Here is a 57671-nt window from a genome sequence, read left to right on the forward strand (position 1 = left end):
CCGAGTAGTACTAATAACCCATAGGCTTATTGTACGCTTGTTTTTTTATAGAGTATAAGTTTAATGTTTTTTATGATTTTTTTTCAATATGTCACGATATAAGATCCCGCCTCAAGTGCGGGATTAAGATTTAAGGTGATTATTGCAATGGGGCTCACCTCTAACCATTCCGAACAGAGTAGTTAAGCCCATTAGCGCCGATGGTACTGCACCAGTGGGAGAGTAGGTCATCGCCTTTTTTGAAAAGCCATTCATAGTAATATGAATGGCTTTTTTGTTTTATATACTTAATTAAAATCTTTTATATTGTAACTTTATTTTGTGGCTTTACTTTTTTCTTAAGCATGACCTATTTCTATTGGTTTTAAATAAGCTTTAGAAACTATCGAAATAGCACTTTCCTTAATCATATTTCAATACATATTACTATTTTTACTTGTTCATTTTTTTTATTTAGTTATATGTTAAAGGTTTATCACGATTTACGTTTTTTATCAAAACATGTGAAGCATCTTTTTTATACTAATCACTAACATTGTCAAGATACCATAAATACTGGATTAATATACGTCATATTAATTACAGTGCATTTTGATTTTAGTGAAAACTAGAATGCATGCCATTTTAAAATATGAGAATTGTAATAGTACTGGTTGTTTGTTTTGTATGTGATTTATTGAATGCTCAGTTAGCTTATGATGGTGTGCATGATAAATCCGTTTGTGGTTCTAGTGTTTCATTGGATTCTTGGGGTGATGAACACTATCATGTATTTGAAAGTCAATTATATAATACCACAGATCAATTAGTAGGGCTCAAACATTCTAGTATAAACGCGTTTGAAGATTCACCTTCCATAAATGCCATCAATTCCTTGGTTGATGCTGGTACAGAAGGTTCAAATATTTTCACCATTGGTTCACAGGTCATTAATGAAAGTGTATCAGTTATAGTTAATGATATAGCCGCTCCAACAATTACTTCAAACTTACCAATATGTAGTGGGTCTGATGTAATCATTACCATTACAGACGGTTTTCCGAATGCTATAGTAAGTTTTGATATTGACAATATTCCAGGAGTACTAGAGCTAGATGATTTTGGCAATTACACAATTATAATTCCTAACGCTGCAGAAGGAACTGAGATTAACCTATTTCAAATGAATTCCTCAGAAGGCTCCTTGGTATTAGATCAAGAATTTGTTGTTACAGTGAATCCATTACCAATTTATGAAGAGCCTGCATCAAAGGAATTATGTGATTTTAATAACCCTGGAGATGAACAAGAGCTTTTTTTATTGGATATTCCTGAAATCATAGCAGGACAAAATGGTGTTGGATATACAATTCATGAATTAATGGTTGATGCCGAAAATGACGTTAATGCTCTTACAGGTGACCCAAATAATCCGAATCAAGAAATAAGCTATACGAACACTTCAAATCCACAAACACTTTATATTAGAGGTGAAGATGAAGCTACAGGTTGCTTTACTATAATGACATTGGAGCTTCGTGTGCTTCCAATTGCTGTGGCGATACAACCAAACAATATAGAAGTATGTGATAACTCAACAAATGATGGTGTTGCCGTATTTGATTTAACGGAAGTTGAAACAGAAATTTTTGGCACTCAAAACCCTGTAGATTTTAGCATAAGGTATTATTTGTCTCAAGCTGAGGCAGAAACTGGAGGAACAGCCATCAGTTCACCAGAAACATATGAAAACTCGGTTCTTGGTGGCGAAACTATTTATGTTCGTGTTGAAAACAATGGCGATTCAGATTGTTATGCGGTTACCTCTTTTGATATTACAGTGCATCCGTCGTTAAATGCTTCATTTGAAATGACGGCTAGTTGTGATGGTGCGACGGCTACTATTTTAGGTGATACAGGCGGCGTTTTTTCATTTTATCAAGCTCCTACAGATGCTGCAGTCATTAATCCAGCAGATGGCGAAATTAGTAATGTAACTCAGGGTGCCACCTATATTATAGCTTATAGCCTTGATGGAGCAGATTGCTCCGCATTAGAAACAGTTTCGGTGACTGTTGGCACTTTGCCAAACGTTGTGTCGCCCTCGAATTTGCAAGCATGCGGAACTGTTTCTGAAGGTGTGTGGTTTGATTTGGATTCTAAAATATCTGAAATCACTAATCAGGATTCGAACTTGATGGTGTCATTTTATCTCAGTCAAATTCTTGCCGAAGCAGGTGATCCGACAAATGCGTTGTCATCTCCATACTTGGCAACCTCTTTAAATCAGACTGTTTATGTTCGTGTAGCAGGTGATGGTGGCTGTGTTGTATATACAGAAATGGTTTTGGACCTTTTTGAAACGGTTCAAATGGCGCAACTTCCGGAAATTTCAGAATGCGACAACCATAATGATGGCATTGCCACCTTCAATTTAAGTCAAATTGAAAGCTTGTTAGGAACCAATCCAAATTGGGTAGTCACTTACCACAGTACTCAGAACGATGCTCAAAATGGCAGCAATGACATCACGAATGTTACCAATTATCCGTCAACATCAGCTACAATTTATGTGCGTATAACTAATGCCTTTGATGATAATGGACTTTGCATTACCATTTTGCCATTAGATTTGCTAGTGAATCCATCGCCAGAAGTGGCTCTATCAGAAATTGTCATTTGCGAATCTGGTTCTTTAGGTTTTGAGGCGTTTGACTTACAAGCAGAAATCTCAAACATTTTGGGAAGTTCGCAAAACATTACAAATTTTAGTGTTCGATTTTATACGGATAGTTTTGCTATTAATGAAATTGCGACCAATCCGTTTACCAATACAATTGCCAATGCGCAAACCATTTATTTGCAAATTTCAAATTTGGCAACTAATTGTAGCGCGATATTTCCGTTGGATTTACAAGTGTTATCCGGCATAGAATTAACGGAACCTTCGGACCTTAGCATCTGTGATGGCGTTTTGAATGATGGCATTGGGACTTTTGATTTAACTTCCTTAGAAAGTGACATGCTTCATAATCAAAATCCTGAGGATTTTTTGATTAGCTATCACAATTTGTTTGATGAGGCGCAAAATGGCACCAATGCCATTCCAAATCCACAAAATTATCAAAACTTAAATTCGCCATTTGAACAGCTTATTTATATCCGTGTGCAAGGTCTTGACACCCCTGATTGTATTAGTACGACTCAAGTGCGATTGGTTGTAAATGCTTTGATGCGTCCACAAGTTTTTAGTGTTGATGGACGCAATACCATTTGTGTTGATTTTGACAGCAATGAACTTCAAAGCGGTTTGACCTTGACTACCAATTTGCAAGGTGCAAATTACACCTATCAATGGTTATTAAACGGTTCTGAAATAAGTGGTGCCACAATGGGTAGTTATGACATTACAACCTCTTCTCCAGGCTTGTATAGTGTTTATGTGGTTGACAGTAATTCAGATACCGTATGCGGTGAGTCAGCTTTTAGTAACGAATTTGAGGTCATAAAATCTGGATTGGCATCTCTAGTAAGTGTAACAACGAGTCAGCCTTTTGCCAACAACCAGACCGTTACGGTTGTGGTGCAGGGTTATGGTGATTATTGGTTTCAGTTGAATGATGGGCCGATTACGGACAATAATGGTGTTTTTAGTAATGTACTATCTGGCGTACATACGGTGACTGTTTACGACCGAAGAACAGACCATCCTTCTTGTGGTTTTATCATTATTGATTCTATTCAAATAATAGATTATCCAAGATTTTTCACGCCAAACAATGACGGCTATCACGATACTTGGAATATTACAGCGATGCAAGATCAGCCTAATTCGTTAATACTTATTTATGACCGTTATGGAAAAATTATAAGTTCTATAAAACCCAATGGCCCTGGTTGGGATGGCAACTATGATGGACAGCTAATGATGTCTAATGATTATTGGTTTGTGCTTACTTATCAAGATGATGATGGGACTCAAAGAGAATTTAAGGCTCATTTTACTTTAAAGCGATAACTTTTTATAAACAAAACACTTAATGGAACTATTACGGACTTAAAATTAGAAGCTTTAGTTTTTAATTTTTCATTTTGATTTTCATAAATTTAATTTTTTAAAGATTAATTATGTTTATCAATAACGAATTTGAATTAGCGTTAAAATTTGCAAACAATACAGATAGATCTTTATTTCTCAGCGGAAAGGCTGGTACTGGTAAAACCACATTTCTTCACAAACTGAGAGAAGATTGTCTAAAACGCATGGTTGTGGTGGCGCCAACGGGCGTCGCGGCAATTAACGCGAAAGGTGTTACCATTCATTCTTTTTTTCAAATACCATTTGGTCCAATTATACCTAATCAAGAATTAAGATCGTCTAAGGATTTTAGATTCAGCAAAACTAAAATTAACATCATCAAGTCTTTGGATTTACTGATTATTGATGAAATTAGTATGGTTCGGGCTGATTTATTGGATTGTATAGACAGTGTTTTACGACGGTTTAGAAATAGGGATTTGGTGTTTGGTGGCGTACAGGTTTTAATGATTGGTGACCTTCAGCAGTTATCGCCAGTGGTTAAAGATCACGAATGGGAACTGTTGAAACCATTTTATCAGAGTATTTATTTTTTTGATAGTATTGCGTTTAAATCGTGCGATCCTTTAACCATTGAGCTCCTTCATATCTATAGACAAGACAATCCAATATTTATAGACATACTTAATGAAATTAGAAATAATGCCCTCACACAAGCATCGGCTGATGCCTTGAACAAGCAGTTTAATCCAGACTTTAGGCCATCGGAACATGACGGTTATATTTCCTTAACAACACACAATCATAAAGCTGAAAAAGTTAATGATTATGAGCTTTCTAAATTGAAGGGAAAATCTATAACCTATAGTGCCGAGGTTGAAGGTAAATTTCCACCACATAGTTTTCCAAATAAGGAAAGTTTTGAACTGAAGAAAGGCGCACAAGTCATGTTTATAAAAAACGATAGTTCACAAGATAAGCGCTATTACAATGGAAAAATTGGTAAAGTTGTTCAATTAGATGAGGATGAAGTAATAGTTCAATGTTTAGGCGACGAATATGAGATTGTTACGACTCCCGAAGTGTGGGAGAATTTTGATTATTCCGTTGATAACGAAACCAATGCTATAACAGAACACAAAATTGGTAGCTTCAAACAGATGCCTCTTCGATTGGCATGGGCCATTACCATTCATAAAAGTCAGGGTTTAACTTTTGAAAAGGCTATTATCGATGCACAAGATGCATTTGCACACGGTCAAACTTACGTTGCGCTAAGCAGGTGTAAGTCACTTGAAGGAATTATTTTAAGGAGTAAAATAGTTTCGAATCAAATTATAACAGATAGACAAGTTTTGTCATTTAATAAAAACACTGAGGCGAATAGGCCCACAGAAGCAATTTTGCGTCAGTCGCAATGTGATTATCAATTAAACTTAATTAACGAGATTTTTGATTATTATCCATTTCTTCGTCCAATCAAAAGACTATTGGATATTTACTATAAGAATAAATCGAGTATTGAAGGAACTTTAGAAACTATTTTAAATTCAATAAAAATAGAGATTTCATTATTATTAGAGGTGAATAACAAATTCATTACACAATTAAAGTCGTTAACCGTTTTGGATCAAACACCAGAACAAAGCGAGATTGTTCAAAAGCGGTTTATAAAGGCCGTTTCCTATTTCGATAATCAATTACAACACAAAATCTCTGAACCATTTAAATCTTTTGAGTTTACGACTGACAATAATGCACTTGAAAAGGATTTACTCAAGCATGTTAAGATGCTTGAAGAATTGATAAGTACTAAACTATTTTATTATAAAAGTTTACAACAAGGTTTTGATACTGTTTCATTTTTAAAGTTGAAAGCAGAGGCTATTTTCTTAAATGAAGAACAGCCGAAGACACATCGAAAAGCTATCATTTCCAGCACATCAAATGCTAGATTATTTGAGTTATTACGTTCTTTAAGAAGTGATTTAGCAGAGGAACACAATCAAATACATTATCAGATATTTACCCAAAAGTCTTTATATGCGATGTGTGAATTTTTGCCTACTAATAAACAAGAATTAAAGGCGATTCATGGGATGGGTAAAACAAGAATTGAAAAATATGGTGACTCAATTTTAGATTTGATTAAAAATTATTGTGCCACGCACGATATAGAAGTAAGAAATGATATACCCAGTTATAAGTCACCAAAAAAGGAAAAGGTTGATACTAAAAAAGTTTCATTAGAACTATATAATTCTGGTAAAACTCTAGAAGAAATTGCCGGTATTAGGGAACTCAATGAAAACACTATATTCGGCCATTTAGCCTCTTTTATTCCAACGGGTCAAATAAAAATATTTGATTTGATGTCTGAATCCCACTATAAGGAATTAACACAAATTATACCCACAAAAACTTTTGAAAACCTTTCAGATTTAAAACATCAACTTGATGATAAATATACTTATGCCGAATTGCGATTGGTTTTAAATACGCTTGAAGGGTAATTGAACCAACTTCAATATTCAATTATCCTTTTATAAGGCTTCTAGAAATTACAATTTTCTGAATTTCAGAGGTGCCTTCATATATTTGGGTAATTTTTGCGTCGCGCATTAGTCTTTCAACATGGTATTCCTTAACGAAACCATTACCACCGTGAATTTGTACAGCTTCTACGGTAGTATCCATAGCGACTTTTGAGGCATATAATTTTGCCATGGCACTAGAATAATCATAATTGTTATGTAAATCTTTATCCCAAGCAGACTTCAAAACCAACATTCTCGCAGCTTCAATTTCAGTCGCCATATCGGCCAGTTTAAATGCAATTGCTTGGTGGTTACAAATTTCTGTTCCAAATGCTTTGCGTTCTTTAGAATATTTTAAGGCCAATTCAAAGGCACCCGAAGCAATTCCCAAGGCTTGGGCAGCAATACCAATCCGTCCGCCTGATAATGTTTTCATCGCAAATTTAAAACCAAAACCATCTTCGCCAATTCTATTTTCTTTAGGGACCTTGACATCATTAAATTGTAGGGTATGTGTATCGCTTCCTCTGATTCCTAATTTGTTTTCTTTTGGACCGACATGAAAGCCATCTAAACCGCGTTCCACAATAAATGCATTAATACCGTGATGACCTTTTTCTCTATCTGTTTGGGCAATAACTAAATACACATCAGATCTACCACCATTTGTTATCCAGTTTTTAGTTCCATTAAGTAAATAATGGTCGCCCATATCTATTGCTGTTGTTTTTTGTGAGGTTGCATCGCTACCAGCTTCGGGCTCACTTAGGCAAAATGCTCCAACAAATTCCCCTGTTGCCAGTTTGGTTAAATATTTTTGTTTTTGGGCTTCAGTTCCGTAGGTTTCAATTCCGTAGCAAACAAGCGAATTATTAACGGAAACAATTACAGATGCGGACGCGTCAATTTTTGAAAGTTCTTCCATGATAAGTACGTATGAAATGGTATCCATACCACTACCGCCATATTTAGGATCGACCATTATTCCCATAAATCCAAGGTCTCCCATCTTTCTAACCAATTCATTAGGAAATTCTTGTATTTCGTCACGTTCTATAACCCCGGGTAAAAGTTCTGAATTGGCAAAATCTCTTGCTGCATCTCTAATCATTAGATGTTCTTCGGTAAGATTGAATTCCATAAAAATTGAATTATTATATTGATAAAAATTGATGTCAAAGATAACTTTTTATTGACGTATTATCAATAGGATTATTTATTTTTACCAATATGTTAACGAAAGAATATCATGTTATCGGTGTCATGTCTGGAACATCTTTGGATGGATTAGATATAGTATATGTTACTTTGAAATTTGACTTGAACTGGTCTTTTAACATAATTCATGCAGTTACCATTCCGTATAGTGATGATTGGTTGTTAAAGCTTTCCAGGCTATCTAATTTAGGTATGGAGGAATTACACGTTATTGATTTAGAGTATAGTAAATATGTATCCGAAACAATTGCCGGTTTTATAGACAAGTATCAAATTGAAACGGTTGATCTTGTGGCCTCACACGGACATACGGCAAAGCATTTGCCACATAAAAATTTCACTTATCAAATAGGAAATCTCCAGGAAATCACAAACTATTTAAACCATACTGTAATATGTGATTTTAGAGTTCAAGATGTTGAATTGGGTGGACAAGGAGCGCCGTTGGTACCTATTGGCGATCAGCTATTATTTTCGGAGTTTGATTACTGCATCAATTTGGGAGGATTTTCTAATATTTCGTTTGAAAAAGATGGTTTCAGAATTGCCTTTGATATTTGTCCTGTGAACACGGTTTTAAACACCTTATCACAGCGATTAAATTTAGACTATGATGTTGATGGTAAATTGGCAAAATCAGGAAACTTAAACCCCGACTTACTCAATGCACTGAATCAGTTGGCGTATTACCATGAAGACTATCCGAAGTCATTAGGAATAGAATGGGTTCAAGAACAAATTTGGCCGGTTTTAGAGCAGTATGATATTTCGACTCATGATTTAATGAGAACTTTTGTAGAGCACATTGCGATACAAATAGCCTTGAACACACAACAAATTAATAAGGCCAAGCTTTTATTTACAGGCGGTGGAACTTTAAACTCTTTTTTAATGGAACGTGTTTCCTTTTTTGTTTCGGGCAGCATCACAATTCCTGATACCCTCCTTATTAACTACAAAGAAGCCCTTATTTTTTCACTCCTCGGCGTGTTAAAATTGAGGGGTGAAATTAACTGTTTAAAAAGCGTAACTGGTGCAAAACATGATCATTCTAGTGGTAGAATTTACACCCCTAATTTTAATTGATTATCAGCAATAAACATATTTAGTTTTTTATCTTTGCGCTGCCTAATTTCATCACTCATTAATGAAAGCATTACTACAAAAGTTCGAAGACAAGTTACCTGAAATTATTTTTAACTGGATAGATGCCGAAACTGAGGCAGAAGGCTGGACGGTCATCAACTCCCTGAGAGGTGGCGCGGCCGGTGGCGGAACTCGAATGAGAAAGGGATTAGATTTAAACGAAGTTCTTTCGCTTGCGAAAACCATGGAAGTTAAGTTTACCGTTTTTGGACCTGCGATTGGCGGTGCTAAATCGGGCATCAATTTCGATCCTAATGACCCACGTAAAAAGGGTGTTTTAGAGCGCTGGTACAAAGCTGTTTCGCCTTTATTAAAAAGTTATTACGGTACAGGCGGTGATTTAAACGTTGATGAAATTCACGAGGTAATTCCTATTACCGAAGCCAGTGGTGTTTGGCATCCACAAGAAGGTGTTTTTAATGGTCATTTTAAACCTACTGAAGCCGATAAAATCAACAGAATTGGACAGTTAAGGCAAGGCGTTATTAAGGTGATTGAAAATCCACACTATACTCCGAATGTGCAGCGTAAATATACGGTAGCAGATATGATTACTGGTTTTGGGGTTGCCGAAGCTGTTAAGCATTATTACAATATTTATGACCATACGGTAGTCGGCAAACGCGCCATTGTTCAAGGATTTGGCAATGTAGGTGCAGCGGCTTGTTTCTATTTGGCGAAAATGGGCGTGAAGATTGTTGGAATTATAGATATTGCTGGCGGTTTAATCAATGAGAATGGATTCTCAGAAGCTGAGATAACATCGCTTTATTTAGATAAATCAGGCAACAATTTATTTGCCAAAGATTTAATCTCTTTTGAAGAGATGAATGAAAGAATTTGGTCATTATCTGCCCATATATTTGCACCTTGTGCAGCGTCCAGACTGGTGACCAAATCGCAAATTGATTTGTTAATTGACAATGGTTTAGAAGTTATTAGCTGTGGTGCAAATGTGCCATTTGCAGATAAAGAAATATTTTTTGGTCCAACCATGGAATATACGGACGAACGGACGAGTTTGATACCAGATTTTATTTCTAACTGTGGGATGGCCCGTGTTTTCGCATATTTTATGGAGAAGAAAGTAGAAATGACAGATGAAGCTATTTTTGAAGACACTTCAAAAACCATAAAAGACGCCATACAAAATGTTTACGATCGCAATCCTTCAAAATTTAATATCAGTGCAACTGCTTTTGAAAATGCTTTAAGTCAACTCATTTAAACTTACTTTATGGAATTACTACTAATTTCAGTTTTTGTTATAGGTTATTTAGCAATTACCCTTGAACACCAATTAAAGGTTGATAAATTAATTCCTGCGCTCATTATGATGGCTTTAAGTTGGGGGTTTATTGCACTCTTCCTTGACAGTTTTACAACCTGGTTTGACCCACTTAAACATACGCTTTTAAATAATTTTGATCGTTTAGATCACGAGAGCAGGGAGGTACTGCTTGAGAGAACTTTGCTGCGTCATTTGGGCAAAACAGCTGAAATTTTATTCTTTTTATTGGGGGCGATGACCATAGTTGAAATCATTGATTATTTCGATGGATTTTCAACTATGAAAACGTTTATAAAAGCCAAGAGCAAAAAGCGTGTATTGTGGATTATGACGATTTTGGCTTTTATACTTTCGGCTATCATTGACAACCTCACGGCAACGATTATATTATTATCAATTCTTCAGAAAATTATTGCCGATACCAAATTGCGTATGTGGTATGCTGGACTTATTGTTATAGCGGCAAATGCTGGAGGCGCTTGGTCACCTATCGGAGATTTAACTACTACCATGCTATGGATTGCCAATAAAGTTACTTCTGGATATTTATTTCTGTATTTATTTTTACCATCCTTAATTTGTATGGTTTTACCAACATTTATTGCCTCGTTTTTACCGATTTTTAAAGGTGAGGTTATCATGGCAACCAATGAGGACAACGGCGTTAATAATTTCAGAAAAACCATGTTATTCTCGGGTTTGGGTGCTATTATATTTGTGCCGTTGTTTAAGGTGGTAACGGGATTACCGCCTTATGTAGGTATGATGCTGTCTTTGGGAGTGGTGGCAGTTTTGGCCGAGGTTTTAACTAATTACAAGTTTAGAATGGCCAGGGTAAAGGCTGGAAAGAGTTATAAGCACAAACCAGAAAATCCAGTTCATAGATCGCTGTCTAAGGTAGAGATGCCCAGCGTGCTATTTTTCTTTGGAATACTAATGGCTGTCGCGGCTTTAGAAACTGTGGGAGTGTTATTTGGATTTGCTAATTCGCTTGAAGGTAGTTTGCCAATGATGGGAACTGAGTTGCACGGTGAAGGTGTTTCCGATTTGGTGGTTCTTTTTTTAGGCGTTGGATCTGCAGTTATTGATAACGTTCCACTGGTGGCGGCGAGTTTAGGAATGTTTTCAGAGCCAATTGACAATGAACTTTGGCATTTTATTGCCTATGCAGCTGGAACTGGCGGTAGTATGCTGATTGTTGGTTCGGCAGCTGGTGTTGTAGCAATGGGTATGGAAAAAATCGACTTTTTCTGGTACTTCAAAAATATTTCATGGTTAGCTTTGGTTGGCTTTCTAGCCGGAGCAGGCGTGTTCATGTTTACACGAACATTGTATTAAATACTTTCTACTTTAAATATTCGTTATCTTACAAACATTAACTAATTTTATCAATAAATTTTAATTTCAACCAATGCAAGACAGTACAGATTTTGTAGATCTAGAACCTACTGAAAAAACTTTATCTATTATTGAATTAATAGGAAGTGGTGGCTTAGCTGGCCAAATAATTATATGCATTTTATTTATATTATTAGTCGCGGCCATTTACATTTATTTCGAACGTTTATTTGCCATAAAAGAAGCCTCAAAGGTTGATGCCAATTTCATGAACCAAATTAAAGATCATGTAAGTAAAGGCAAAATTGATTCGGCACAATTACTCTGTGCACAAGTCAATTCACCTGTGTCAAGATTAATCAACAAAGGTCTTTCTAGAATAGGAAAACCTCTAGAAGATATTAACACGGCTATTGAAAACTCTGGAAGACTAGAAATTTACGGACTTGAAAAAAACGTTAGTATTCTTGCCACAATTTCTGGTGCAGCACCCATGATAGGATTTTTAGGAACCGTAATTGGGATGATTTTATCAATTTTTGAAATTGCAAATGCAGGTGGACAAATAGATATTAAATTACTTGCAGACGGTTTGTATACAGCAATGACAACAACAGTGGCTGGTTTAATAGTAGGCATTATAGCTTATATAACGTATAATCACTTGGTCGTTAAAACCAATAAGGTGGTATATAAAATGGAAGCGAACTCGCTTGAGTTTCTAGATCACTTAAATGAACCTATATAAATGAATCTTAGAGGACGAAATAAAGTAACCCCAGAATTCAATATGTCGTCAATGACCGATATTGTTTTTTTGTTACTCATCTTTTTTATGTTAGCTTCAACTTTGGTAACCACCAATGCTATTGACATCATTTTACCAACCGCCAGCGGAAAAACTGAAAATAAACAATCGGTGGCCGTGAGTATTAAAAAAAACCTCAACTATTATATTGATGAAAAATTAGTCGGCGAAAGCGTATTAGAATCTCAGCTTATAGCACTTCTTTCAACTGAAAAACAACCAACTATTGTTTTGCGAGCTGAAAAATCTGTGCCAGTCGAAAATGTTGTAAAAGTTATGGACATTGCCAATCGCAATAAGTTTAAAGTAATACTGGCAGTAAAACCCAATTAATCTTGAAATACCTAGAAACCAAACACGAACGCGATTCAGCCAAGGTAACCACGCTTATCATCACCTTGTTGCTGTTGCTCATATTTGTAGTGGGATTACCTTTTATGGATCCACCCTTAGAATATGGTGTAGCGGTAAATTTTGGTTCGTCAGATGTTGGTAGTGGCGACGTTCAGCCGCTTAATCCAGCTCAAGAAATTTCAAAGGATAATGTGGAACCTCCCATTGAAAAGGCTGAAGCAACGCCAGCTTCAACACCAAGTGCCAATTCACCTATAGAGGATGCAGTAACTCAAGATAATGCAGAGTCAATTGCCATCAACAAACAAAAAGAAGAAGCTAGACAAAAGCAGCTAGAAGCTCAAAAAATAGAAAAGGAAAAACGCGATCAAGAAATAAAAAAGCAACAAGAAGAAGCTGAGAAAAAGAAGAAGTTGGATGCGCTTATAGGCGGTGTTGCATCATCTGACGGAAAAGATACCCAAGGAGAAGGCAATGACACCCAAGCGGGCGATAAAGGACAGTTAGATGGTGATCCTTATGCTTCGAGTTATTTTGGAGGTTCGGGTCCTGGAAAGGGTGGTGTAGGTTATGGATTAGGAGGCAGAGGCGTTCCTACCCGAACAGTTTTTAAACAAGAGTGTAATGAATATGGCTTGGTAATCGTTAGAATTGAGGTGAATAGATCTGGGCAAGTAATTTCAGCTGAACCTGGTGTTCAGGGCACTACCAACACGCATCCTTGTTTATTAGAACCCGCAAAAAAAATCGCCTTATCACATAAATGGCCAGCCGATAATAATGCCCCATCGCGGCAGGTAGGATTTGTTAGTATTAATTTTAGTATCGGTAAGTAGATTTATGACATACGCTCAAACTACCTCGTGGATGTTCGCTAGGTTGCCGATGTATCAAAACCAAGGTAAATCGGCTTACAAAACAGATTTGACCAACACTATTAAACTGGATTGCTATCTAGGCCATCCCCACAGCAATTTCAAATCGATTCATATTGCTGGAACCAACGGAAAGGGCTCAACAAGCCACATGATAGCCTCTGTATTGCAAGAAGCTGGTTATAAGGTTGGGCTTTATACATCACCCCATTTAAAGGACTTTAGAGAACGAATAAAAATCAATGGCAAGGAGATTCAAAAATCTTTTGTTATAAATTTTATTGAAAAGCACCGTGAATTTTTTGAGTTAAATGATTTATCATTTTTTGAGATGACCGTTGGGATGGCCTTTAATTATTTTGCTGAAAAAAATGTTGATATAGCCGTGATAGAAGTTGGTTTAGGTGGAAGATTAGATTCAACCAACATTATTACACCTAAACTTTCGGTTATTACTAATATAGGTTTTGACCACACAGATTTTTTGGGAAACACTATAGCTAAGATTGCTTATGAAAAAGCAGGGATTATAAAGAGTAATGTTCCAGTTGTTATAGGTGAAACAAACTCAGAATCTCGAACTGTTTTTTTAGAAAAATCAAAATTGTTGAATGCATCTATTTCTTTTGCAGATCAACAAACTTGGCCAGAAATGGAATGTGACTTGAAAGGGAATTATCAAAAAAAGAATATTAAAACGGCAATGTCCTCTTTAAATCAATTGGTTAAACTCGATTTTAAGATAAGTGAACGCCATTTAAAAAACGGTTTGAGAAATGTTATCAAAAACACAGGATTAAAAGGACGTTGGCAGATTTTAAATGAGCGTCCTTTTACAGTCTGCGATACGGCGCATAACGCAGAAGGATTAGCAACTGTTTTAGAACAATTACTTGCGATAGATTTCAAAGTACTCCATATAGTTTTTGGAGTGGTGAACGATAAGGATTTGCAGAAGATAATTCCATTAATGCCTGTGGAAGCATCTTACTATTTTTGCAAACCTAATGTTATCAGAGGTATGAATCAATACGAATTACAATCTAAATTTTTGAATTACGGAATTAATGGGAAGGCTTATGAATCTGTTTCGTTAGCACTTAATGCCGCGCAGGAAGCTTCTAATGAAGATGATATCATTTTTATAGGTGGTAGTACCTTTGTGGTGGCTGAAATAATTTAATTTTTTAGTCAAAAAGTTTTTGAGGAATAAAAAACTAATTTATATTTGCAGTCCTATTTTGGGCGATTAGCTCAGCTGGTTCAGAGCACCTCGTTTACACCGAGGGGGTCGGGGGTTCGAACCCCTCATCGCCCACAAAAAAAGTCCGTGAAAATACGGACTTTTTTTATACTTTTATTTTTGTAATAGGGTCATTAACTCAGTTGGTTCAGAGTGTTACCTTGACAGGGTAGAAGTCACTGGTTCGAATCCAGTATGACCCACATCAAGCACAATCCTAATTCCGAAGGAATTGGGATTTTTGTTTTCTGCAAACCCGAGTCGCAGACTTGAAGGTTTTCAGAAAACAAAAATCATAAAGTGCTTCAAAGCACATAGGATTGTATTTGCAGCAGCGGGATGATTCTGGATCAACGCAGTTAATCCATTAGTTTAAACCCGAGTCGCAGACTTGAAGGTTTTCAGAAAACAAAAATCATAAAGTGCTTCAAAGCACATAGGATTGTATTTGCAGCAGCGGGATGATTCTGGATCAACGCAGTTAATCCATTAGTTTAAACCCGAGTCGCAGACTTGAAGGTTTGCAGAAAACAAAAATCAAAATTACTGCAAAGTACTTTAGATTGTATTTGTTTTAATGATCTATGGATACAAAAGTTTTTAAGGATTTTCAAATTATATCCAGTAACCGCTCAAGAGCCATACCACGTGAACCCTTAATGAGAATAAACTTATTTTTTAAATCATTCTTATTAAATTGAGAATTTAAATCTTGAAACGATGCGTATTGTTGGATAAAACTTTTAGACACCTTTGTTTTACTGAAATTTTCTCCTAATAGAAAGACCTGCTCAACAGGATTGTTTTCTAAATAATTTACAATAGCCTGATGTTCTTTTGGGGCGTCATTCCCGAGCTCGAACATGTCACCAAGAAATAAAACCTTATCAGGATGTGATATTTGTTTGAAATTTTCTAAAGCTGCCATCATGCTAGTAGGATTTGCATTGTAGGCATCCATTAAAATTTTATTGCCATTTAATTCGATGATTTGTGATCGGTTATTAGTGGGTAAGTAATTTTCAATGGCTGAGATGATATGATTTTTGTCTATTTTAAAATAAGTTCCTACGGCAATAGCGATGGCTATATTATTAAAATTATAGTGACCTGCTAAATTTGAATTAACGGTAGTTCCTTTGTAGTTTACACTTATTAAAGGCTGAGAGGTGAGTAATTCTAAATCAGCATTAGAATCACTTTTCGAGCCAAAACTGATGGTGTTTTTATAGCCTTTGGTTTGTTTGATTTGAAGTGTGTCATCTTCATTTACAAATATAAATTTATTGTGTTTTTTAAGATGGTCGTATAATTCTGACTTACCTTTAATAACACCTTCAATACCGCCAAAACCTTCCAAATGCGCTTTCCCAAAGTTAGTGATGAGACCGAAATCTGGTTCTGCAATATGGCAAAGAATTTCAATTTCTTTTTGATGATTGGCTCCCATTTCGACTATAGCAATTTCTGTATCTTTCTTAATGCTTAATAAAGTTAAAGGAACACCTATGTGATTGTTTAGGTTACCAAAAGTGGAAACAGTTTTATATTGGGTAGATAAAACGGCGCTTAATAATTCCTTAGTAGTGGTTTTGCCATTGCTACCAGTTAATGCAATTATAGTTGTCTTGAGTTGTTTTCGGTGATAATTAGCCAACTCTTGTAAAGTTTTAAGGGTGTCTTTAACAAGAATTATTTTATTGGAATTACTGTTTAAATCTTTATCAACAATAACATATTTAGCTCCTTGTTCTAAAGCTTGAATGGCAAAATCATTCCCATTAAAATTGTTACCCTTAAGGGCAACAAACATGCAGTTTCTTGAAATATTTCGAGTATCTGTGCAGATAATTGAACTTTGTAAGAAAAGTTCATAAAGTTTAGGTGTATTCATTTATTCAAAAAAAAAGTCCTAACACAAAGTTAGGACTTTAAAAGTTTGATTGAATTTATTTAATTACGTTTTTTACCGTTTTGTGTTTTTGAGCCTACTCTAGACATTGCACATCTGAAACCGATGTAATCTGTTGCCATATCTTCTGGGAAATATCTTCGTTGAGCAGGATCTAAATAATATGCTCTATCTTTCCATGAACCGCCTTTATAGACTCTTACATTATCATTGATAAGTGAAGTTCTACTAGAGGATTGATCATATTCTCTAATTAGATTTCCCAATGAGTCTCTATCAACTGAATGTTGAGGTGAATTGTACATTTGCTGAGTCTCATCTTCTTTTTTAGCATCAGCAACTTCATCAAAACTATCTCGGTAATATCTTGAAGATTTTCTATCTCCATCGCGGAAATTTCTGTTGTCGCTATTGTCAAAATTAGTTCTTAAATAAGTTTCTTCTTCATCTACTGGTATTTTAGCGACTTCTCCAGGTAAATTTCTTGCAACAATTTTGCCGTTACTTAAGGTGTCATAAACAATATCATCGATAGTTAAAACTTTCACAGTACCATCCTCATTAATTGCATTTTTCGTGTAAACATTTCCTCTGTAATAGTTAAAATCATTAAACTCATCATCAACAATTGGTCTGTATACGTCAGCAACCCATTCAGCTACATTACCAGCCATATCGTATAGTCCATAAGCATTAGGTTCGTATGATTTTACTTTGGCTGTTATATCAGCACCATCGTCTGACCAACCAGCTATTCCGCCGTAATCACCTTTTCCTTGTTTGAAGTTTGCTAATTGGTCCCCTCTTGTTTTACGTTTTCCGGATCTAGTGTACTGGCCATCCCAAGGATATTTTTTTCTTCCTCGGTAAACATTATAACTTCTTAATTCACTCATTCCAAGAGCAGCGTATTCCCATTCTGCTTCAGTTGGAAGTCTATAATCGGGTGAAATAATACCTGATTCAATTTTAGCGTAAGTGTTGATAGGATTTCCGTCGGCATCCGTCTGTGATCTTCTCTTACCACCTTCTAATACTTCGGTGTTTCCGCCGTAAGTAGATGAAGGAGAGTTGATATAAGTATCAGTACTGAAATTACTTTCGGCACTCACATCTGTAATTTTTGCATCGCGCTTAATAAAACCGGCTTGCTCTAGGAATAATTCATTTACTCTATCAGTTCGCCATTTCGCGAATTCTACGGCTTGAATCCAGCTAACGCCAACCACTGGATATTCAGCATAACCAGGATGACGCAAATAATTTTGGGTCATCATTTCTGCATAACCTAGTCTATTTCTCCAGACAAGTGTATCAGGTAGCGCACCATGATAAATGTTTTTATAGGTTGGATCTTCAGGTGGATAAACGCGCTTCATATAATCTAAGTATTCAGTATACATTAAATTAGTTACCTCAGTTTCATCCATGTAGAATGATTGTATATGTTGCTGATTGGGATTATTATTCCAATCGTGCATCGGATCATCCTGAACTCTACCCATTGTAAACGTTCCTCCTTCAATAAACACCAAGCCAGGAGCCGTTTGCTGCTCTTTGAAATTAGGATTGTATTGAAATCCGCCTTCTTTAATGTTAATGTTCCAACCAGTGGCTCTCGAGCTATTACTGCTCGATGAATTTCTTTTACAGCTAGTTACAGCTAATGCCATAAGCAATACTGCTATAATTTTGAGATTTGAGACCTTATTCATATTCATACTTTTAGGCAAGTGGGTTAAATTTTGCATCGCAATATAGTAATTAAACACAAACTAACAACATTTTTCATCGTTAAAGTGTAAAAAAAAATTGCACTTTATCCTATTTATCATACCGAATATCGGATTTTTAGATGATTTTACGCCGTATTTTGTTTCATATAAACGGTATTAAAAATAAATTATTGTTGTAATTTTGAACAAAATTCTAGTTCCTTATAATAAGCCGAAAACGCAAACGTTAATGCAATATGAAGAAGAATATTTTTGCCCTTTTTTTCTTAGTTATTTCAATAAGCTGGGCCCAACAAAGGCAATTTGAAATCAAATGGCAAGAAGCCAAAGTTTTAGAAACTGATTATTCTAGAATTGAAATACCATCATTTGATGAAAAGCACTTCAGTTTTGATGATAACAATGGTATAAAATATTTCAATCAATGGGAAACCTCGGTGCCAGTTGATGAAAATTCTGCCCAAATCACTAATATTGTTTATGAAACTATTACGAAAAGCGATTTAAAGCAACTGGACGAATCCTTAATTCCAACCAATCATCAATTATATCTTGGCAATGCCTTTGCTAGAAACCAGCAGTTTGTTTATCTAGAATTATCTCCTATTATTAATGATAGCGGAATTTTTAAAAGAATAAAGAGTTTTTCAATTAATTACAATTCAACCGCGGAAAATCGCAATATTGAATCTTTTAGGAATACAAGTAATACCTCACAATTATCTAATTCGGTTTTAAGAACGGGTAATTGGTTTAAATTTTATGTTACAGACTCTGGCGTTTACAGGCTCAATAAATCATTTTTAAATGCATTAGGTGTAAATACGAATGGTGTAGATCCGAGGACGATAAAAATTTATGGCAACGGTGGCCGAATGTTACCGCTACTTAATTCAGAAGAATATCCTATTGATCTCACTGAAAATGCCATAAAGTTTATAGGTGAGGAAGACGGTAATTTTGACAATGGTGATTTTATTCTCTTTTATGCTGAAGGCGTCAAAGGTTACAGTAATGAAAGTGATACTCATAACAATATTTATACAGACAGGTCTTATTATTATGTAAACATAAGTTCAGGTTTTGGAAAACGTATTCAACCAATGCCTCAGCCGCAAACCGATGCTGATTTGGTAGTGGATACTTTTGACGATTATCAATTTCATGAAAACGACGAGTTTAATTTGGTGAAACTTGGCCGTCGGTGGTTTGGTGATCGATTCGACATAGAAACCGAGAGAAATTTTGAATTCACATTTCCTAACTTAATAAGTTCAGAGCCTGTAACATTGTCAATTAAGGCAGCTGCTGTTTCACCTCAGGTGTCTAATATGAGTGTTACCGCGAATGGACAGCAAGCCACTAATTTAAATTTTTCAGCAGTTGATTTTTCTAGTGCTGTATTAGCAAGTGGGAATTCATTCACGGGGATAATCAATCCTTCTTCTGAAGTTATTAATGTTAATGTAACTTACAACAATAACGGCGTCCCAGCAGCTGTAGGATATTTAGATTATATTTTTATTCGAGCCACCAGAGCTTTGCGTTATGCAGGTGAACAACTTTTTTTTCAAAAAAATAATGTTGCCAATACTGGTGGCGTTGTAGCTTATCAAATTTCAAATGCACAAGCAGTAAATGAAGTTTGGGACATAAGCGACAGATTTAATGTCACCAATGTTTTAAATGAAGATTCTTCTGCAACTTTTGATTTTAAAGCGCAGGCAGGAAGCAGCCGAAAATATGTTGCTTTTTCAAATAATAACGCCCCAGAGCCATTAAGAGACAATAGCGCCGCCGTCGCAAACCAGGATTTAAAAGGCAGTATCTTTTTAAATCAACAAGGTGAATTTGAAGATGTTGATTATTTAATAATCGCACCTCAGTTATTTTTATCACAAGCTCAAAGACTAGCCAACATAAATAACAGGGTATATAATTTAAATGTAAAGGTGGTTTCTCTCGAAAATATTTACTTAGAATTCAGTTCTGGAAACCAAGATATTGCAGGTGTTAGAAATTTTATCAAATATGTTTATGGTAATGCAAGCGCTCAAGATAAGCGTTTAAAATATGTATGCTTATTCGGCGACGGATCTTACGACTATAAAAACCGTATTCAGAATAACACCAATTTTGTACCCTCTTGGTACGCCTTAGAAAGTTTCAGTCTCACAAGTTCTTTTGTGTCTGATGATTTTTATGGAATGATGGACCCAAATGAAGGAACGCTATCAGCCAATAACAGATTGGATTTAGCCGTAGGAAGAATTTTGGCCGATTCACCGCAACGCGCTAGAGATTTGGTTGACAAGATTGATACCTATCACGCCAAAGAATCTTTTGGAAGTTGGCGTAACAATATAATTATGATTTCAGATGATGTTGATGAAGCTTGGGAACGAATTTTACAAGGAACTACCGACGATATTGGTAACAGTATTTCAGCACAAAGTCCTTTTTTCAATGTAGTTAAAATTCACACTGATGCATTTCAGCAAGCGTCATCCTCGGCGGGAGACAGGTATCCAGAAGTTAATGGCGCTATTAAAGATGCTATTGAAGTAGGTGCGATTCTAGTTAATTATTTTGGCCATGGCGGTGAAGATTTTTTGGCTAAAGAGCGAATTTTTGATAAAAATGATGCGCAATCCATTAGTAATGATTGTAAGTTTAATTGTTTTGTAACCATCACCTGTGAGTATACAAAATTTGATGACCCAAATCGACCCACGGCTGGTGAATTTACCTACTGGAACAAAAAGGGCGGTGCCATAAGTTTAGTGACTACAACAAGACAAATATTCGTTAGCGTTGGAGTTTCCTATAATATTGTATTTTCAAATTACATATTCGAAACTATTAATGGGGAATATCCGTCTATTGCCGAAGCATTGCGTCTTACAAAAATTGATCCTTCAGTTGCAGGAATAGCTCAAAAGCGTTTGGTATTTTATATTGGTGATCCAGCGATGAAATTATCTATCGCGAAGCCAGACATAAGGCTTACACATATAAACGATGTGTCAGTTGCCGACAATCCAAGTACTTTGCAAGCACTCGGTTATGTAAAACTTTCAGGACAAGTGACAGATGCTTCAGGAAATTTACTTAATAATTACAGTGGAAAACTTTCCGCAACGGTTTACGATAAACCATTAGAGCGGGAAACACTGGCGAATGATGGCGTGCAATTAGCTGGGCAACTTATTAAATTAAATTTTGAAACCTTAGGTCAAGTTATTTTTAGAGGACAAGCTACGGTAACAAACGGTCAATTTGAATTCGATTTTATAGTTCCAAGAGATATCGGTATTCCGGTGGGTGAAGGAAAGGTAAGTTTTTACGCCACCGATACCAATGTAACTTCCGATAAAACAGGATCAAGCTTCGCTATTAATGTTGGTGGGATTAATGAAAATGCAGCCGAGGATAACATTGGGCCGGTTATAAATCTTTATATGAACGACGAAAATTTTGTAACAGGTGGCATAACTAACGAATCGCCAACCCTATTAGCAAAACTTTACGATGATAATGGTATAAACACTTCCAGCGGTATTGGGCACGACATAGTTGCAGTTTTAGATGGCGATGTGGCCAATCCTTTCATTCTCAACAATTATTATCAAGCCGATGTTGATGATTTTAAAAACGGTACCGTCTCTTATCCATTCAGGGATTTAGAGCCTGGTTTACACACATTAACCCTAAAAGCGTGGGATGTTTATAACAATTCATCAACTGCCGAAATAGAATTCATGGTATTTGACCAAAATGAAGTATTAAAGATTGATAATGTTTTAAATTATCCTAACCCATTTGTTAATTACACCGAATTTTGGTTTAATCACAATAGTTCAACACCTTTAGACGTTTCAGTACAAATATTTACTGTTTCAGGCAAATTGGTTAGAACCCTTAACGGCCAAACCATGGGAGGCACAAAAGCTGTAAGTGCCTTATCTAAGGATATTGTATGGGACGGTAGAGACGACTTTGGTGATAAAATCGGTAAAGGCGTATACGTTTATAGGTTAAAAGTGCGTTCTAACAGTCTCAATAAAGAAGTTGAAAAGATTGAAAAACTTGTAATACTACAATAAAAAATTATATTTGCTATCCATTAAAGCCTTGCTATAGGGTATTATGAACTTAAAATTACTTATGAAGAATTACGCTTTAAACATCATTGCTCTTGCCTCAATAAACCTCTTTTTTGCTCAAAGTTCATTTGAAAATTTTCCGAATCCGAACGATTCGCGTGTCATAACGACTGGTGTGCCATTTATGTTGATAGCGCCTGATGCGCGTGCCGCTGGTATGGGAGATATTGGCGTAGCAACATCTGTAGATGGTTTCTCTCAACAGTGGAATGCTGCGAAATACGCATTTTCAGAAGCCAAATCAGGTATCGGTTTAAGTTACACGCCGTATTTGAGTAGATTAGTAAACGACATTTCAATAGGCTATGTTACTTATTTTAATCGACTTTCGGAAAACAGTGCTATCTCAGGAAGTTTTAAATATTTTAGTTTAGGTGATATCACCTTAACCCAAGGCCCAAACGATCCAGGGTTAAATGTTAAACCAAATGAATTTACGGCAGATATTGCCTACACCTTGAGATTGACAGATCAGTTTGCAATGGGCGTTACTATGCGCTACTTAAGATCGGATTTAAGAATCAATCAAATAGATCCAAATGCCAATGCAGCGAGTACCTTTGGGGTTGACATTTCAGGATACTATCAAAGCGAAGAAGAAGCTTATAACGATTTCAATGGCAGATGGAGAGGTGGTTTCGCAGTTCAGAATTTAGGTCCAAAATTTAGATATGATGATGGTGGTCGCGAAAACTTTCAACCAACCAATTTAAGAGTGGGCTTAGGGTTTGATTTTATTTTTGATGATTATAACAAATTAGGAATCACGTCAGAGTTTAGTAAACTATTAGTGCCAACGCCACCTATTTTTGGTGATAGAATTGAATATATCGATGATAACGGCAATGGTCGATACGATGAAGGTGAAGATACATTTGTAAACGAAGAAAACAATGTAATTCTATCTGGGCAAAGTAACGATGTAAGTTTTATCAGCGGAATTTTTCAATCATTTGGGGATGCTCCAGGCGGATTTAGTGAAGAGTTAAAAGAAATTACTTGGGCGCTTGGCGCAGAATATACCTATCAAGATTCATTCGCTTTACGCGCGGGTTATTTTAATGAAAGCGACGAAAAAGGTGCCAGAAAGTTTTTTGCCTTAGGTGCTGGTTTTAAATACACTACCATCAATATTGATTTATCTTATTTATTCTCGGCCTCACAAGTACAAAGTCCGTTAGAGAATACTTTGAGATTTTCGTTGACCTTCAATTTTGGAGATAAAACCTATACAGAATTTTAGAAGATTTTAAATAATTATAATCAATAACTATTGTCAAAAACAATGGTTTTTCTGGCTTAAAACATTTTCCAAGAAAAACGTGTATCGATTCAAGCGATTATCAATCGAATAAAACCTTTTATCTTTAAACACAAAATTAAATTAAAGAACCACTATTGAAAGAATTACAAATCACCACGAATCTTCAGGTATTTGAAAGTTTGAACGAGCTGCCAAAACCAGTTAGAGAACTAATGCAAGCTGCTTCCGAAGCGAGACAGAAAGCTTACGCACCATATTCAAGTTTTAGTGTAGGTGCAGCAATTCTTTTAGATAATGGCGAAATTATTACTGGAAGCAATCAAGAAAATGCATCCTTTCCATCAGGCTTGTGTGCCGAAAGAACGGCCATTTATTATGCAGGTGCAAAATACCCAAATAGAATAATGAAAACCATGGCCATTATAGCCGGTTCTCAAAATCACAAAACAATCACGCCAATACCGCCATGTGGTGCTTGCCGACAAGCCATTGCCGAATACGAAATAAAGCAAGCGCAACCCATTGAGCTTTACTTTATGGGCGAAGAAGGCGAGATTATTAAATCAAATTCCTTGGCTAATTTGCTGCCATTACTCTTCGATAAAAACGTACTGTAACTACAAAGTTAAAAGCAGAACGAATTTCGTACAATTTTTTAGTAATTAGCGTTTCTTCGTTAGTAACTAAAGTACTATTTTTGTAATTCCTTTAAACAAACGTAAAAGGTTATCAATGCAGAAAATCACAAAAGAAGTTTACCTTAAATGGTACGAGGACATGTTGTTCTGGAGAAAGTTTGAAGACAAACTTGCTGCCGTCTACATTCAACAAAAAGTAAGAGGGTTTTTACACCTTTACAATGGTCAAGAAGCGGTTCTTGCTGGTGCATTGCACGCAATGGACCTCACTAAAGATAAGATGATTACAGCCTACCGTAACCACGTTCAGCCTATTGGTATGGGTGTAGACCCGAGACGTGTTATGGCCGAACTTTACGGCAAAGCAACAGGAACATCCCAAGGACTTGGTGGTTCTATGCATATTTTTTCGAAAGAATTCCGTTTTTATGGAGGTCATGGTATCGTTGGTGGTCAAATACCTTTAGGAGCTGGAATTGCTTTTGGTGATAAATACCACGGCGTAGATGCTGTAACGTTATGTTGTTTTGGCGATGGTGCGGCTAGACAAGGTTCTTTACATGAGACCTTTAATATGGCTATGCTTTGGAAACTTCCTGTAGTTTTTGTTTGCGAAAATAATGGTTACGCTATGGGAACTTCAGTTGAACGAACCGCTAATCATACGGAAATTTGGAAATTAGGTTTGGGTTACGACATGCCGTCAGGCCCAGTAGATGGAATGAATCCTGTAAAAGTAGCTGAAGCATTCGATGAAGCCATTGGTAGAGCAAGACGTGGCGATGGACCAACATTTTTAGAGTTAAAAACATACCGCTATAGAGGTCATTCTATGAGCGATGCGCAACACTACAGAACGAAAGATGAGGTGGCCGAATATAAAAAAATTGATCCTATTACGCAGGTAAAAGATATTATTCTTGAGAAGAAATATGCTACCGAAGATGACATCAAAAAGATAGATAAACGCGTTAAAGATTTGGTGAATGAATGTGAAAAATTTGCCGAAGAATCACCTTATCCTGAATTAAACATCATGTATGATGCCGTTTACGAGCAAGAAGATTACCCATTTTTAAAACACAAAATATAAATTATGGCCGAAATTATAAACATGCCTCGATTAAGTGATACTATGGAAGAAGGTACTGTGGCCACTTGGTTAAAAAAAGTTGGCGACAAGATTGAAGAAGGTGACATCCTAGCAGAAATTGAAACCGACAAAGCAACTATGGAATTCGAGTCGTTTCATCAAGGAACGCTCCTACATATAGGCGTTCAAGAGGGCGAAACAACCAAAGTTGATGAATTATTAGCCATTATTGGCGAGGAAGGTGAAGATGTTTCTAGCTTAATAAATAGTGCCAAGGCATCTAATGATAACGATTCAGACAAAGAAAAAGCCAAGGAACAAAATAAAGAAGCGGAGTCAAAATCTGAGGAAATTAAAACCGAGGAACCAAAAAATAAGGAATCAAAACCCGAATCAGTTGAAATTCCTGAAGGTGTTACCGTAGTTACCATGCCGCGATTGAGTGATACTATGGAAGAAGGGACCGTGGCAACTTGGCTGAAAAAAATTGGCGATGAAGTGAGTGAAGGCGATATCTTAGCCGAAATCGAAACCGATAAAGCCACGATGGAATTTGAATCTTTCCAATCAGGCACACTTTTACATATCGGTTTAAAAGCAGGCGAAACTGCCAAAGTTGACGAACTCTTAGCCATTATAGGTCCAAAAGACACTGACGTTTCTAACATAGCTAAGAATTTTTCCACAACTTCAGCTTCTGATTCTGAGGAAAAAGTTAAGGCGCCAAAACAAGAAACCACAAAACAAGCGGAAGCTCCGAAAGTAGAAACTAAAACTGAGACTAAACAAGAAACGCAATCTAACGATTCTGTTAATGGTAGAATATTTGTTTCACCGCTTGCCAAAAAAATGGCCGATGAAAAAGGTATTCAGTTATCTCAAGTAAAAGGAAGTGGCGACCAAGGAAGAATAGTTAAAAGAGATATAGAAAATTTCACGCCTGCAGCATTGCAAGGCGTTGGTTCTACTGCTAAATTTGTGTCTTCAGGGCAAGAGGATTTTGATGAAAAACCAAATTCTCAAATGCGTAAAGTAATAGCTAAAAGACTTGCCGAATCAAAATTCACGGCACCTCATTATTACTTGAATGTTGAGTTCGATATGGATAATGCTATTGCGTTTAGAGCACAGTATAACTCTTTACCAGATACAAAAATATCATTCAACGATATGGTGGTGAAGGCTTGTGCGTTGGCTCTAAAAAAACATCCACAAGTTAATTCTCAGTGGTTTGCTGATAAAATGAAACTCAACAACCACGTTCACATTGGTGTAGCTGTGGCGGTAGAAGATGGTTTGTTAGTACCTGTGGTGCGGTTTGCTAATGAGCAAAGTTTACCTCAAATAAATGCAGCGGTAAAAGATTTTGCTGGTAGAGCGCGTAATAAAAAGCTTACACCACAAGAAATGGAAGGCAGCACTTTTACCATTTCAAATTTAGGTATGATGGGTATAGAAAGTTTCACTTCAATAATCAACCAACCTAATTCGGCTATCCTGTCTGTAGGTGCGATTATTGAAAAGCCAGTTGTTAAAAATGGCCAAATAGTAGTTGGTAATACGATGAAACTAACCTTAGCTTGTGACCACCGAACAGTTGATGGCGCTACAGGTTCAGAATTTTTAATAACATTAAAAGGATATATCGAAAATCCGTTGACAATGCTGTTGTAAAAGTAGCATTGTTTTAATAAGTTAAATCCCGTTTTGCAACTGCGAAACGGGATTTTTTTTAAATTTACATAAAAAAAAGCGTGAAAAACATAATTATCACAGGTACTAGTCGCGGGATTGGTTTTGAATTGGTAAAACTATTGGCTCAACAAGGACATCAAATACTTGCATTATCTAGAAACTCTAAGCCTGTCGAACAGTTAAATCTAAATAATGTTAGCTACTTTAATTTTGACTTAGCACAGCCTTCTCAGTATGCTGAGATAGAGTCATTCATCAAATCGAATTGGAAAACCGTCGATATTCTTATTAATAACGCAGGAGTATTACTAAACAAGCCATTTGCAGATACTTCTTATTTAGATTTTAAAAGTGTTTACGATACCAATGTTTTTGGTGTGGCAGAAATGATAAAAACGGTGCTACCATTTTCCAAAAGCGATACACATGTGGTTACTATCAGTTCGATGGGTGGTATACAAGGAAGTTCAAAATTCCCGGGATTGGCGGCATACAGTTCGAGTAAAGGCGCTGTTATTACACTTTCCGAATTATTAGCTGAGGAATATAAAGAAAATGGTCCAAGCTTTAATGTATTGGCTTTAGGTGCTGTTCAAACAGAAATGTTAGCGGAGGCTTTCCCTGGATATCAGGCACCTACTTCGGCCGCAGAGATGGCTGCTTATATTGCTGAATTCGCCATTAACGGTCATAAATATTATAACGGCAAGGTTTTACAAGTCTCAAATTCTACACCTTAATTTACTTAAAATAATTTTAATGATGTGAAAACTACTTTTGCAAAAAATATACAAGCGTTAACTGTAGTGGCTATAGTTTTTATGCCAATTCAATCTTTCAAAGCTCAAAATTTTGAAAGGATTGAAGCAACTAGCTCATTAAACTCCTTAAGAGAAAATAATGGTGTTGCCGTTGCTGATTATGATCAGGATGGAGATTTAGATATTTTTGTAGTGGCGAAAGCAAAGGACAACAATAACAATCCAATTACCTTAAGTAAGTTATACCGTAATAATAATGACGGTTCGTTTACCGATGTTACAGAAGCTTCGGGATTAATAAATTTATATTCAGAATTAGAAGATCCAGGAACCTTTTTTGGTTTGGCTGGTTACAAATTTGGCGCTTTTTGGGGAGACTATAATAATGATGGGTTTCCCGATATTTTCTTCACGTACTTAGATAAGGTTCAATTATTTAGAAATCAAGGTAATGGCGTTTTTGTAGAGGTAACAGTGCCAGCTGGTATTGAAAGATTTAATGGTTGCGGTAATACCAATGCTTTATGGTTTGACTATAACAATGATGGTTTTTTAGATTTGTTCATTAGTGATTGGCGTCGTTGTAGTAGTAATACACTCTATAGAAACAACGGAAATGAAACATTTACAAATGTGACAGAAACTGTTGGAATTTCATCTTTTCCGAATCATTACAGTTATACAGCGTTACCTTACGACTTTAACGAAGATGGATTCATGGATATCTTTCTAATGAATGATTTTAGTGCACCTAATCAGTTGTTTATTAATCAAGGTGGAAATTCTTTTACTGAACAAGCTGCAAATTATGGTGTCAATCAGGCCGTAGATGCTATGGGTTTAGCCATTGGAGATTTTAACAATAACGGTAGCTTTGATTTTTATATTTCTGCCATTGACGAAAACATATTGCTTCAAAATAATGGTTCAAATAACTTTACCGATGTAGCTCAGTCCCTGGGAGTAAGAGAAACCGGCTGGTCTTGGGGAACTAAATTTGCTGATTTTGACTTAGACGGTGATGAGGATTTAATTGTAGTTAATGGTTTTGAATTTGGAAGTTTTGGATTTGGGGACGAAAACACTGCTGAAAATAATTTTTATTTTGAAAATAATTTAAGTCAAGGTGCTCAAGGTTTCACAGACGCTTCGGCGACTTCAGGATTTAACGCAGAAACTGTAAGTGTTGAAGTTTTGGACTTTGACTATGATAATGATGGTGATTTAGATGTCTATATTTCCAATGCGGATAGGTCTTCATTTTTTTATGAGAATAAGCTCATAAACTTTAATGAGGAGCACAGTTTTAATTGGTTTAAAATAATTTTAGAAGGTACTATTTCAAATCGTGATGCTATTGGCACAAAAATCAAAGTTACAACCGCAGAAGGTAATTTTATTCGCTATTACAGTGGCGTTGGGTTTTTAGGCCAAAGTCTTAAGCCGGTTCATTTTGGGTTAGATCAATCATCTGAAATTTTAAGTATTGAAATAACTTGGCCTTCTGGGCTTGTTGAAACACATCAAAATTTAACTTCTAACGTCACCATAAAGGCAACAGAAGGTCAAGGGTTTGTAGTATTAGACATTCAACCTAGTCAGAAAATATTTGGTTGTACAGATCCAAATTCATGTAATTACAATTCTAATGCCACTCTAAATGATGGTTCATGTTCATACCTTGAATCCAATCAGATTATTGGCAATATATCTTCGGGTTATTATTCTTTACAAACCTATTCTTATGCAATAGCACCCGATTCCGAAGCTATGTGGGAAGTTATAGGGGGCGAAATAATTGAAGGTCAAGGCTCTGGTACTATTACAGTACTTTGGGAAATTGAATCGGAAGGCACTGTTACGGTTCAAGAACTAAACCAACAGTGCAATGGGTTGCCAGTGCAACTTAATGTTGAATTAAGTATTGATGAACTACCTGAAAACATCTCGATTGCCCGACTATGGAACGAAGCATTACTGGCGTCTATAAGAAGTGATTTTGCACGTCCGAATGTTCATGCAAGAAATTTATTTCATAGCAGTGTTGTGATGTATGATATTTGGGCTGTTTATGATGAGCGGGCTAATCCTTATCTTCTTGGTAATATTATCAATAATTTTAGCAGTAATTTAGAAGAATTTTTACTAATCGAAAGTGTTGAAGAATCAAGAAAAAAAGCGATTAGTTATGCCATGTACCGCTTGTTGTCACATAGATTTAGAAATTCACCTGGAGTCGAAAAATCTCAAGCGCGATATGATTTAATCATGAGTCAACTTGGTTACGAAATCAGTTATACATCAACTAATTATCAGTTTGGAAATGCGGCAGCATTCGGCAATTATGTTGCGCAGGTAATGATAAGCTATGGAAACAATGATAAGTCTAGAGAATCTTCAGGTTATAATAATGCTTTCTACCAACCAATAAATCCACCAATAATTTTAAATGAGTATAACAATGGTGAAGTAGTTGATATAAATAGATGGCAGCCTTTAACTTTTAATACTTTTATTGACCAAAGCGGCAATTTAATTACAGGTTCTACTCCATCATTTTTAGGGCCAGAATGGGGAAGTGTTCACACCTTTGCACTAAATCAAAACGATAAAACGACGTTTCAACGTGACGGAAATACATATTCAGTTTACCTCGACCCTGGTGCACCACCACAATTAAATTTAACGAACAACGACCAAGACAGCGATAATTTTAAATGGAATTTTTCTTTGGTTTCTGCGTGGAGTGCTCATTTAGATCCTGCAGATGATGTAACCATAGATATTTCTCCAAATAGTATTGGAAACATTGATATATCTCAATTTCCAACAGACTTTAGTAATTATGATAATTTTTTCGATTTAATTCAAGGAGGTGATATATCGGCAGGTCACAATATCAATCCAAAAACAAATCAGCCATACCAAACACAAATGGTACCAAGAGGAGATTATACTAGAGTTCTGGCAGAGTTTTGGGCAGATGGTCCAGATTCTGAAACACCTCCAGGACATTGGTTTACAATATTGAATTATGTAAATGATCAGCCAGAATTAGAAAAAAGATTTAATGGTTCAGGTGAGATTTTAGACAATCTAGAATGGGATGTAAAATCTTACTTTATTTTAGGTGGTGCAGTTCATGACGCAGCCATTGCAGCTTGGGGCGTAAAAGGATGGTATGATTATGCAAGACCCATTTCGGCCATTCGATACATGGCGGCTTTAGGCCAAAGCACCAATGCCTCGTTACCAAATTATCATGTTGCTGGCTTACCGCTTATACCCGGTTATATTGAAGCAGTTGAGGTTGGCGATCCACTAGCAGGATTAAATAATGAGAATGTAGGCAAAATCAAAGTTTACGCATGGCGCGGTCATGATTTTATAAGTAATTCCGCAACAGATATAGCTGGTGTTGGATGGATTCTTGGTGAGCGTTGGTGGCCATATCAACGACCGTCTTTTGTTACGCCACCTTTTGCGGGGTATGTTTCTGGGCATTCAACTTTTTCAAGGGCAGCAGCTGAGGTTCTAACTTTAATTACTGGCGACGAATATTTTCCTGGTGGAATGGGCGAGTTTATGGCTAAAAAAGATCAGTTTTTAGTATTTGAAAAAGGACCTTCGGTCGATGTTAAGCTTCAGTGGGCAACCTACCGTGATGCCTCCGATCAAACTAGCTTATCAAGAATATGGGGTGGTATTCATCCACCAGCCGATGATATTCCAGGCAGAATAATGGGAAATATTGTAGGAAATAAAGCATTTAATTTTGCCGTTCCTTACTTTAATTCTCAAGCGTTGAATGTGGATAATCAAGAAATAAAAATGTATCCAAATCCTGTAACTCAAAATATAATAAATATTACAAATACAAATTTGGATGATATATTTGAAATTTATGATATTAACGGTAGAAGTATCAAAATTCGAAATGTAGTATACAACGAATTTACACGCACTTCACAAATCACTTTACCTGAATCGGTGGTTACCGGTCTTTATGTTTTAAAAACCAAAGGTCAATCTAAAGTGCTTATTGTAAAAAATTAAAAATTTAAATGACCAATCAAAATATCGTTTCTGAATTGTATCAATATATTCCCGAAAATTCACATGCTTATATTTCTCAACTTATTAAAAACGATAACTTGGTTATTACTGTTAAAAATGAGCGTAAAACCAGACACGGTGATTATAAGGAATTACCATCTAAAGAACATCAAATCACCGTTAACAACAATCTAAATCAGTACCGTTTTTTAATAACCTTGGTTCATGAAATCGCACATTTTGAAACCTATCAACGCTACAATCGATTTATAAAACCTCACGGTAAAGAATGGAAGCATACCTTTCAAAGATTGATGTTGCCGTTACTAAATCCTGAGGTTTTTCCAATAGATGTATTACCATTATTGGCGAAACATTTCAGAAATCCAAAAGCTTCAAGTGATACAGATGTACAATTATCACAAGCTTTAAGGCGTTATGATGTTGAAAATGATAAAACCTATATTCACGAGGTAAAGGTAGGAATGCGTTTTAAAATTTATAATGGACGAGAGTTTAAACGCGGAAGTAAGCGAACTAAACGATACGAATGTGTTGAAATAAGTTCAGGTAAATTATATTTGTTCAATGCAAACGCAGAGGTTGAAATAATTGATTAAAAGATATTAATAGCAGTTTAATTTGAGAACTTATTAGAATGACGAATTCGATGAATAAAAATTACTATGCAATTTTAATGGCTGGCGGCGTAGGTTCTAGGTTTTGGCCAGTGAGTACAAAATCCTTTCCAAAGCAGTTTCATGACATGCTGGGCACTGGAGACACACTTATTCAAAAGACCTTTAAGCGCTTAACTCAGATAGTTCCAAAAGAAAATATATTTATTCTTACTAATGAACTTTATGAGAAATTAGTGTTGGAACAGTTACCTGAAGTTACAGCGCGTCAGGTGGTGCTTGAGCCGGCAATGCGAAACACTGCGCCTTGTATATTATATGCATCGTTAAAAATTCAAAAAGAAAACCAAGATGCATTGATGATTGTTGCGCCTAGTGATCATTGGATTGAGGATGAAATTGCGTTTTCAAAAAATGTCCGTACGGCCTTCGATTTTTGTGCTAATAATAATACGCTCATGACGCTTGGCATTCAACCAACATTCCCAAATACAGGTTATGGTTATATTGAATTTGATAAGTCTAGCAATAGCAACATTAAACCAGTAAAACAATTTAGAGAAAAACCAGATTATAGCGTGGCGAAAAGCTTTATTGAACAAGGTAACTTTTTATGGAATGCAGGAATTTTTATGTGGAGTGTTAAAAGTGTGATTGAGGCATTTCAAATTAATCAGCCACAATTATACGAGCTTTTTAAATCGGGTATTTCGGATTATAACACAGAAACTGAATCTGATTTCATTGCGGAAAATTACGCGAACGCGGAGAATATTTCCGTTGATTATGCAATCATGGAGCCTTCATCAAATGTTTACGTCATACCGGCTACATTTGACTGGAACGATTTAGGTACCTGGGGCAGTCTTTACGATAAGCTTGAAAAAGATGTTGATAATAATGCCATTGTAAACTCACGGGTTTTATCAACCGATGCCCATAATAACATGATTAAGACCAAAAACAACAAAATTGTGGTGGTTGATGGTATTTCTGATTATATAATTGTTGATGAAAATGATGTTTTACTTATCTTTCCGAAGGAAAAAGAACAAAATATTAAGGAGCTTTTAAAACAGGTTACTGATAAATTTGGCGACAAATACAGTTAATTAATTCAAAAACAGAATGGAAGAAAGTAAATTCAATTTTGAAGGCGATGAAGATTCGAACGCATCTGAGCAAAGTGTAAATTTAAAACAAGAGGCCAAGGGATTTTTAAATAATTTAATTGCATTCGTTAGCAATGTTTTTAATTTTAGAAAAGATACTGATACTGAAGAAACTATTGATGCCATAAAAAGAGATATTCCTTTTAAAGGTGCAACAGCTTGGATTTTAATTTGTTCCATATTTGTTGCTTCGGTTGGGCTAAACGCAAACTCCACAGCGGTTGTAATTGGAGCCATGTTAATTTCGCCACTTATGGGTCCGATTTTAGGAATTGGAATGTCAATCGCCATCAATGATATTTTCACGCTTAGGAAATCACTAATCAATTTTGCGATTATGGTGGTGCTAAGTGTGCTCACTGCCTTTTTGTTTTTCTGGTTATTTCCGCTAAGCGAAGTAACCTCAGAATTATTCGCCAGAACAAGACCAGATATTCGTGATGTACTAATTGCATTTTTCGGTGGATTGGCACTTATAATTGCACGGACTAAAAAAGGGACAATTGCTTCAGTAATTTTTGGTGTAGCTATTGCTACGGCTTTAATGCCACCTTTGTGCACTGCAGGTTTTGGACTGGCAAAGGGTAATTGGCCTTACTTTTTTGGCGCTATGTATTTGTTCTTAATCAATACTATTTTTATTGGCTTAGCAACGTTTCTTGTTTTAAAAATTTTAGGATTTCCTATGTTGCATTACGCCAATTCAAAAAAGCGTAAACGTATTTCAAATTTGGCATCGTTATTAGCGATTGTGGTAATGATACCTGCAGTATGGACCTTTATCTCGGTGTTGAACGAAACTAATTTCACCAGAGATGCAAAAGCCTTTGTAGATACAGAATTAGAAGGTTTGCCACATGCTGATTTTGTAAAAAAAAATGCGGTAGTTGCTTATTTTGAAGATGGTGGCTCTAGAATAGAATTAAACACCTTTGGTTTGGATGAGATTCCAGACGAGGCGATTGCGCTTCTTAGAGAACGACTGAAGTCGTATAAAAACCTTACTGAAACGGAATTAATTGTGAATCAAAACAAATACAAGAATATAGATAATTTAAAATACATGGAGCAACTTCGCTACCGTGATTCAGTAGATTTATTATCGCAAAGCCAAAAAATTAATTTCCTAGAAGATGAATTGCGCAAAAAAGAACGTTATGAACGCAATCAAATTCCGTTAGATAAATTTGCTGAAGAGTTGAGTATCAATTACAATAGTATTGAAAAAGTTGCTTTTTCAAATTTTATTTCAACCGATTTCAAAAAGATTGATACCATTGCTGTGCTTTCGGTAAAATGGAAATCTAATGTATCGTCTGATGATATTTTTATCCAACGCAAAAATTTAGAGCGTTGGTTGAAGGTTAAATATAAATTAGATTCTGTGGTGGTGAAGAGTATGTAAGTTAATTGCGTTCTTCTAGATACATTTGTTTTACTTTTTTGAATAATTCGGAAGAGTAAACAAAGTTTGTCACGGCTTCATTATCAGTTTTAAAAATTGTTTCTTTTGAACCTTCCCATTCCTTAACGCCGTCTTTTAGAAACACAATTTTTTCACCAATCTCAATAACGGAGTTCATATCGTGAGAGTTAATAACTGTGGTTATATTGTATTCGTCTGTAATTTCTTTAATTAAATTATCAATTACTATGGCGGTTTTCGGGTCTAAACCAGAGTTGGGTTCGTCGCAAAATAAGTATTTGGGATTATTTACGATGGCACGTGCGATCGCTACACGTTTTTGCATTCCACCCGAAGCTTCACTAGGCTTTTTATTGTGAGCGTCTGGCAGGTTTACGCGTTTTAATACCGCATCGGCGCGGTCTTGTCGTTCTGAAAGGTTCATTTTTGTAAACATTCGTAACGGAAACATGACGTTTTCTAGAATACTCATAGAATCGAACAATGCACCACCTTGAAAAACCATACCCATTTTAGAGCGGATATCTCGTCGTTCATTTATTGTTAATTCGGAATAAGTTTGGCCATCAAAGCAAATGGTACCTTCTTCAGGTTCAATTAGCCCAAGCAGACATTTAAGAAATACTGTTTTACCCGAGCCAGACTGCCCAATGATCAAATTGGTATAACCGGGCAAAAATTTAGTGCTAATTCCTTTTAATACGTGCAAGTCTCCAAATGACTTGTGTAAATTTTTAACTTCAATCATTAGCCTAACATTATACTGGTTAAAAGGTAATTCGATAAAATAATTACAACACTACACCAAACAAAAGCAGTTGTACTCGCTTTTCCCACTTCTAGAGCGCCACCTCTCATGAAAAATCCATAAAACGACGGAACGGTCGCTAAAACAAATGCGAATACCAAGGTTTTAATAAATGCATAAACGATGTGAAATGGTATAAAATCTAATTGCACACCGTTAATAAAGTCTTCCGATGTGCTGTAACCACCGTAAACACAAGCCACATAACCTCCAAAAATCCCAAGGAACATGGCAATGGCTATAACAAATGGATACAAAAGCATAGCCATAAGTTTCGGAAACACTAAGTAGTTTAAGGCGTTAATGCCCATAACCTCTAAGGCATCTATTTGTTCTGTAACTCTCATAGTACCAATACTCGATGTAATAAAGGAGCCAACCTTTCCCGCAATAATAATCGATATAAATGTTGGCGCAAATTCTAATATCACGGATTGCCTGGTGGCAAAACCAATTAGATTTTTTGGTATTAATGGATTGTTGATGTTTAAAGAGGTTTGAATGGCGACCACACCGCCAACAAAAAACGATATAAAAGCTACAATCCCGAGCGAACCTATAACTAAGTCATCTATGTCTTTAAGAATAAGTGTTTTCATGACAGACCATTTTGTGGGTCGTCTAAACATATCCTTAATCATCAGGAAATAAGCACCAATATTATGCAGGTAGTTCATACATTTAATGTTAGCGCTAAATTAAAAAAACTTAATGGTATTTAACCTTAAATTTAAATTAAGATGTTGCAAATTCAGTATTTTTGAGCTCATGTTAACAATAAAATACTAATGAAATATCACTTTACGTATTTAATGGCCTTGATGCTAATCTTCACAGGCTATTCACAAAACAACAATCAACAAGTATTAGTTGAAAACTCAAAGGTTAAACCAAAATTGGTGGTTGGTATTGTTGTAGATCAAATGCGTTATGATTATCTCACAAGGTTTTACGATAAATATAGTGACGGCGGATTTAAAAGAATGATGAATGATGGATACGACTGCAAAAATAACCATTACAATTTTATACCAACGTTTACAGCACCAGGACATGCTTCAATTTACACAGGTACCACACCAAAATATCACGGCATAATCGGCAATAATTGGTACGACAAAGTAGAAAAGAAATCTGTTTATTGTGTAAACGATGATAGTTTTAACCCTGTTGGAACGGAGGATAAATATAGCTTTGTGTCTCCAAGACGAATGTTGGTTACAACCGTTACGGATCAACTCAAGTTGCATACGCAACAACAATCCAAGGTAATTGGAATTGCGATGAAAGATCGCGGCGCTGTATTACCTGCAGGTCATTCGGCGAATGCTGCATACTGGTTTGTTGGCAAAGACGAAGGTAACTGGGTAAGCAGCGATTATTACATGACCGAGTTACCAAAGTGGGCACAAGATTTCAATACATCGGATGCTGTTGAAAAATACCTTAAAACCTGGAATACTTTATATGATATTAACACCTATACTGAAAGTGGTCCAGATTTAAATAATTTTGAAAAGGGTTTTAAAGGAAAAGAAACAGCAACATTTCCTTACGATTTAAAAAAATTAAGTAAAGACAATGGCAATTTTGATATTTTAAAGGAAACACCATTCGGAAATAGTATCACTACCGATTTTGTACTTGCAGCCATGAAGGGCGAACAATTAGGAAAGGATGATGTTACTGACTTCTTAACCATCAGTTATTCTAGTCCTGATTATATTGGTCATAATTTTGGTGTAGACGCCAAAGAAATTCAAGATACTTATTTAAGATTAGATTTAGATATAGAACGCTTGTTGAATTATTTTGATGCTGAAGTAGGTGTAGGCAATTATACAGTTTTTTTAACTGCCGATCACGCCGCAGTACATGTGCCTGCGTTTTTGGAAAGTTTAAAAATTCCTTCAGGTTATTTTGATAACAAAACTTTTAAAGCTCAATTGGACGCTTTTTTAATAAAGAAATATGCAGCCGCAGATTTAGTTGAAGACATTGGTAATTTTCAAATATTTTTAGATAGAAATCGCATAGCACAACTCAACCTGAATCTGCAAGAAGTTCAGCAAAGCATTGTAGACGAAATTATTGCGTACGATTTTATTGAAAGAGCCTACTCGGCTCATACCATGCATAACACTTCGTTTAATGGTGGAATTGAATCGCTTTTACAAAACGGGTATCACCAAAAACGGTCAGGCGATGTATTGGTGTCTTTTAATGCTGCGGTTATATCTTATTCTAGAAAAGGTACAACACATGGCTCCGGTTATCTATATGATACACATGTGCCATTATTATTTTTTGGGAAAGGCATAAAAACAGGTAGCACATTTCAAAAAACTGATATTATTGACATCGCACCCACCATATCGGCATTGTTGGGGATAAGTTTTCCAAATGCTTCTACTAGAGTTCCGTTAGAATTTGTATTAGATTAAATCCCTAATTTTTTAAAAATTCCCTTCCAGCGCAAGTGTCTAATAAATGCACCTTGTTCTTCATTAACCAAAAAAGGGATATTGTTGCTTTTTGCTAAATTATAACCTTTTAAGTAATCAGATATAATTGAAATTTTTTTCTTTTTGAAAGCAATTTTTATTGCTGATATCCAAGTAATTACAAAACCGTAGCGCATTTTATACATCGCTTCACCTTGAAGTAATTTAGCATTTTGATTGTAAGTGCTTCCAGTAGGGCGTAAATGTTTTACTTTTAAACTAGCATCGGTTTGCACGTTCCAATTGTAGAATTTTGCTAGTAATTCATCTACTGTATCCCAGCCGATGGATGCTTTTAATTTGCCAATGTCTTCAAAACATTGTTTTCGGTAGGTTTTTAAGGCACCGCGAATGTGATCTTTATTGGTGATGTTCTCTAAAATCCATTCGCTATTATTTTCAACATAACAGAATCCGCCAGCGATGCCGAGCCTTTCATCTTGAATAAAATGATGCGCTAGAGTTTTTAAATAGTTTTTAGGAAAAATTAAATCGGCATCAAATTTACATATCAAATCATAATCTTCATCAAGTATTTCAAAGCCTTTATTAAATGCATTTATGACTTTTGACCCTGGTAAATGTTGCTCAGATGATTGATATTGAACGACTTCTATATAAGCAAACCGCCTGGCATATTGTTGGGTAATTTTTAAGGTGTTATCGGTACAATTATCAGCAACAACGACCAATTTTTTTGGTAACAGAGTTTGTTGTGCTAAGGATTCTAATGTTTTACCTATGAAATCTTCTTCATTATGCGCTGGAATAACAATGTAGATGTTCATAGGTTATAATTTACTATTGACAATTCACTTCGAAATTTATGGATTTATTTTGTGGTATATCGTGTAGCATAAACCATATAAAATCTCGGAGTGAATCTCCGGAGAATAGGTCTTATTCCAATGTTTTTTGTAGGATTGGTCCATTTCGTGGAAGCTTCAATTTTCCAACCGGTTTTCTCTAAAAGCCAGTCGAATTGCCAGTCTTCAAATTCGTGATAATGTCTGTCCCACGCATCTGTTTTGCTTCGGTAAGCACTGGCAAACCATAATTTTAGTGGGACACTTGCTACTAATTTATTTGATTTGATTGCTTTTAATACCGTAAACGGCGATAACAGATGTTCAAATATTTCAAAGGCGGTAACAACCTCAGCATCAGAATTTGATATGCCAGATATATCAATATCTAAATCTTCTCCTTTTGTATTCGATACCTTATAACCAATTCGTTTCATTTCCAAAGAGAATGGATTTTCAACCCCTAAATCTAAAATTTTATCCGTTTTAGAAATGTGTTTCTCTAGAAAGTCTAAGGTCATTTGATAGCGTTTTTTAGGATAGTATTTTTGGTACATATTAGTATCTATAAACAAGTGCATTGATGTGCATACCTGCACCAACGCTTGCAAAGATAATAATATCGTTTTTGTTTATTTGATGGTCCTTTAGTTTGTTTTTGATAATTAAATCGAATAGTGTAGGAACAGTCGCTACAGAACTGTTGCCAAGTGTATGAATGCTCATTGGCATAATACCATCAGGGGTTTCAATACCATGCAGCTTAAAAAATCTCTTTATAATGGCTTCATCCATTTTCTCATTGGCTTGATGAATCAAGATTTTCTTCACATCCTGAATATTAATACCACTCTTTTCAAGACAGGCTTTCATGGCATCCGCTACATTTTTTAAAGCAAATTCGTAAATTTTGCGGCCATGCATTTTGATATATTTGGTGTCTGGATCTAATTGTGGATTATTAGAGTTTCCGAAGTACAAATAATATGCTTCATCATAGGTGAAACTTGCTGTTTCATGGGACAAAATTCCACTGTTGTCAGGTGTTTCTTCAATAATAGCAGCACCAGCACCATCTGAATAAATCATGGAATCTCTATCGTGTTTATCGACCACTCTCGAAAGGGTTTCCGTACCAATCACTAAGCAGCGCTTAGCAATACCTGATTTGATGAATGCTTGTGCTTGAATTACACCTTCAATCCAACCTGGACAACCAAATAAAATGTCGTAAGCAACGCATTTGGGATTTTTAATTTGCAGGTTGTGTTTAATTCTAGAAGCCAAACAAGGTAATAAATCACTTTGTATTGTATTGTGTTTTACATCTCCAAAATTGTGGGCAACAATAATGTAATCAATCGTTTCTGGATCAATATTGGCATCTTGAATTGCTTTTTCAGCAGCAAAAAATCCTAAATCGGAAGAGTTAAGATGCGAATCTGCATAGCGCCGTTCAGCTATACCAGTGATGTCTTTAAATTTTTCAACTATTACCTCGTTTGGATAGTTTATAGTTGAGCCATCAGTATTTAAAAATTCATGCTGATGAAAACTGTCGTTGCTCTCAATTTTATTTGGAATATAACTACCTGTTCCCGTTATTTTAATGCCCATTTTAAAAACGTTTATTTTTTGATATTGCTAAACTAATTATTAAAATAAAATGACGATTTATTATTTGCTTGAAATATTATTTTTTGTCAATCTTTTAAAATTGTAATCTAAAGTTAATGAAATCAATTAAAAACCTTCAATTTTTTTTTTATAAATCAATTGAAGGTTTTTGTCAATGTTATCTAATTAAACTTCCATGTAATCTTCGATAGGTGCACAAGTACATATCAAGTTACGGTCGCCATATGCTTCATCCACACGTCTAACTGTTGGCCAGAATTTATTGTCTCTAACAAATGCTAACGGAAAAGCTGCTTTTTCTCTAGAATAGGGAAAATACCATTCATCACTTGTAATCATATCAAGTGTATGTGGTGCGTTTTTTAGCACATTATTAAGTTCGTTTTTATCCAGTGTGTCAATTTCCTCTTTAATGGATATCATAGCATCACAAAAACGATCCATTTCTTCTTTGCTTTCACTTTCTGTTGGTTCTATCATCATTGTTCCCGCAACTGGAAAAGACACGGTAGGAGCATGGAATCCATAATCCATCAATCTTTTTGCGATATCAACCACTTCAATTCCCTGTTCTTTAAAAGGTCTACAATCAATAATCATTTCATGTGCTGCTCTTCCGCGTTCACCGGTGTATAAAGTATTGTAATAACCGTTTAGGCGTTCTTTAATGTAATTAGCATTTAAAATCGCAACTTCTGTTGACTGTTTTAAACCCTTTGAACCGAGCATTTTTATATAGCCATAAGAAATCAAACAAGCCAAAGCCGAACCAAATGGGGCCGCTGAAATTGCAGTAATGGCTTGACTTCCTCCTGTTTCTATTATAGAATTTCCAGGTAAAAAAGGCACTAATTGTTTTGCAACGCAAATAGGCCCAACACCTGGTCCTCCGCCGCCATGAGGAATCGCAAAGGTTTTGTGCAAATTTAAATGGCAAACATCTGCACCAATATTGCCTGGATTGGTAAGACCAACTTGCGCATTCATATTAGCGCCGTCCATATAAACTTGACCGCCGTTATCGTGAATAATTTGGGTGATTTCTTTAATAGCTGATTCGTAGACACCGTGTGTTGATGGATACGTAACCATTAAGGCCGCTAAATTATCTTTGTGTAATTCTGCTTTTTCCCTTACATCTTCTACATCGATGTTACCATTTTCTGACGATTTGGTGACAATTACTTTCATACCTGCCATTACCGCACTCGCTGGATTGGTGCCGTGCGCGGAAGATGGAATAATACAAATGTTACGGTGGGCATCACCTCTTGATAAATGATACGCACGAATCACCATCAATCCTGCGTATTCGCCTTGAGCACCAGAATTTGGTTGTAAGGATGTGCCAGCGAAACCAGTAATTTCATTGAGTTGTTCTTCTAACTTTTTCAATACCAACTGATATCCTTTCGCTTGATTTAATGGCACAAATGGATGGATATTTCCCCATTTAAACATACTTAGGGGTAACATTTCTGCCGCGGCGTTTAACTTCATGGTACATGAACCTAAAGAAATCATGGAGTGATTTAAAGACAAATCTTTTCGTTCGAGACGTTTGATATAACGCATCAACTCTGTTTCTGAATGGTACTGATTAAAAATCGGCAAACTTAAAAAGCCGGATTTTCGCTGTAAAGATTCTGGAATGCTATTGGCTTCCACAATTTTGGTGATCGTTGATGCTGTTGTTCCTTGTGCTTCCGCAAAAATGGATACAATTAGATTGATATCGCTAAGCGAAGTAATCTCATTTATAGATATTGAAATTGTATCTTCAGAAGGATAATAAAAATTAACCTTATTACGCTCAGCAATAGGTTTTATAGCTTTCGCATTTGCTTTTACTAACAAAGTATCGAAATAGGATTGGTTTAGCTGTTCTAATCCTAATTTGGAAATGGCATCTGATAAAGTCGCCGTTAAATTATGAACGTGATTGGCTATAAAGGTCAAACCTTTAGGCCCATGGTATACAGCATACATTCCAGCCATCACGGCCAATAAAACCTGAGCGGTGCAAATGTTTGAAGTTGCCTTATCTCTTTTTATATGTTGTTCACGAGTTTGAAGTGCCATTCGTAGGGCGCGGTTTCCGTTAAGGTCTTTGGTAACACCGATGATTCTACCAGGCAATTCTCTTTTGTACATGTCTTTTGTAGCGAAATAGGCAGCATGTGGACCGCCATAACCCATAGGAATTCCGAATCTTTGGGTTGTTCCAACTACAACATCCGCACCAAATTTTCCCGGTGCTTCAAGTTTTATAAGACTTAAAATATCTGCTGCAACTGCAACTTTAATATTATTGTCGTTTGCTTTGGAAATAAAGGTTTTGATATCGGATATTTGACCGTGTTTTCCTGGATACTGAACAATGGCGCCAAAAAAGTCACTTGTGTGATTAAAATCAGATTCATTTCCTATAACCAACTCAATTCCAATAGGAACAGCGCGTGTTTGCAACAGCGATAGTGTTTGTGGTAAAATTTGATCTGAAACAAAAAATTTGTTGATGTTATTCTTTTTCTGATCGCGATCTCTAACGGCAAAAAGCAAGGTCATTGCTTCAGCTGCAGCTGTACTTTCGTCCAACAAAGAAGCATTCGCAATTTCCATTCCTGTTAAATCTGTCACCATTGTTTGAAAGTTGAGCAAGGCTTCTAATCGACCCTGAGCAATTTCAGCTTGATACGGTGTGTAGGCGGTATACCATCCTGGGTTTTCTAAAATATTTCTTTGAATAACAGCAGGAAGAATACTTGGGTGATACCCTAAACCTATAAATGTTTTATAAACTTTATTTTTTTTTGAAAGCTCGTTCATATGAACTAAATATTCTTGCTCGCTCATGGGCGCTTCCAAATCTAATTCATTTTTAAGCTTGATATTATCAGGTATGGCTTGCTCTATAAGCGCATCCATAGATTTTGCGCCAATATAACGAAGCATTTCCGTTTGATCTTCGGGTCTTGGGCCAATGTGACGTAAGGCGAAATTGTTGGTATTCATAGCTGTTTTGAAAGTTGAATTTTTAATGTGCAAAAATACGGATTTACCGTTGTTTTTTAGTTAAAGAATGCCTAAGTTTTCAACCATTCAAATAGATTATTAACAGTTTGATTATTTTTACCTGATGCAATATTTTAAAGCCTTTTTTGATTTCTATTTAAATGCTAGTTTTCACGTAGCATTGGTTGCACTAAGCTTTCTTTTTATTACTGCTTTTGAATATGATTTGGACTTAACTTTAGAGTTTCAGGGCTTTGTTTTTTTTGCTACAATTGTAGCCTACAATTTTGTTAAATATTACGGCGTTTCCAAAAATCATTTTAAGAAGTTCACCAATAAAATTTTATTAATTAGGATGATTATGCTACTGAGCTTTCTGGGAATAATTTACACCTCGTTCTTCTTAAGTTTAAACACTATTTTACATACCGGTTTTCTCGCGCTAATAACCCTGTTTTACGCAACGCCGTTTGTTCCAAAAAAATGGCATTTATTGTCGGTATCTAACTTAAGAAACGTCGCTGGAATAAAGGTTTATATCATCGCCTTGGTTTGGGCTGGGGTTAGTGTGGTGCTTCCCTTAATTGAAAACGATATCGAACTTGATAGTCAGACGATTTTAACAACTTTACAAAGGTTTATTTTAGTTATTGTTTTAATGCTTCCTTTTGAAATAAGAGATCTTCAATTTGACGATTTAAGACTCGAAACCATTCCGCAAAAAATAGGCATAAAAACCACCAAAGTTTTTGGGTTTACTTTAATAGGAATCATTGCTTTATTAGAATATTTAAAAGGAAATCCGCCAAACATATACATGATTTCATTACTGCTAACACTTTGTTTTACAGCGTTTTTTTTAAGATTCATGAATATAAGTCGCAGTTGGTATTACACGGCTTTTTGGGTAGAATCTGTTCCGATAGTTTGGATGTTGCTATTGCTGCTGCTTTAGTTCTTGTTCAAGCACTTGCTGAAGTAGATCGCGCTCTTTACGCTGAAGGCATTCAACTTTTTGCTGGTTGATAAAAGTAGTTAATAGGGTATTTTTTTTGGCATAACCTTTTGTGAAATGACACCAAGATAGTCTGATTTTTAATTCAACTTTTTCCCACCATGTAGCCTCGCCATATTGCGCTTTGTCGCAAATGTGCATCGCTTCTTCGCACGAAATAAATAAAAATCCTTTCTTCATTTTAATACCAGTGTTTTTCTAAACATTCAGCCATAGCTGTTCTTGCTCTGTGAATCATCACCCAAAAGTTAGACGCTGTAATATTTAATTCATTACAAATAATGTCTGTTTCTATATTCAAAATAGTTTTCATTTTAAAAACTTCAGCATGCTTAGTATTAAGTTTAGATAAGCAATCATGAATGGCTAAACCCAATTCCTCGTTTTCCATGTCATCTTCGGCAGTTTTATCAAAAGGATCCGATACTTTAGTTTCAAGCCATTCGCCTTCGTTTTCGTCATCGCTAAAATTAATTCTAACCTCGGCCTTTCCTTTGTTTGAATTTATTTTGCGGTAGTAATCGATAACTTTTCTTTTCAAAATGGCAGTAAGCCAGGTGCGTTCATTGGCTTCACCTTTAAAGTTTTTCATGGCGACTAAGGCTGCTAGAAATGTTTCTTGCACTAAATCCTTCGCAATTTCTCGATCGTTTACACGTGAAATGGTGTAATTAAACAAGTAATCGGAGTATAACTGAATCCAGTTATTAGGATTTAATTGGTGTTTCATAAATAGCTTTTATGCTTATTCAAAAGTAATAATTTTTGGATTCAATTTATTTAAAAATCCAAATTCTATTGATGTGAAAGCAATCGCCTTATTACAGCAAACCAGCGCGTTTAAGTAAGGCTTCTGGTTTTGGTTCCTGCCCTCTGAATTTTTTATATAGCACCATTGGATCTTCTGTTCCTCCTCTAGAAAGTACGAAAGTTTTGAATTTGTGGGCTATCTCGCTACTAAAAATACCATGTTCTTGAAAATAGGCGAAAGCATCCGCATCTAAAACTTCTGCCCATTTGTAGCTATAATAACCACTTGAATAACCACCTTGAAAAATATGCGAAAAGGAGGTACTCATGCAATTTTCGGCAACATCGGGATATAGATTGGTGTGGTTAAAAGCTTCTAATTCCTGTGCTTTCACATCGTTGATATTTTCAGGATTGTAGCCGTGCCAACTCATATCTAATAAACCAAAACTTATCTGACGGAGTGTTTGCATACCTTGATGAAAGCTTGCTGACGCTTTTATTTTTTTAATATATTCCATAGGGATTACCTCATTGGATTCATAATGTCTTGCAAACAATTCAAGCGCTTCTTTTTCGTAGCACCAATTTTCAAGAATTTGACTTGGCAATTCCACAAAATCCCAGAATACACTTGTTCCAGATAAACTTGGGTAGGTTGTGTTGGCCAACATGCCATGGAGTGCATGACCAAATTCATGAAACAAGGTTGTTACTTCGTTAAAAGTAAGTAAAGAGGGTTTGGTTTTAGTTGCTTTTGTGAAATTACAGACAATAGAAACATGCGGACGCTCGTTGGTTTCGTTTTTGATGAATTGTGGTTTGTAAGAAGTCATCCACGCGCCATTTCTTTTTCCAGGTCTTGGAAAAAAATCGGCATAAAAAATTGCGACAAGTACGTCGTCGTGGTCTTTTACTATGTAGGTTTTAACTTCCTCGTGATAGGTATCTATATTATGAACTTCTTCAAATTTTAATCCGAAGAGTTTATTAGCAATCGAAAACACGCCGTTTATGACGTTTTCTAGTTTGAAATATGGTTTTAACAACTCATCGTCTAGCTGAAAAAGTTTTTGTTTTAGTTTTTCGGCGTAATAGGCAGCGTCCCATTTTTGTAAGGTGTCTATACCATCAAGCTCTTTTGCAAATTGTTCAAGTTCGTCAAACTCTCTTAAGGCAGCTGGTTTTGCCTTATCTAATAATTCGTTTAAAAATGATTGCACACTTTCGGGAGATTTGGCCATGCGTTCTTCCAATACAAAGTGCGCGTGTGATTGGTAGCCCAGCAATTGCGCGCGTTGATACCTGAGATTGGCAATTTTTAAAACGATTTTTTCGTTGTTGTAGTTATTATCTTGAAAGCCTTTTTTACCCGCAGCAATGGCAAGTTCTTTTCTCAATGCACGATTGTCGGCATAGGTCATAAACGGAATATAACTTGGATAATCTAACGTAAATAACCAGCCATTTTTATCTTTACTTTCGGCCATTTGTTGAGCAGCTTCAATGGTGCCTTCTGGTAATCCAGCTAGATCATTTTCATTGGTTATGTGTAATTCATAGTTATTGGTTTCGGCTAAGACATTCTCTCCAAATTTTAATTTGAGCTGGCTCAATTCTTTGTCAATTGCTCTAAGCTGAAGTTTTTGTTCGTCGTTTAGGTTGGCACCATTTCGTGCAAAGCTTTTGTATTTTTTGTCTAAAAGTGTTGCCTGTTCTGTATTTAAATTAAGTTCTTCTTTTTGATTGTAAACGGCTTTGACCTTTTCAAAAAGTGATTCGTTCAGGGTGATGTCATTACTGAATTCGGAAAGAATAGGTGAAACTTCCTGAGCAATCTTTTGAATATCATCATTAGTTTCGGCAGCGTTTAGATTGAAAAATACACTTGTAATTCGGTCTAATTGAGCTCCTGAAAATTCTAATGCTTCAATTGTATTCTGAAACGTTGGTGATTCAGAATTTTCGGTTATTTGATTGATTTCGGATTTTGCTTCCTCAATTGCTTTTATAATGGCAGGTAAAAAATCTTTATTATTTATTTTTGAGAAAGGTGCTGTATTGTAAGGTGTTTTAAATGAATTGATTAAAATTTCCATAATTTTTTTTTGTAAGGGTTTTAACGACAGCTTTGTCTATATTTTCCTACTAGGGAATTGATATTCTGATATTTAACTATTATTTATGATGGGATAACAATAATAAATCTTTATCTTTGCAAAAGATTTTGGGAAGGACATTATTGTACTTCATGAAATGTTGATTAATAGCTTTAAAACCCCGAATTTATTCGGGGTTTTTTAGTTGATACCCTTTGCAGATTCTTCAACTTTTAGTTTTAAATCGGACTTATAGGCTATTATTTTTGCTAATATACTACTATCGGATGCACCTAGAATTTGAGTTGCTAAAATACCTGCATTTTTAGCGCCATTCAAGGCCACGGTTGCAACAGGAACACCGCCAGGCATTTGCAAAATGGATAGAACTGAATCCCATCCATCAATAGAATTACTACTTTTTACTGGCACCCCAATTACTGGTAAGGGTGATAAGGATGCTACCATTCCTGGTAAGTGTGCAGCGCCACCAGCCCCAGCAATTATTACTGAAATGCCTCTTAAATGCGCATTCGTACCATAGTCGAATAACTTTTCGGGTGTACGATGTGCTGAAACTATGTCAACTTCAACCGCAATCCCAAAATGTTTTAAAATATCGATGGCGTCTTGCATCACCGGCAAATCGCTTTTACTTCCCATAATAACGCCTACTTTCTGCATCATATTTTTGTGTTGTGTTAAATTTGATATTTTTTATTCACTGATAACCTCAATGGTTTTTTTGACCTTTTCTGCAATGACTCTTGCTCTGCTTAAATCTGAATTAACGATGGTCACATGTCCCATTTTTCTAAATGGTCTTGTTTCTCTTTTTCCATAAATATGCGGTGTTACGCCATCGAGTGCTAAAATACTTTCGATATTTTTGTAAACCACTTTACCTTTATAATCTTCTGCTCCAACCAAATTGACCATTACCGCCGATTGCTTGCTTTCTGAATTTCCTAAAGGCAAATCTAGAATGGCTCGCAAATGCTGTTCATATTGCGATGTGTAGCTGGCTTCAATACTAAAATGTCCTGAATTATGAGGTCTCGGCGCTACTTCATTGACCAAAATATCTCCGCTTTTGGTTAAAAACATTTCTACTGCTAGCAACCCTACATGGTTAAATGAGGCGGATGTTCTTAAAGCAATTAGTTGCGCTTTTTTAGCGATTTCTGAATTTATTCTTGCCGGACAAAGCACATATTCAACTTGGTTAGCTTCGGGATGAAATTCCATTTCAACAACAGGATAGGTGCTTACTTTTCCCGAAACAGAACGCGCAACAATCACTGCTAATTCGGTTTCAAAGGGGATTAAAGTTTCAGTAATACATGCGTCAGGAGACAAGCCATCTAAATCAGAATATGTTTTTACAATTTTAACCCCATTGCCATCGTAACCAAACTGCGCACTTTTCCATACAAAAGGAAAGCTAAGACTTTCGTTTTCAATGGCGGTAAAAATCTCATCTTTGTAAGCAAATCGCGAGAAATCTGCTGTCGGGATGTTATGATCTACGTAGAATAATTTCTGAGTAGATTTATTCTGAATGATTCTTAAAGTATTCGAACTAGGATAAACCTTTACACCTTCTTTTTCTAGACTTTCAAGGGCATCGACGTTTATATTTTCAATTTCAATGGTTACCACATCGGCACGCTTTCCAAAGTTGTAAACCGTATCATAATCCATTAAATCACCCTGAAAAAATTCGTTACAACTCAACTTGCACGGCGCTTCATTGCTCGGGTCTAAAACCAGGGTATAAATATCGTATTTCCTTGTTTCAGCAAGTAACATTTTGCCTAATTGGCCGCCACCTAAAATGCCTAATTTAAATTGAGATGAAAAATAATTCATGCTTACGTATTTGTTGCAAAAATACAAATCAATTTTTGCTCGTAACACTAAATTTAAAACAATCTATTGTTGGGCTGGTAAAACCTTAAACAAATGATTATCTTTGCTTTTTTAAAATTTGAAAACAGTGATAAAGCTTCACGATTTATACTTTAAACCATTTGTTACATCACAACAGTTAGAGGAAATTGTTGCTAGAATGGCAATTGAAATTGCGGCAGACCTAAAAGATGAGGTTCCGGTTTTTGTGGGAATTTTAAATGGTTCGTTTATGTTTGTAAGTGATTTCGTGAAAAAATATCCGAATCCGTGTGAAGTAACTTTCATAAAATTGGCATCCTATGAAGGATTAAAATCTACCGAAGATATTCAGCGACTGATTGGTTTAACTCAAGATTTAACGGGCCGAACTGTAGTTATTCTTGAAGATATCATCGATACAGGAAGTACCTTACATGAAGTTTACCGAATTTTTAAAAATGAAAACGTCAAACAACTAAAAATTGCTACCTTATTTTTTAAGCCAGACGCCTATAATAAAGACTTTAAATTGCATTATGTAGGTATGAAAATCCCGGATAAATTTATAGTGGGTTACGGATTAGATTATAACGGATTAGGTAGAGATCTACCAGAAGTATATCAACTTAAAACAACACAATACATGACTAATTTAGTGCTATTCGGACCTCCGGGAGCAGGCAAAGGTACTCAAGCTGAATTTTTAAAAGACAAATATAATTTGGTACACATTTCTACAGGCGATGTATTTCGTTTTAATATAAAAAATGAAACGGCGCTTGGCATGCTGGCGAAATCTTACATGGATAAAGGTGAATTAGTACCAGACCAATTAACCATCGATATGTTGAATGCTGAGGTCGAAAAAAATCAGGATGCCAAAGGGTTTATTTTTGATGGTTTTCCAAGAACTAATCAACAAGCCAAAGCATTGGATGCATTAATGGAAAGCAAGGACTCACAAATAAACGCGATGATTGCGCTTGAAGTAAACGATGAAGTTTTAGTGAAAAGATTATTAGATCGCGGTAAAACGAGTGGTAGAGTTGATGATGCCGATGAAAACATAATAAGAAACCGTATCACGGAATATTATAAAAAAACAGCTATTTTGAAGGATTTTTATTCGGAACAAAATAAGTACTTTGGTGTTGACGGTGTTGGAAGTGTTGAGGAAATTACGGAGCGTTTGAGTAAGGTTATAAACGAGTTGAAATAACTTATATTCTAATTAAATGAATTGTTAGTAAATGGATTTTATAACACCGGGGCCAGGACTTATCATTGTTACAATAATCTTTTTTTTATTTTTATTACTACCTTTTTTAGCATTGATAAGTATTGTGAAAAATAAATTTCCAGATAATGATAAACTTGTTTGGGTTCTTATCGTTTTATTGTTGCCAGTTTTAGGTGCTGTTTTATATTTTATTTTAGGTAGAGGTAAACAGTTGAAATCACAGTTGTAATATTTTTATAGTAAGTTTATTCTTTTATATACTGACTATCGTCAAATTAACACATTAAAAAGATTCCCGTTTTTACGGGAAATGAATATGACCGAAGGAAATTTTGTAGATTACGTAAAAATATATGTTACTTCTGGAAACGGAGGCAAAGGTTCAGCGCATTTACACCGTGAAAAATATGTGGAAAAAGGCGGTCCAGATGGTGGTGATGGTGGTCGTGGAGGACATGTGATAGTCAGAGGAAGTTCAAACCTTTGGACGCTTTATCATCTGAAATTCAAAAAACATTTTAAGGCGGACCATGGCGAACATGGCAGTAAATCCAGAAGTTCGGGTGCTGAAGGTAAAGATGTATATATTGATGTGCCTTTAGGAACTGTTATAAAAGATTGTGAAACCGATGAGGTTTTATTTGAAATAACCGAAGATGGTGAAGAAAAAATTATTGTTGAAGGTGGCATGGGTGGTCGCGGTAATTGGCATTTTAAAACGTCCACTAATCAAACACCTCGATATGCGCAACCAGGTACTCCAGGAAGTGAAAGTCGGATTACCATTGAACTAAAAGTGTTGGCCGATGTTGGTTTGGTTGGCTTTCCAAATGCAGGAAAATCTACACTACTTTCCGTAATTACCTCAGCTAAACCAAAAATCGCCGATTACGAATTCACTACCTTAAAACCAAATTTAGGCATTGTTGAATACCGCGATTTTCAATCGTTTGTCATGGCAGACATTCCGGGAATTATCGAAGGCGCTGCTGAAGGTAAAGGTTTGGGTCATTATTTTCTGCGTCATATAGAACGCAATTCTACTTTGTTATTTTTAATTCCAGCTGATGCACCTGATATTTCTGAACAGTACGATATTTTATTAGACGAACTAAAACGTTATAATCCAGAATTACTTGATAAAAGCAAGCTGATCGCCATTTCAAAATGCGATATGTTGGACGATGAATTAAAGGCAGAGTTAAAAATTGAACTTGACAAACAACTGCCTATACCATATTTATTCATCTCGTCGGTGGCAAATCAAGGCATTAAGGAATTAAAAGACAAATTGTGGAACATGTTGAATGAAGAACCAGCATGAAACATTCATTTAGGTTAGTTTAATAAAACAGCCTTCAACTTGCAAGGACGATGTTGATCAAAATAAAATTAGGAACAGATGAAACAAAAAATCAAACTGCTCTTAGACGACACCTATCCAGCTAAGGGTAGTAGAAGCGTTGCTTTTTTTATACAAGGTTTAATTTTATTGTCTTTAGTTGCGTTCTCAATTGAGACATTGCCCGATTTAAGTGAAAATTCAATATATTGGCTACAGGTAATAGAGTTTGTTTGCGTAATTCTTTTTACAATTGAATATGTATTTAGAATCTATGTAGCCGATAAAAAGTTGAAATTTATTTTTAGCTTTTTCGGTATTGTTGATTTACTTGCAATTTTACCGTTTTATTTATCCTTTGTCGTCGATTTAAGATCCTTGCGAACCCTGCGTTTTGTAAGATTGTTTCGCGTCTTTAAATTGGTGAGGTATAACCGGGCTATTAAACACTTCACAAATGCTATTTCAATTGCTAAAGAAGAAATTTTACTGTTTCTTTTTGTAACGGTAATTCTCATTTATTTGGCCGCAGTTGGTATTTATTATTTTGAAAATGCTGCACAACCCAATCATTTTTCTTCTATCTTTTCTAGTCTTTGGTGGGCAATAGTTACCCTTACTACGGTTGGATATGGCGATATTTACCCTATAACAGCTGGAGGTAGAGTATTTACATTTTTTATCTTGTTAATTGGTTTAGGGATTGTAGCCATTCCGACAGGAATTATTTCTTCTGCGTTAACAAAAACAATTGATGAAAAACTTCCCAAATAAATTATTACCTTTATTAAGGTTATATTGAAAGCCTCACTGTCATAAAATTCAAAATTAAAAACCTATGAAAAAGATTGCTGTTTTATTACTATTTGTTTTGTTGATGTCTTGCGGAGCCACTGTAAATTATGATTATGAAAAGTCCACAGATTTTACACAATACAAAACCTACAATTATTTTTCAGACATGCAATCGGGATTGAGCGAACTGGATGAAAAGCGTTTTATTGCTGCTTTAAACGAAGCATTAAAAGATAAGGGATTTGCTTTGGCCGAAACACCAGATTTTTTTATTGACATCCAATCCGAAGTCTATGACACCAATAACCAAAGCAATGTTGGCGTAGGTCTTGGTGGAGGCGGTCGTAATGTTGGTGGCGGTTTAAGTATTGGAATTCCAGTGGGTCAAAGTAGTATGACAAGATTAATTTTAGTTGAATTTATAGATAAAGATCGAATTGGATTATTCTGGCAAGCCAACTCTTCAAGCTCTTATAGACAAAATGCTTCTCCCGAAAAAAGAGAGGCAGACTTTAGAACGTTGGCGTCAAAAATACTGTCGAAATATCCACCAAAGTAAAAACGGCTAGCACTATAAAAGCATTAGCCGTTTAAAAAAAATCATCTATTTGTTATTTTAGCATTGGCTTATATTTGTCTTTGTAGCCAATAAGAACCACAATATTTAAGATTAAAAAAACCGCTGCAGCTGGCATGCCGGCCATATCTAAGGTTGCATGAAATAGTACTGCATTAACGCCAACACTCATTAAAATGATGGCTAACAATGCGCCATACTTATTAAAAATAAGTGCTAATCCAGCCACAATTTCTACAATTGCTACCAAAGTAAGTGTTTTGGTACTCATTAGCGCACCAAAATAAGCACCGGCTGCTTCCGACATTTCGGGCATTGGCATAAAGCTAAAAAACTTGTTTAATCCGAAAATTAGGGCAAAAAGGCCGAGAAAAATTATTACGACCATAAAAGCTTTTGAATTCATAATAGTTTGATTTATTTAGTTAGGTATCTAAAATTAGTGAATTAAATAGTTCAAAAAGCGAGCTCGGGTTTTATTACTAACAAAAGTTTTAACAAATCGGGAAAATGCACACCTTTAAAAAGCGGTTTTTGGGTTAATTAGCTAAAATTATTATCTTAGTCATCATTCTAACCCACCAACACAATGAAGACAAACAACTCAAACAAGAAAATCACAAAAGTATCTGAAGGTGCTTCAGAAAATGTTCAATCACGCACATTTGTTCCAACAGATGAAGCCAAAGGTAAAGCCAATAGATTGCGTTTAATCGCTATTATTTCATGGGTTGTTGCCGTTGCAGCCCAACTCGTTGCTATTTCATTATTATTTAAAGACCCTATAAACATGACATGGCTCATTGTTTTAATTGTGGTTGATTTGATATTTGTGGTCATCGGTTCTATTCTTTGGAAAAAATCAAATCGTTTAGATCCAGCTTCAGAAGAGAATAAGTTTAAATTTTTTATGCAGAATCAACTTGGGCTCGTCGTTGCCATCATTGCATTTTTACCACTTATCATCTTAATTTTTACCAATAAAAATATGGATGGTAAACAAAAGGGAATTGTTGGTGGTATTGCCGTTTTGGCTTTGTTAATAGCAGGAGTTACAGGTATCGATTTTAATCCGCCATCAATAGAACAATACACCGAGCAAACTAATAAAGTAGAATGGCTTAACCAAGGCGCCAATAATGTTTATTGGACTAAGTCGGGAACAGTGTATCATTTATTTATTGATTGTTCCTATATCAATACAGCCAAAACTTCCGAAATATTTGAAGGTACCGTGGCGCAGTCAAGAGAACTTAAAAACATTACTAATCTTTGCAGCCGTTGTGAAAATAAAGCCATAAAAGAGCGCAACTTAGACGAAGCCGAGTATAATACAGATCCAGAACTTACGGATTAACTTTTATTCTTATGCCTTCACTATGACTACTAAATTCTGGCGCATACATACTTTGAATAGTGGTAATACCATTACTCATATTTCCAGAATTATTGACTCTTAAATCGTATTCAAATACATAAATCCCTTTTGGTAAAAAGTCAAAAAAGAAATTGGTTGAAGCATCTTTTGTAGCCTCGTAGTAGCCAAGTCCGTCTTGCCATTTGTATTGTGATAACACATTCACAGGTTCTAAACCTGCCGCACGCATATCTTTCATGTGTATAAACTCCATGTCGCGATCGCTTCTCAATTCAATTCTAACGCGAACTAAATCGCCAACCTTTAGACTGGTGCTGTCGTCGATTTCGGTAATGACTTCGCCTTTATCAGTATTAGATTTTAAAAATAGTTTTTTGTTTAACTTTAAGGGCGTTTCCGCTTTGGTGATTTTATCTAGATCTTCAAAATATTGCCAGTATAAACTTCCCCAGGCGATACCTTCACCTTTTTTGGCTAAAGTGACTTCAGACATTTTTGGTGCAATTTCAGAAGCATTCCATGTGGTTTTAAAATAGCCTGTACCGGCTTCAACTTTAACATGTTCTAGCTTTGAAGGTTCTATTTTTTGAGAACCAACCATAATTTCAACGGCTTCTGTTATACTTAGCCAATCACTTCCTTGCAACAATAAAGCGTAAATGGCTTTAGTTGTGGCCTTGGTAGTTTTCCAACTATTGGTTTGTTTGTGTTTGAGCAACCAAATTTTAAGATTGTCTATAGTGGTTCCATTGTTTTTGCTAATATTATCAATTTCAGAAAAGGCTTCAATTATCAAGGACTGAGTTTCAATAGGTGCTTGATACCAATGCCAAGAGGCTGTATTTTCTTTCCAATACATACCCAATTCGTCACTCACAATGGCGGTTTCTTTTAGAGATTTCAAGATTTTTTGAGCTTGATTTGCGTTGTCATTTCTGTGTGAAATCACGGCCATCAGACCTTTTGCGTATAATGGTCTGTTCAACCAATAGTTGTTTATTTGAGTGAGATAGTAATTTGTGATGCGTTGCACTTCTTGGCTTTTTGCGACCTCCGGAAAGAAACTTCGCATGTACAAGTAATGCAACTGCATAGCACTTAAATGATCTTTTGATAAATCTACTTTTGAGCTGTATTTGGTAAGATTTTTATATTCTTCAACAAATTCAGTATCTAAATAATTGATGGCTTTTGTAATCGTAGCCTCTTCTAAGGAGTTTTCGGTAACGCTTAATTTTTTTAAATGTCCGAATCCAGTTATGACGTGCTGGGTGATGTAGCGGTTGGGTTTTCCACCTTCAAACCATGCCCAAGCGCCGTTAGACATTTGGTTGTTTTGGAGTTGGCGTTGCGCTTTTTGCAATTCGCTATTCATTTTATTTAAATCGAAAAGTAAAGCGATGCGTTTCTTTTGTTCGCTTTCACTTTGCGCATCACGTAACCAAGGTGTTTCTTCAATTAAAATAGATTTTAGCTCTTGATTTTTTTCAAGATTAGAAATCAAGGCGTCCGAATTTCTCCATAGCTCAAAAACTTCTTTAATACGCGGATTGGAATTCGCTATATGACTTGCCAAAGCGTTGGCATAAAAGCGGGAGAAAATCTGTTCGTTACAATCGTAAGGATATTCCATTAAATAGGGTAGTGCCTGTAAGGCGTACCAAGCAGGATTGGATGTAATTTCTAAAGTGAGCTGGTGGTGTTTTAAAGTAGTTGAGGTATTGTTTTTTAGTTTATCAAGCGTAAAGGTTCTAGTTTCGTTACTTCTAACCCACATAGGTAAGGCTTCGGTTACCAACATTCTGTTTGATAATACAGGTAAAGCATTTTGCTCGGCATCGCTAAATTCCCCTGATTTTGCAATAACAGTATATTGCACGGCATCGATATTATCGGGTATGCGCAAACTCCAAGTTATTTCTGTGTTGCCTGACGCTTCCACACTGAATAGCCCACTCTGTCCTTCGGACACCTCACCCAAAGGGAGAGAATTTGTAATACTCTTAATCAAGCTTTGGGTAATATCTTTTCCTGTAACGGCATCCACTAATTGCAGTACCGCTTGACCAGTTAAAGTCTTATCGGTTAAATTGGCAATTTTAGTACTGATATTAATGTCATCACCTTGACGTAAAAATCGTGGTGCGTTGGGGATCACCATCAGTTCTTTTTGCGTAACCGTTTCTAAGGTTTTGGTGCTATTTTTTAAGGTTTTTGTATGCGCTAGTAATTGCAATTTCCAACGCGTTAAGGCTTCAGGGGTTGTAAAACTAAAACTGATATTTCCTTCTGCATCGGTTTGTAAATGCGGAAAGAAAAAGGCGGTTTCTTGTAGATTTTTGCGGATTTTGATGTTTTCAAAGTTTTCGTTTTGAACATCAGCTTCAAAGCTGTTTACATTTTCCGGGATTGAATCATTGTCAACG

At 35.8% G+C, this 57671-nt stretch carries 43 protein-coding genes, 2 tRNA genes and 1 rRNA gene (1 of these 46 running past the window's edge); 30 read left to right on the forward strand and 16 right to left on the reverse strand.

What is annotated here, in order from left to right; translation table 11 throughout:
- Positions 1-131 precede the first annotated feature (131 nt).
- From rrf to V7Z48_RS05925, 3 genes are all read left to right on the forward strand, one after another.
- Positions 132-239 (forward strand): 5S ribosomal RNA (gene rrf, locus V7Z48_RS05915).
- Between the two features lie 392 nt (positions 240-631).
- Positions 632-3997, forward strand: coding sequence for a T9SS type B sorting domain-containing protein (locus V7Z48_RS05920; protein ID WP_334112480.1), 3366 nt, complete (start codon positions 632-634; stop codon positions 3995-3997).
- Between the two features lie 110 nt (positions 3998-4107).
- Positions 4108-6531 carry a helix-turn-helix domain-containing protein gene (locus V7Z48_RS05925; protein WP_334112481.1) on the forward strand — a complete coding sequence of 808 codons (2424 nt, stop codon included), beginning with the start codon at positions 4108-4110 and terminating at the stop codon, positions 6529-6531.
- A 22-nt stretch (positions 6532-6553) separates the two neighbouring features.
- On the opposite strand, the gene V7Z48_RS05930 is transcribed toward V7Z48_RS05925, so the two are convergent.
- Positions 6554-7696, reverse strand: a complete 1143-nt coding sequence (locus V7Z48_RS05930) for an acyl-CoA dehydrogenase (protein WP_334112482.1) — start codon at positions 7694-7696, stop codon at positions 6554-6556.
- Positions 7697-7785: 89 nt separating this feature from the next.
- On the opposite strand from V7Z48_RS05930, the gene V7Z48_RS05935 reads away from it, so the two are divergent.
- The 9 genes from V7Z48_RS05935 to V7Z48_RS05975 all read left to right on the forward strand — a co-directional run bounded on the left by V7Z48_RS05935 (position 7786) and on the right by V7Z48_RS05975 (position 15031).
- A complete protein-coding gene (locus V7Z48_RS05935; RefSeq protein WP_334112483.1) occupies positions 7786-8859 on the forward strand; it encodes an anhydro-N-acetylmuramic acid kinase in 1074 nt (357 codons plus the stop codon).
- Between the two features lie 61 nt (positions 8860-8920).
- Positions 8921-10147: a Glu/Leu/Phe/Val dehydrogenase dimerization domain-containing protein gene (locus V7Z48_RS05940; protein WP_334112484.1), complete on the forward strand. Its 1227-nt coding sequence runs from the start codon at positions 8921-8923 to the stop codon at positions 10145-10147.
- 9 nt (positions 10148-10156) lie between these two features.
- Positions 10157-11548, forward strand: a complete 1392-nt coding sequence (nhaD, locus tag V7Z48_RS05945; RefSeq protein WP_334112485.1) for a sodium:proton antiporter NhaD — start codon at positions 10157-10159, stop codon at positions 11546-11548.
- A 73-nt stretch (positions 11549-11621) separates the two neighbouring features.
- Positions 11622-12296 (forward strand): MotA/TolQ/ExbB proton channel family protein, encoded by a 675-nt coding sequence (locus V7Z48_RS05950; RefSeq protein ID WP_334112486.1) that lies wholly within the window; start codon positions 11622-11624, stop codon positions 12294-12296.
- Positions 12297-12689, forward strand: coding sequence for an ExbD/TolR family protein (locus tag V7Z48_RS05955; protein ID WP_334112487.1), 393 nt, complete (start codon positions 12297-12299; stop codon positions 12687-12689).
- 2 nt (positions 12690-12691) lie between these two features.
- Positions 12692-13546, forward strand: coding sequence for an energy transducer TonB (locus tag V7Z48_RS05960; RefSeq protein ID WP_334112488.1), 855 nt, complete (start codon positions 12692-12694; stop codon positions 13544-13546).
- Positions 13547-13550: 4 nt separating this feature from the next.
- Positions 13551-14768 (forward strand): bifunctional folylpolyglutamate synthase/dihydrofolate synthase, encoded by a 1218-nt coding sequence (locus V7Z48_RS05965; RefSeq protein WP_334112489.1) that lies wholly within the window; start codon positions 13551-13553, stop codon positions 14766-14768.
- Between the two features lie 60 nt (positions 14769-14828).
- A tRNA-Val gene (locus V7Z48_RS05970) sits at positions 14829-14903 on the forward strand.
- Between the two features lie 53 nt (positions 14904-14956).
- Positions 14957-15031, forward strand: a tRNA-Val gene (locus V7Z48_RS05975).
- 407 nt (positions 15032-15438) lie between these two features.
- Here the strand turns inward: V7Z48_RS05975 and V7Z48_RS05980 are convergent.
- Together V7Z48_RS05980 and gldJ are read right to left on the reverse strand one after the other, a co-directional pair.
- The gene (locus tag V7Z48_RS05980; RefSeq protein WP_334112490.1) at positions 15439-16722 is read right to left on the reverse strand and encodes a UDP-N-acetylmuramoyl-tripeptide--D-alanyl-D-alanine ligase; all 1284 of its coding nucleotides are present in this window, start codon (positions 16720-16722) and stop codon (positions 15439-15441) included.
- A 59-nt stretch (positions 16723-16781) separates the two neighbouring features.
- A complete protein-coding gene (gldJ, locus tag V7Z48_RS05985) occupies positions 16782-18461 on the reverse strand; it encodes a gliding motility lipoprotein GldJ (RefSeq protein ID WP_334112523.1) in 1680 nt (559 codons plus the stop codon).
- 251 nt (positions 18462-18712) lie between these two features.
- Here gldJ and porU point away from each other — a divergent pair, with 251 nt between their 5' ends.
- The 10 genes from porU to V7Z48_RS06035 all read left to right on the forward strand — a co-directional run bounded on the left by porU (position 18713) and on the right by V7Z48_RS06035 (position 35364).
- Positions 18713-22582: a type IX secretion system sortase PorU gene (gene porU, locus V7Z48_RS05990; protein ID WP_334112491.1), complete on the forward strand. Its 3870-nt coding sequence runs from the start codon at positions 18713-18715 to the stop codon at positions 22580-22582.
- 61 nt (positions 22583-22643) lie between these two features.
- Positions 22644-23885, forward strand: a complete 1242-nt coding sequence (gene porV, locus V7Z48_RS05995) for a type IX secretion system outer membrane channel protein PorV (protein WP_334112492.1) — start codon at positions 22644-22646, stop codon at positions 23883-23885.
- A 155-nt stretch (positions 23886-24040) separates the two neighbouring features.
- Entirely contained in the window at positions 24041-24523 is a 483-nt protein-coding gene (gene cdd, locus V7Z48_RS06000) for a cytidine deaminase (RefSeq protein ID WP_334112493.1), read from the forward strand.
- A gap of 115 nt (positions 24524-24638) precedes the next feature.
- On the forward strand, positions 24639-25637 hold the full coding sequence (gene pdhA / locus V7Z48_RS06005; protein ID WP_334112494.1) for a pyruvate dehydrogenase (acetyl-transferring) E1 component subunit alpha: 999 nt from the start codon (positions 24639-24641) through the stop codon (positions 25635-25637).
- 3 nt (positions 25638-25640) lie between these two features.
- Positions 25641-27311: a pyruvate dehydrogenase complex dihydrolipoamide acetyltransferase gene (locus V7Z48_RS06010; RefSeq protein ID WP_334112495.1), complete on the forward strand. Its 1671-nt coding sequence runs from the start codon at positions 25641-25643 to the stop codon at positions 27309-27311.
- An 80-nt stretch (positions 27312-27391) separates the two neighbouring features.
- Positions 27392-28072: an SDR family NAD(P)-dependent oxidoreductase gene (locus V7Z48_RS06015; protein ID WP_334112496.1), complete on the forward strand. Its 681-nt coding sequence runs from the start codon at positions 27392-27394 to the stop codon at positions 28070-28072.
- A 24-nt stretch (positions 28073-28096) separates the two neighbouring features.
- Positions 28097-32149, forward strand: coding sequence for an FG-GAP-like repeat-containing protein (locus V7Z48_RS06020; protein ID WP_334112497.1), 4053 nt, complete (start codon positions 28097-28099; stop codon positions 32147-32149).
- Positions 32150-32157: 8 nt separating this feature from the next.
- Positions 32158-32769 (forward strand): SprT-like domain-containing protein, encoded by a 612-nt coding sequence (locus V7Z48_RS06025; RefSeq protein ID WP_334112498.1) that lies wholly within the window; start codon positions 32158-32160, stop codon positions 32767-32769.
- Between the two features lie 50 nt (positions 32770-32819).
- Positions 32820-33899, forward strand: a complete 1080-nt coding sequence (locus V7Z48_RS06030) for a mannose-1-phosphate guanylyltransferase (protein WP_334112499.1) — start codon at positions 32820-32822, stop codon at positions 33897-33899.
- A gap of 16 nt (positions 33900-33915) precedes the next feature.
- A complete protein-coding gene (locus V7Z48_RS06035; RefSeq protein ID WP_334112500.1) occupies positions 33916-35364 on the forward strand; it encodes a DUF389 domain-containing protein in 1449 nt (482 codons plus the stop codon).
- A gap of 1 nt (position 35365) precedes the next feature.
- Here V7Z48_RS06035 and V7Z48_RS06040 read toward each other — a convergent pair whose 3' ends face one another.
- Positions 35366-36133 carry an ABC transporter ATP-binding protein gene (locus V7Z48_RS06040; RefSeq protein ID WP_334112501.1) on the reverse strand — a complete coding sequence of 256 codons (768 nt, stop codon included), beginning with the start codon at positions 36131-36133 and terminating at the stop codon, positions 35366-35368.
- Positions 36133-36870, reverse strand: coding sequence for an MlaE family ABC transporter permease (locus V7Z48_RS06045; protein WP_334112502.1), 738 nt, complete (start codon positions 36868-36870; stop codon positions 36133-36135). Before V7Z48_RS06045 ends, V7Z48_RS06040 begins: the two co-directional genes overlap by 1 nt.
- 111 nt (positions 36871-36981) lie before the next feature.
- Here V7Z48_RS06045 and pafA point away from each other — a divergent pair, with 111 nt between their 5' ends.
- On the forward strand, positions 36982-38637 hold the full coding sequence (gene pafA, locus V7Z48_RS06050; RefSeq protein ID WP_334112503.1) for an alkaline phosphatase PafA: 1656 nt from the start codon (positions 36982-36984) through the stop codon (positions 38635-38637).
- On the opposite strand, the gene V7Z48_RS06055 is transcribed toward pafA, so the two are convergent.
- From V7Z48_RS06055 to gcvP, 4 genes are all read right to left on the reverse strand, one after another.
- Positions 38634-39485 carry a glycosyltransferase family 2 protein gene (locus V7Z48_RS06055; RefSeq protein ID WP_334112504.1) on the reverse strand — a complete coding sequence of 284 codons (852 nt, stop codon included), beginning with the start codon at positions 39483-39485 and terminating at the stop codon, positions 38634-38636. The two genes, pafA and V7Z48_RS06055, sit on opposite strands and share 4 nt — an antisense overlap.
- A gap of 44 nt (positions 39486-39529) precedes the next feature.
- Positions 39530-40060: a methyltransferase gene (locus V7Z48_RS06060; RefSeq protein WP_334112505.1), complete on the reverse strand. Its 531-nt coding sequence runs from the start codon at positions 40058-40060 to the stop codon at positions 39530-39532.
- Position 40061: 1 nt separating this feature from the next.
- Positions 40062-41120, reverse strand: coding sequence for a 3-oxoacyl-ACP synthase III family protein (locus tag V7Z48_RS06065; protein WP_334112506.1), 1059 nt, complete (start codon positions 41118-41120; stop codon positions 40062-40064).
- 186 nt (positions 41121-41306) lie between these two features.
- On the reverse strand, positions 41307-44156 hold the full coding sequence (gcvP, locus tag V7Z48_RS06070; RefSeq protein ID WP_334112507.1) for an aminomethyl-transferring glycine dehydrogenase: 2850 nt from the start codon (positions 44154-44156) through the stop codon (positions 41307-41309).
- Positions 44157-44280: 124 nt separating this feature from the next.
- Between gcvP and V7Z48_RS06075 the strand changes: the two genes are divergently transcribed.
- Entirely contained in the window at positions 44281-45111 is an 831-nt protein-coding gene (locus tag V7Z48_RS06075; RefSeq protein ID WP_334112508.1) for a hypothetical protein, read from the forward strand.
- Here V7Z48_RS06075 and V7Z48_RS06080 read toward each other — a convergent pair.
- From V7Z48_RS06080 to V7Z48_RS06100, 5 genes are all read right to left on the reverse strand, one after another.
- Entirely contained in the window at positions 45094-45351 is a 258-nt protein-coding gene (locus V7Z48_RS06080) for a hypothetical protein (protein WP_334112509.1), read from the reverse strand. The two genes, V7Z48_RS06075 and V7Z48_RS06080, sit on opposite strands and share 18 nt — an antisense overlap.
- A 1-nt stretch (position 45352) precedes the next feature.
- Complete coding sequence (locus V7Z48_RS06085; RefSeq protein ID WP_334112510.1) at positions 45353-45901, reverse strand: sigma-70 family RNA polymerase sigma factor; 549 nt, start codon at positions 45899-45901, stop codon at positions 45353-45355.
- 91 nt (positions 45902-45992) lie between these two features.
- A complete protein-coding gene (locus tag V7Z48_RS06090) occupies positions 45993-48020 on the reverse strand; it encodes a M3 family metallopeptidase (RefSeq protein WP_334112511.1) in 2028 nt (675 codons plus the stop codon).
- Between the two features lie 201 nt (positions 48021-48221).
- The gene (gene purE, locus V7Z48_RS06095) at positions 48222-48704 is read right to left on the reverse strand and encodes a 5-(carboxyamino)imidazole ribonucleotide mutase (RefSeq protein WP_334112524.1); all 483 of its coding nucleotides are present in this window, start codon (positions 48702-48704) and stop codon (positions 48222-48224) included.
- Between the two features lie 33 nt (positions 48705-48737).
- Positions 48738-49892 carry a 5-(carboxyamino)imidazole ribonucleotide synthase gene (locus V7Z48_RS06100; protein WP_334112512.1) on the reverse strand — a complete coding sequence of 385 codons (1155 nt, stop codon included), beginning with the start codon at positions 49890-49892 and terminating at the stop codon, positions 48738-48740.
- Positions 49893-50019: 127 nt separating this feature from the next.
- Here V7Z48_RS06100 and V7Z48_RS06105 point away from each other — a divergent pair, with 127 nt between their 5' ends.
- The 5 genes from V7Z48_RS06105 (at position 50020) to V7Z48_RS06125 (ending at position 53849) form a co-directional block, all read left to right on the forward strand.
- Positions 50020-51132, forward strand: a complete 1113-nt coding sequence (locus tag V7Z48_RS06105; protein ID WP_334112513.1) for an adenylate kinase — start codon at positions 50020-50022, stop codon at positions 51130-51132.
- A 31-nt stretch (positions 51133-51163) separates the two neighbouring features.
- A complete protein-coding gene (locus V7Z48_RS06110; protein WP_334112514.1) occupies positions 51164-51382 on the forward strand; it encodes a PLDc N-terminal domain-containing protein in 219 nt (72 codons plus the stop codon).
- An 87-nt stretch (positions 51383-51469) separates the two neighbouring features.
- On the forward strand, positions 51470-52477 hold the full coding sequence (gene obgE / locus V7Z48_RS06115) for a GTPase ObgE (RefSeq protein WP_334112515.1): 1008 nt from the start codon (positions 51470-51472) through the stop codon (positions 52475-52477).
- A gap of 78 nt (positions 52478-52555) precedes the next feature.
- A complete protein-coding gene (locus V7Z48_RS06120; RefSeq protein WP_334112516.1) occupies positions 52556-53269 on the forward strand; it encodes an ion transporter in 714 nt (237 codons plus the stop codon).
- Between the two features lie 64 nt (positions 53270-53333).
- Positions 53334-53849 (forward strand): DUF4136 domain-containing protein, encoded by a 516-nt coding sequence (locus V7Z48_RS06125; RefSeq protein WP_334112517.1) that lies wholly within the window; start codon positions 53334-53336, stop codon positions 53847-53849.
- A gap of 52 nt (positions 53850-53901) precedes the next feature.
- Here V7Z48_RS06125 and V7Z48_RS06130 read toward each other — a convergent pair whose 3' ends face one another.
- Positions 53902-54273 (reverse strand): DoxX family protein, encoded by a 372-nt coding sequence (locus tag V7Z48_RS06130; protein ID WP_334112518.1) that lies wholly within the window; start codon positions 54271-54273, stop codon positions 53902-53904.
- A gap of 183 nt (positions 54274-54456) precedes the next feature.
- Here V7Z48_RS06130 and V7Z48_RS06135 point away from each other — a divergent pair, with 183 nt between their 5' ends.
- Positions 54457-55224 (forward strand): hypothetical protein, encoded by a 768-nt coding sequence (locus V7Z48_RS06135; protein ID WP_334112519.1) that lies wholly within the window; start codon positions 54457-54459, stop codon positions 55222-55224.
- On the opposite strand, the gene V7Z48_RS06140 is transcribed toward V7Z48_RS06135, so the two are convergent.
- Positions 55214-57671, reverse strand: partial view of an alpha-2-macroglobulin family protein gene (locus tag V7Z48_RS06140; protein ID WP_334112520.1) — the end only. Its footprint extends 3623 nt past the window's final position; only the last 2458 of its 6081 coding nucleotides appear in the window; the start codon falls outside the window, past its right edge; the stop codon is at positions 55214-55216. The genes V7Z48_RS06135 and V7Z48_RS06140 overlap by 11 nt on opposite strands.

This window comes from Paucihalobacter sp., from assembly GCF_036825875.1.
Classification (GTDB): Bacteria; Bacteroidota; Bacteroidia; order Flavobacteriales; family Flavobacteriaceae; genus Paucihalobacter.

Coding starts and splice junctions, on each gene's coding strand:
- V7Z48_RS05920 (WP_334112480.1), top strand. CDS start 632: ATGAGAATTGTAATAGTACTGGTTGTTTGTTTTGTATGTGATTTATTG.
- V7Z48_RS05925 (WP_334112481.1), top strand. CDS start 4,108: ATGTTTATCAATAACGAATTTGAATTAGCGTTAAAATTTGCAAACAAT.
- V7Z48_RS05930 (WP_334112482.1), bottom strand. CDS start 7,696: ATGGAATTCAATCTTACCGAAGAACATCTAATGATTAGAGATGCAGCA.
- V7Z48_RS05935 (WP_334112483.1), top strand. CDS start 7,786: ATGTTAACGAAAGAATATCATGTTATCGGTGTCATGTCTGGAACATCT.
- V7Z48_RS05940 (WP_334112484.1), top strand. CDS start 8,921: ATGAAAGCATTACTACAAAAGTTCGAAGACAAGTTACCTGAAATTATT.
- nhaD (WP_334112485.1), top strand. CDS start 10,157: ATGGAATTACTACTAATTTCAGTTTTTGTTATAGGTTATTTAGCAATT.
- V7Z48_RS05950 (WP_334112486.1), top strand. CDS start 11,622: ATGCAAGACAGTACAGATTTTGTAGATCTAGAACCTACTGAAAAAACT.
- V7Z48_RS05955 (WP_334112487.1), top strand. CDS start 12,297: ATGAATCTTAGAGGACGAAATAAAGTAACCCCAGAATTCAATATGTCG.
- V7Z48_RS05965 (WP_334112489.1), top strand. CDS start 13,551: ATGACATACGCTCAAACTACCTCGTGGATGTTCGCTAGGTTGCCGATG.
- V7Z48_RS05980 (WP_334112490.1), bottom strand. CDS start 16,722: ATGAATACACCTAAACTTTATGAACTTTTCTTACAAAGTTCAATTATC.
- gldJ (WP_334112523.1), bottom strand. CDS start 18,461: ATGAATATGAATAAGGTCTCAAATCTCAAAATTATAGCAGTATTGCTT.
- porU (WP_334112491.1), top strand. CDS start 18,713: ATGAAGAAGAATATTTTTGCCCTTTTTTTCTTAGTTATTTCAATAAGC.
- porV (WP_334112492.1), top strand. CDS start 22,644: ATGAAGAATTACGCTTTAAACATCATTGCTCTTGCCTCAATAAACCTC.
- pdhA (WP_334112494.1), top strand. CDS start 24,639: ATGCAGAAAATCACAAAAGAAGTTTACCTTAAATGGTACGAGGACATG.
- V7Z48_RS06010 (WP_334112495.1), top strand. CDS start 25,641: ATGGCCGAAATTATAAACATGCCTCGATTAAGTGATACTATGGAAGAA.
- V7Z48_RS06025 (WP_334112498.1), top strand. CDS start 32,158: ATGACCAATCAAAATATCGTTTCTGAATTGTATCAATATATTCCCGAA.
- V7Z48_RS06030 (WP_334112499.1), top strand. CDS start 32,820: ATGAATAAAAATTACTATGCAATTTTAATGGCTGGCGGCGTAGGTTCT.
- V7Z48_RS06035 (WP_334112500.1), top strand. CDS start 33,916: ATGGAAGAAAGTAAATTCAATTTTGAAGGCGATGAAGATTCGAACGCA.
- V7Z48_RS06040 (WP_334112501.1), bottom strand. CDS start 36,133: ATGATTGAAGTTAAAAATTTACACAAGTCATTTGGAGACTTGCACGTA.
- V7Z48_RS06045 (WP_334112502.1), bottom strand. CDS start 36,870: ATGAACTACCTGCATAATATTGGTGCTTATTTCCTGATGATTAAGGAT.
- pafA (WP_334112503.1), top strand. CDS start 36,982: ATGAAATATCACTTTACGTATTTAATGGCCTTGATGCTAATCTTCACA.
- V7Z48_RS06055 (WP_334112504.1), bottom strand. CDS start 39,485: ATGAACATCTACATTGTTATTCCAGCGCATAATGAAGAAGATTTCATA.
- V7Z48_RS06060 (WP_334112505.1), bottom strand. CDS start 40,060: ATGTACCAAAAATACTATCCTAAAAAACGCTATCAAATGACCTTAGAC.
- V7Z48_RS06065 (WP_334112506.1), bottom strand. CDS start 41,120: ATGGGCATTAAAATAACGGGAACAGGTAGTTATATTCCAAATAAAATT.
- gcvP (WP_334112507.1), bottom strand. CDS start 44,156: ATGAATACCAACAATTTCGCCTTACGTCACATTGGCCCAAGACCCGAA.
- V7Z48_RS06075 (WP_334112508.1), top strand. CDS start 44,281: ATGCAATATTTTAAAGCCTTTTTTGATTTCTATTTAAATGCTAGTTTT.
- V7Z48_RS06080 (WP_334112509.1), bottom strand. CDS start 45,351: ATGAAGAAAGGATTTTTATTTATTTCGTGCGAAGAAGCGATGCACATT.
- V7Z48_RS06085 (WP_334112510.1), bottom strand. CDS start 45,901: ATGAAACACCAATTAAATCCTAATAACTGGATTCAGTTATACTCCGAT.
- V7Z48_RS06090 (WP_334112511.1), bottom strand. CDS start 48,020: ATGGAAATTTTAATCAATTCATTTAAAACACCTTACAATACAGCACCT.
- purE (WP_334112524.1), bottom strand. CDS start 48,704: ATGCAGAAAGTAGGCGTTATTATGGGAAGTAAAAGCGATTTGCCGGTG.
- V7Z48_RS06100 (WP_334112512.1), bottom strand. CDS start 49,892: ATGAATTATTTTTCATCTCAATTTAAATTAGGCATTTTAGGTGGCGGC.
- V7Z48_RS06110 (WP_334112514.1), top strand. CDS start 51,164: ATGGATTTTATAACACCGGGGCCAGGACTTATCATTGTTACAATAATC.
- obgE (WP_334112515.1), top strand. CDS start 51,470: ATGACCGAAGGAAATTTTGTAGATTACGTAAAAATATATGTTACTTCT.
- V7Z48_RS06120 (WP_334112516.1), top strand. CDS start 52,556: ATGAAACAAAAAATCAAACTGCTCTTAGACGACACCTATCCAGCTAAG.
- V7Z48_RS06125 (WP_334112517.1), top strand. CDS start 53,334: ATGAAAAAGATTGCTGTTTTATTACTATTTGTTTTGTTGATGTCTTGC.
- V7Z48_RS06130 (WP_334112518.1), bottom strand. CDS start 54,273: ATGAATTCAAAAGCTTTTATGGTCGTAATAATTTTTCTCGGCCTTTTT.
- V7Z48_RS06135 (WP_334112519.1), top strand. CDS start 54,457: ATGAAGACAAACAACTCAAACAAGAAAATCACAAAAGTATCTGAAGGT.